We start from the raw sequence: 57462 nt of genomic DNA, 5'->3' as shown, positions 1-57462 counted from the left end.
AACGGCTGGACCGCCGCCGGCTCCACCTCCGCCATCACCGCCGCCGCCCACAGCGGCAGCTACGGCGCGATGGTCGGCTCCACCAACCCGACCGGTGACTCCTCGATCGCCCAGACCTTCACCGCGCCGACCGGCTCCAGCAAGGTGTCCTTCTGGTACAGCAACACCTGCCCGGACACCGTGTCCTACGACTGGGCCACCGCCACGCTGAAGGACAACACCACCGGCACGACCACCACGGTCCTCGCCAAGACCTGCGCCGCCACCGCGACCTGGACCAACCAGAGCGCGGCCGTCACCCCCGGTCACTCGTACACGCTCACCCTGAGCAACCACGACGACAACTACCCGGGTGACCCGACCTACACCTACTACGACGACGTGACCGTCTCCTGACGATCGACGCGCCGAACGCGCCGGGGTGGGCCTTGGGCCCGCCCCGGTGCGGTTTTTTGGTCTTCGAGTTTTTGGTTGTCGAGGGATCCGATCCGGCCTCCGGTGCGTCGAATCGGCACCGCTCGCACATCGGCACAAGGGAACCACTGTGAACCTGAGAAGACCCACCGTCATCGCTCTGACCTGCGCCGCCCTGCTCGCCCTGGCCGGCTGCGGCTCGGCCGGCACCTCGACGGCCTCGTCCGCTCCGGCGTCGACGACCGCTCCGGCGTCCACGGCCGCGAGCGCGGGGGCCGCCGTCACCGCCGACGAGCACGCCAACCACACCACTCTGAAGGTCGCCGTCGGCACGACGATCTCCGTCGACCTGCACAGCACCTACTGGTCCGCGGCCACCAGTTCCGCCCCTGACATCGTCGCCCCGGCGGGTTCCCCCGCCACCTCCCCGTCCCCCTCCTGTCGCCCGGGCGGCGGCTGCGGCACCGTCTCCGCCTCCTTCACCGCCCGCACGCCCGGCACGGCCCACCTCGTCGCCTCCCGCACCATCTGCGGCGAGGCCCTCAACTGCGGGCCGGATCAGCGCACGTACGACGTCACGATCGAGGTCACCGGCTGACGTGTGGTCCGGGTGCTCCGGACAGCCTTCCTGATCCACCGTCACGTCCCCGGCCTCGCACCCGAGGCCGGGGACGTCGTGGTGTGCCCGCCTTGATGAGACCCTGACATCACATCAGGTTACTTTAGGGTAATTTAATGGTGTCATCCGGGTGAACATCCCCGGCCTCTCATGAAGGACTTGTACGTGCTCGATCACCAGCCCCGCCGTTCCGGCCGCCGTCTCGCCGGTTCCGCGCTGGCCCTCGTCGCCGCCGTCTGCGCGCTGCCCGCCGCCCCCGCGTTCGCCGACCCGGCTCCAGCACCGGCCCCGGCCCCCGTTGGGCAGACCGACGCCACCCCGCACCTGGACGCGGTGGAACAGACCCTGCGTCAGGTGTCCCCCGGCCTGGAGGGGACGGTGTGGCAGCGCACGTCGGGCAACCGGCTCGACGCGCCCTCCGGCGATCCGGGCGGCTGGCTGCTGCAGACCCCCGGCTGCTGGGGCGACCCCTCCTGCACCGACCGGCCCGGCACCCGCCGACTGCTCGACAAGATGCGCGAGAACATCTCGCGCGCCACCCGGACCGTCGACATCTCGACCCTCGCGCCCTTCCCGGACGGCGCCTTCCAGGACGCCATCGTGGCCGGCCTCAAGGCCTCCGTCGCCGCCGGAAACCGGCCACACGTGCGGATCCTCGCCGGCGCAGCGCCGCTCATCAACATCACCGCGCTCCCGTCGAAGTACCGGGACGACCTGACGGCCAAGCTCGGTGAAGCCGCCGGCAGCGTCACCGTCGAGGTCGCCTCGATGACCACCGCCAAGACCGCGTTCTCCTGGAACCACTCCAAGCTGCTGGTCGTCGACGGGCAGAGCGTCATAGCCGGCGGGATCAACAACTGGAAGGCCGACTACCTCGACACCGCCCACCCGGTCACCGACGTCGACCTCGCGCTGACCGGTCCGGCCGCCGCCTCCGCCGGCGCCTACCTGGACACCCTGTGGGACTGGACCTGCCGCAACACCGGGACGTTCTCGGCCGCCTGGTTCGCCTCCACCAACGGCGCCGCCTGCACCCCCGACCTGGAGCAGCGCCTCAACCCGCCGACCGACCAGGTGCCCGCCACCGGCGACCTGCCGGTGATCGCCGTCGGTGGCCTGGGCGTCGGGATCAGTGGTGCCGACCCGGCCTCCGCCTACCGTCCGGACCCGGTCCCGAGCGCCGCCGACACCAAGTGCGGGCCGATCGGCCTGCACGACAACACCAACGGCGACCGCGACTACTCGACGGTCAACCCGGAGGAGAGCGCCCTGCGCGCGCTGATCGCGAGCGCGAACAGCCGCATCGACATCTCCCAGCAGGACGTGACCGGCACCTGCCCGCCAATGCCCCGCTACGACGTGCGGCTCTTCGACCTGCTCGCGGCCAAGCTCGCCGACGGCGTGAAGGTCCGCATCGTGGTCAGCGACCCCGGCAACCGGGGCGCGGTCGGCAGCGGCGGCTACTCGCAGATCAAGTCCCTCGACGAGATCAGCGACACCCTCGCCGCCCGTCTCACCGCCCGCCTCGGCGACCCGGCCCAGGCCAGGACGGCGATGTGCCGGAACCTCCAGCTCGCCCCGTTCCGCGCCGCCCCCACCTCGACCTGGGCCGACGGTCACCCCTACGCGCTGCACCACAAGCTGGTCTCGGTCGACGGGTCCGCCTTCTTTATCGGCTCCAAGAACCTCTACCCGGCCTGGCTGCAGGACTTCGGCTACCTCGTCGAGAACCGCGCCGCCGCAACGCAGCTCAACGACCAGCTGCTCGCCCCGCAGTGGCAGTACTCGCAGGCCGCCGCGACGTACGACTACACGCGCGGTCTCTGCCAGGGCTGACGTCCGTGACGGCCAGGGGCCCGGGCCCCTGGCCGTTCTCGTGCACCGGCGGGCCGCCGCACCGGGAGGGTGTCCGGCGGGGCACCCGGGTCTGCCCTTCGGTCCCTGGCGTGGCGGCCGGGGAGCGCGTATGCAGGAAGGGCTGCAGTCCCAGAACGGGAAGAGGCCCCTCATGCACGCTCCCTCGCACGCCCGAGACAACGTCAGGACCCAAGCCGCCGGACGCGCCGGTACGCCGGCCCGTTCCGTCCGCGGCGGCGGCCGGGCGCCGCAGCCGGGCCTGATGGCGCTGCAGGCCACCGCCGGGAACCGGGCCGTCGTCCAGATGCTCCGTCAGGCGGGGGCGGGAGGACCGGGCGGGCGGGTCGGCGGGGCGGTGCAGCGTTCCGCCGTCCACGACGTGCTGCGCACGCCCGGCCGTCCGCTGGACCCCACCGTCCGCTCCGAGATGGAGGGCCGGATGGGCGCGGACTTCTCCGCCGTCCGCATCCACGACGACAGTGCCGCCCGCGCCTCCGCCGCCGAGGTCGGCGCCCGCGCCTACACCTCCGGTGACCACGTCGTCATCGGGGAGGGCGGCGGGGACCGGCACACCCTGGCCCACGAGCTCACCCACGTCCTCCAGCAGCGCCAGGGCCCCGTCGCGGGCACCGACAACGGCTCCGGGCTCAGGGTCTCCGACCCCTCCGACCGGTTCGAACGCGAGGCCGAGGCCAACGCCGTCCGGGTGATGCGCCGGGCGGTGACCGCCGGCGGGCCCGCCACGGCTGGCCCGGCCACCGGGGAACGCGCCGAGGAACAGCAGGACGAGCACGGCCACGGACCGGGCGCGAATCCGCGGGCCGGGGAAGCGGTGCTGCAGCGGGCGGGTGCCTTCCAGCCGTTCACCGGCATGGTGTTGAGCAACGCGGCACTCGGCGGCCTCACGACCGACGTCCTGCAGGGGGCCGGCTACGTCTACGCCAGCGGCGGCACCCTCGGCAACTCGCTGTACCTGGAGAAGATGCTCAGCGACACCGGTGGCGGCTCGGCACCGGGCGAGCCCGCGGACATCACCACCATGAAGACGGCCGACAAGAATCTGGTACGCGCCAGGGGCCAGGACAACGTGGCCACCGCGATGCACGCGATCAACGCCGACTTCGTCGACGGCGCCAACTACACCGCCTGGAACATCTTCATGGGCTCCGCCCTGTCCAACACCCAGGAGCACTTCCACAAGGTCGAAAGTCCGATTCGCGCCTCGATGAAGCGTGGCACCCACGGGCTCGCCGCATCCTACGAGCAGTGGATCGCCGCCAACCCGCCGATCGACCTCGGCGACGGCAAGATCGGCTGGGCCGCCCCGGGGCAGGCCGTCCGGGGCGCGGAGACGAGCGCGACCGCCCTGGAGCCGTACGAGGAGAAGCACCCGAACCTCACCCACGTCCTGGACCGGGAGGCGCCGAAGAGCGACCCCAAGAAGACCTGGCCCAAGATGATCTACTACCGGGTCACCCCGAACTACACGTACAGCAGCAATCCCGCACAATGGCCCCAGTTCCTGAAGGAGAACCTCCAGGAGGCGCAGAAGCTGGTGGACGAGGAGAAGGCCAAGCCGGTGGACGAGCAGGACCAGCAGGGACTGGCCAACGAGCTCACGGCCATGAACATCCTGCGGCAGCGGGCGCACCAGCTGTTCCCGGAGACGTTCACCTGCGCGGCGGACTACTACCTCGCCTCCTACAACCCGCAGAGCCCCTGGTACCACAGCAACGATGCGGACACCTACGACGCGGAGGTCTGAGGCACCGATGCCCCGCGACGAGCACGGCGACAAGCCCGACAAGCCCGACAAGCCCGACCAAGAGCGCGACGAGTGCGGCGAGGAGCACGGCATGGCACCCGGCCTGATGCACGGTGACGGGCACGACAGCCCTGACCGGGCGGCACGCCCCGGGGTCTTCCTCGCCCACGCGCCCGCGGACGCCGAGCGGGCCGCGGCCCTGGACGCCCGGCTGCGCGCCGCGGGCGTGCGGACCGCCGTGGACGAGTCCCGCGACCTCTCCGACGGTCTGCCGGCCGAACCGGTGCTGCAGGAGCTGGGGGCCTGCGACCTGTTCCTGCTCCTGTGGTCCCGGGACGCGGCCGACGACCCCCACGTCCGGGAGCAGCGCCAGTACGCGGACTCGTTCGACAAGCCGTGTCTGGTCTGGCCGCTCGACGGGACGGCCCTTCCACCGGGGGAGCGTCCGGTGGAAGGGCTGCCACCCGGCAGCGACGTCCCTGAGGTGGACGCCGCGGTCCACCGGCTGCTGGGCACCAGGCCCACCGACGCGGGGGCCGGTGACGGCCCCGGGTGGGACCGGGCGGGCGGCGCGGCGGTGGAGCCCGGCCGCTGGGCGATCGAGAGCGACACCCAGTACGGGGAGTCCCTGGAGCTGGATCTCGCCGCCTCGGCGGACGCTGCGGTGCCGGACGACTCCGTCGAAGGCGGCCACCTGACGGGCACCCACCTGCGGGCGGGCCTGCGGGGCAAGGTCACCGGCCGCTGGTGGTTCGCCCGTACGGAGGGACGGCTCGACCTGGAGCTGGCGACCGCCTTCGGTCTGCGCCCGGTGCGCGAGCTGCGGCACCTCCAGCTCCTGGGCGGCGACGACCGCTCCCTCACCGCCGAGGACCTGCACGGCATCGCCGACCCGCGGCACTACCGGCTCACCCGGGAGCGGCCCAGCTGAGGCCCGCGGGCACCGGTCGGCCGCCGGGCCCGCCCCACCCGACTGAGCCGGTCTTCGGGTGATCCCACCAGCGCCCGGCGTCCGGCCTCACCCGGATGCCGGGCGCGCACGGGCCGCCCGCACTCCAGTCACAACGTTCACGAATTGATGACTCCGGGTACTCGAATGGGTGCTAAAAGTAGTCGAGTGGGGGGTGGTGCAGGGAGCGACGATGCCGGAACACAAGTGGTTCGGCGTGCGGGCCGAGGTGGACGGTTCGGCCGGCCGACGCGTGCCGCGGCAGGGACAGTCCGGTGAGGCACAGGAGGCCGACCCCGCCCCTGGCGCGCGGAGCGAGAGCACCGACACCGACGCGGCGGCCCCCTGGCCCGACCAGATGCTGCCGTTGCTGCGCACCCCGACCACCGCCCGCCCGCTGGCCGGCGACGGCGCCGCGGCCGGCACCGACACGGACGAGCCGGGGCCCGCCGAGGTGGCCGCCGTCCTGGACCTGGCGCTGCTGGTGGGTGAGCTGATGCTGGCCTGCGGCGAGGCCGCGGAGGACGTCGAGGCCGCCATGCTCGCCGTCGCGCGGACCTACCGGGCCCAGCCCTGCGATCCCCAGGTCACCTTCACCCGGGTGGCGATCTCCTACCAGCAGGGCTCCGGAGAGCCGCCGGTGACGGCCGAGCGGTCCGTGCACCACCCCGCCGGGGACTACGCGCGGCTGGCGGCGCTCTTCCGGCTGGTCACCGAGATCACCGTCGGCGGCCTCGGCGTGAACGACGCCCACCAGCGGCTGCGGGCCGTGCGCCGGCACTGCCGCGGCTACCCCTCCTGGGCCCTGGTCCTCTCCTCCGGCCTGCTGGCCGGCAGCGCGACGCTGCTGCTCGGCGGCCGGTCCGACGCCAGGGCCTGGCTGGTGTTCGTCAGCGCCGTCGTCACGGCCATGGTGGGCGACCGGCTCTCGGCCCTGGTCGGACGCCACGACCTGCCGAACTTCTACCGGATCGCGACGGCCGCGACCCCGGCCGCGGTGGTCGGCATCCTGATGTCCTTCAACCAGCTGCACCTGCGCGGGTCGGTGGTGATCACCGGGGGGCTGTACGCGCTCCTGCCAGGATGGCCCATGGTGGCGGCGGTGCAGGACGGTCTCGCGGGCTTCTACCTCACCGCCGCCGCGCGCCTGTTGGAGGTGCTGTACCTGATGGCGGGCGTGGTCGTCGGGGTGATGACCGTGCTCTACATCGGCGTCAACAACGGCGGCGACCTGGCCGCCCAGGGCGTACCGGCGGCGGCGTCGAACCCGCCGCTCCAACTGGCTGCGGCGATCCTGCTCACCCTGACCTTCGCGGTGCTGCTCAACACCGAGCCGGGCACGCTGCCGGGTGCGATGGTCAACAGCGGGGCGGGCTGGACGACGTACAACGTGCTGGTCGACGCCGGCGGGGAGCCCATCGTGGCCACCGGCCTCGCCGCGGTGCTGGTGGGCCTGTCCGGCCAGCTCATGGCCCGGTACCGGGGCAGTTCCGCGCTGCCGTTCGTCACCGCCGCCCTGGGGCCGCTGCTGCCCGGGTCACTGCTGTACTTCGGGCTGGTCGCCTTGGTCCGGGGCGAACCCGAGACGGGGCTCAGCGGCCTCGGGCGCGCCACGGCCACGGCGATGGCCCTCGCCATCGGCGTGAACCTGGGCCGCGAGGTGGCCCGGCTGTTCCTGCCGGCGCCGGGTGTGGCCCCGGCCGCCCGTCGGCGCAGGGGCCGCCACCGCCGCTGAGGAGCGGTCGACGGCCGTGAACGCGGTCCCTCCGGCCAGGTGACGTCCGGGGCCGGTCGAAGGTTTACCGAACCCGTGGAGCGGTAGACGCGGCTCATGGGACCGGCCGGAGACGTGACGGCTCCACCGCCCCGGGGCGGCGTCGGCGCCGAGCGCGCCGCAGCCAGCCTCTCCCGCAAACGTCCCCGTCACCATCAGGGAGGAGACATCGTGATCGCGCTCGGCGTCATCCTGCTCATCGTCGGCTTCGTCATCGGGATTCCGTTCCTGTGGACCATCGGCGTCATCCTGCTCCTCATCGGCCTCGTTCTGTGGGTCGCCGGGGCCGCCGGACACGCTGTCGGTGGACGTCGCCACTACTACTGACCCGCCTTCCGACCTGCCCGAGCGGCTGCCCGCGCCCGCATCTCGTCCCGCCGGCGCGGGCAGCCGTACGCGCCCGCCCGGGACCGTCGCCGGACGGGTGCGGCCGGAGGCGACTGTCTGCTGTTCCACCTGTGTTCAACCACGCGCTCTGGTCTACGGCCTGTCAACGCCCTACCTTCCCTGGGGGACTGTGAGATGGGGCTATGGACGACACACAACTTGCCGTACGAGCGCGTGGATTGACGAAGTGCTTCGGTGACGTCGTGGCGCTCGACGAGGTCGGGCTGGACCTGGCGCCGGGGCGGATCCACGGGCTGGCCGGGCCGAACGGGGCCGGGAAGACAACGCTGCTCGGGTTGCTGCTCGGGCTGGCGGTCGCCGACGGCGGCGAGTTGGAGGTGTTGGGCAGACCGGTCGGGCGGGCCCTGGCGGCGCCGCACGGCGTGGCCGGGTTCGTGGACGGGCCCGGGCTGTATCCGTCGCTGACCGCGCGCAGGAACCTGGCCGCGCTGGCGGCGCTGCGCGGGCAGGACGCGCGGGCGGGGCGGATCGACGAGGTGCTGGCCGAGGTCGGGTTGACGGACGTCGCGGACGACCGGGTGCGGGGGTTCTCGCTGGGCATGCGGCAGCGGCTCGGGCTGGCCGCGGCGCTGCTCACGGATCCGCGGCTGCTGGTGCTGGACGAGCCGTCCAACGGTCTGGACCCGGCGGGCAAGCAGCATGTCCACCGGGCGCTGCGGCGGCTCACGGGAGACGGGGTGACCGTGGTGCTGTCCAGTCACCGCATGGACGACCTCCAGGCGCTGTGCGACGAGGTCACGATCCTCGCGACCGGGCGGGTCCGCTTCTCCGGCCCGCTGGAGAAACTGGCGGCCGAGAGCCGTGAGCTGGAACACCGCCTGCTCATCTCCGATCCGCAGGCCGCGCGGCGGGTGGCCGCCGGCGCCGCGGGGGTGCGGACCGTGGAGGAGAGCGGGGCACCCGGCGGGGCACTGGTCGTGCGCGCGTCGGGGCCGGCCGTCGAGGAGTTGGTGGCCGAGCTGGTGCGCGCGGGCGTGGGGGTGCGCGAAGTCGCGCCCGTGATCCCGCCGTTGGAGGCCGCGTTCCTCGCGCTGACCGAGCGGCAGGAGGGGCTGGAATGACCACGACCGTCAACACGGCCACGGCCACGGCCCGTGCCGGCGCTGCGCCGGAGGCGGACCGGGTGCCGGTGAGCCGTGTGTACCGCTTCGAGGTGGTCAAGCTCGTCTCCCAGTGGCGGATCCGGCTGCTGATCCTGGCCTGTTGGACCCTGCCGGGCCTGTTCACCGCCGCGGTGGCCCAGCAGGGCACGCTGCCGTCCGACACGCTGTTCGGCCGCTGGATGCACGCCACCGGCTGGGCCGGCCCGTTGGTGGTGCTGGGCTTCTCCGGCTCCTGGGCGCTGCCGCTGCTGACCTCGGTGGTCGCCGGCGACGTGTTCGCCGCCGAGGACCGGCTCGGCACCTGGCGGCACCTGCTGGTGGCGGTCCGCTCGCCGCGGCGGATCTTCGCGGCGAAGGTTCTGGCGAGCGCGACCGTGCTCGTGCTGCTGGTGGCCGGCTTGGTGGCCGCGAGCACGGTCGGCGGGCTGGCGGCGGTCGGGAACCGGCCGCTGGTCGGCGTCGACGGGCACCTGCTGTCGCCGTCGGATGCGGCCGGGAGCGTGCTGCTGGCGTGGGGGTGCGCGCTGGCACCCACGCTGGCGCTGGCGGCGATCGGGCTGCTCGGCTCCGTCATCCTGGGGCGCTCGCCGATGGGGCTGCTGGTCCCCGCGCTGGCGGCGGTCGCGATGCAGCTCGCCCAGATGCTGCCGCTGCCCGTGGCGGTGCGGCTCGCGCTGCCCGGCTACGCCTTCGTCTCCTGGAACGGGCTGTTCGCGGACCCGGCGCGGCTCGACGAGCTGCTGATCGCCGTCGCGGTCAGCCTGGTGTGGGTCGTGGTGGCGACGGCGGCGGCCTATCGGCTGTTCGTGCGGCGGGACTTCACCAACGGCAGCGAGGACGGCACGGGGCGCCGCGCGCTCGCCTTCGGGGTGCTGTCGCTGGCCGGGCTGCTCGCGCTGACCTTCGGGGCGGTCGCGGCGGCCACGCCCTCGACGGGCTCGGGGATCTCGCAGGAGAAGGTGCAGCGGTCGGTCGCGACCGTGTTCGCGCACCTGTACCGGCTGCAGACCGAGCAGCTGCACCGCCCCGCCGTCACGGAGGACCAGCTGCGGGTCACGGCGGCGTGCGACCGGAGTGACGGCCAGGTCGACCCAGAGGGTCCGGGCAACGACTGGCGCTGCGTCGTCACCTGGCACCTGCCCGGGACGGCCGCGCCGGGAACGGCGGTCTACCAACTCGACGTGGCCTCGGACGGCCGGCTGATGGCCGACGGTGACGGGCCCAAGGAAGTGAACGGCTACTTCCTGGTGCACACCCCGACCGGGGACGCGCCGAACCCGCTGTGGCAGTTCGACGGTCAGGTCGCGCTGCTCTCCTCCCCGACGAACTGAACGGCCGCAGCGGCCGCGACACACCCGATGAAGTCAACGAACCCAACGAACCCAACGAAGGGCTGACGCCATGCAGGTAACGCGTCGTCGACGCGTCCAGAAGGACCACTTCGTCCTTCTCGGTCGGCGTGCGGGCCGCCGGGCCACTCTCGCCACGGCGTGCATCACGGCGGTGGCCGTGGCCACGGGCACGGCTTTCGCGACCCCCCACCAGTTCGGCACCGACCAGGTCGGCCAGGTCACCGCCGACGGCCAGGTCATCTCCAGCGACCAGTACCTGGCCCCGTACGGGGATCGGCTGGTCATCGACAACGGCAAGATCATGGCGTCCCGGGTCAGCCCGGACGGCGGTCACCTGGCCGCCTCGGTCGCCGACGGCGACGCCTCGCTGGTCGTGGTGGACCTGAAGACCGGCAAGGTGCAGCAGCGCGTCGGCAAGGCCAAGGGCGACGACCTGCACCTGACCGACGGCTCGGTCGGCCAGGAGGCCCCGGTGTTCTCGCCGGACGGCTCGCAGCTGTGGCTGGGCCAGCTCAACGGCTACACCAAGTTCACCGTGAACGCCGACGGCTCCCTGGCCAACCCGGTGACGGTGGCGATCCCGGCCGACGGGGACAAGCACGCGCTGGCGTCCGGAGCGGTGTTCTCCGCCGACGGCAAGACGGTGCACGCGGCGGTCAACGGGCAGAACCGGGTGGTCGCGATCAACGCGGCGACCGGCGCGATCGGGCAGAGCTGGACGGTCGGCAACGCGCCGCGCGGCATCGTGCAGGTCGGCCACAAGCTGTACGTCGGCAACGAGGGCGGGCGCCCGGCCACCTCTGACGACGACACGATCAACTCCTACGGCACCCAGGTGGTGGCCGACCCGGACACCGGTGCCACCACCACGGGCACCGTCAGCGTGATCGACCTCGCGGACCCGTCCGCCGCGGTCGGCACCATCGAGGTCGGCCTGCACCCGACGTCGCTGTACGCCAAGAACGGGACGCTGTTCGTCACCGACACGAACAGCGACGAGGTGTCGGTCATCGACACCGCCCACGACAAGGTGGTGCAGAGCATCTCCACCAAGCCGTGGCCGGAGGCCTCGGTGGGCTACGAGCCCACCGCCGTGACGCTCACCGACGACGGGCACCTGCTGGTCACCCTCGGCCGGGCCAACGCGGTGGCCGTCTACCGCTACAGCGGCGCGCAGGAGCCGGTCAGCTACGTCGGCCTGCTGCCCACGGACTACTTCCCCGCCGAGATCACCACCGTCGGCTCGAAGGTGGTCGTCTCCAACACCCGTGGCATCGACGCGCGGCGGCCCAACAGCACCGGCGCGCACAACACCCACGACACCACGTCGAGCCTGACCCAGTTCACGCTGCCCGGCGACCGTGAGATCCGCTCCCAGACCGCCAAGGTCTTCCGGCAGAACGGCTGGACCAGCGGATCGGTGCAGACCGCCGGCCGGCACAAGGCCAAGCCGGTGCCGGTGCCGACGCGGATCGGCGACCCGTCGACGATCAAGCACGTCTTCCTGATCGTCAAGGAGAACCGCACCTACGACCAGCTCTTCGGGGACCTTGCGAAGGGCAACGGCGACCCGAAGCTGGCCCAGTTCGGCGCGAACGTGACGCCCAACCAGCACGCGCTGGCCGAGCAGTTCGGGCTCTACGACAACACCTACGACATCGGCACGAACTCCGCCGAGGGCCACAACTGGCTGATGCAGGCCGACAACCCGGAGTACACCGAGTCCTCGGCGGGCGAGTACGAGCGCAGCTACGACACCGAGGACGACGGCCTGGGCCACCAGCGGTCGGGCTTCCTGTGGACCGGCGCGCAGGCGGCCGGCCAGGACGTGCGGGACTTCGGGGAGTTCCACCAGTTCCTCACCAAGCCCGACGGTGCGAGCTGGCAGAACCTGTACTGCGACGCGAAGACCATGGACGCGAACGGGCAGGACACCGCCTACCCGCTCAACTCCTCGTCGCCGATCCCCTCGCTCAACGACGTGTCGGTGCCCGGCTTCCCCAAGTTCGACCTGGACGTGCCGGACCAGTACCGGTACCAGATCTGGAAGCAGGACTTCGAGCAGAACGGCCCGGCGAACCTCAACATGCTGTGGCTGTCCAGCGACCACACCGGCGGTCCGGCCAGTCCGGCCGCGCAGGTCGCCGACAACGACCTGGCGGTCGGCAAGATCGTCGACGAGATCTCGCACAGCGAGTACTGGAAGGACTCGGCCGTCTTCGTGGTCGAGGACGACTCCCAGGCGGGCCTCGACCACGTGGACGGCCACCGCGCCCCGATCCAGATCATCAGCCCCTGGGCGCAGCACGGGGCCGTCGACAGCCGCTACTACTCGCAGATCACGATGATCCGCACCATCGAGCAGATCCTCGGGATCCACCCGATGAACCAGAAGGACAGCGCGGCCAGCCCGATGGCCACGGCCTTCACCGACAAACCGGACTTCACGCCGTTCACCGCGGTGCCCAACCGGACCTCGCTGACCGACGGCCTCAAGACGCCGCCCGCGTGCGGCGTCGACGTGCCCGGGCAGCAGGACCGCAGCGCGGCCGCCGCCCCGGTGACGACCGCGCCACCGGCGGCGGAGCGCACCGTCGCGGACCAGTGGGACGCCTGGAAGTCCAAGCAGCGCCTGACCGGCCCGAACGCCGCGCCGGACCGCGCGAACCCGGCGCAGATGAACCACCTGACCTGGTACCAGACCCACAACTGGACCACTCCGTACCCGGGCGAGAGCGAGATCCACGCGCCGCAGGACGTGCCCGGCGCGTACCTGCCGTCCGCGGAGAACGACGGCTGATCCGGGCCGATCCCGCTGGGGAGCCATGAGCGGGCCCCGGGCCGGCACCACGCCGGCCCGGGGCCCGTTCGTTGCCGGCGGCGCGCCTGCCGGCGCGGGCACGCTACGAGGCGGGGGCGGGACGGATGGCCAGGCCGGGCCGGCGGCGGTGGACGGTGAGGTAGACCAGGCCGTCCGCGTCCGCGGCGAGCGCCCGGCGGGCGCCGTGCGGCAGCCAGGCCGTGCACCCGGGGGAGAGGGCCTGTCGACCGTTGTCCGTCTCCAGGCGGCCGCTCCCGCCGAGCACCTGGACGAGGACATCGAGGTCCGGCTCCACGTGCGCGGCGACCTCCGCGTTCGGCGGCAGGCGGATGATGTTCGCGTCCAACTGGCGCCCCTCCTCGGCGAGTCGCCACAGCGCCCCGCTCCGGTCCGCCGGAGCGTCGTGGAGCAGCGACTCCAGCTGGGTGAGCATACCGGGCCCGGGGTTGGGCGTCAACGCGGCCTCCTGCAGGTGAGTGGGGTACGGTGGGATCGACCTGCGGATTCTACGGAAGGGCGGGTACGTCCGGTCAGTCGTCGGCGAGCAGCCGGGCGACGGCGGCGTCGACGTCGAGGTGGTCCGACTCCGATCCCGCGGGCACCAGCGCGAAGGACTCCGAGAGGAACGCGGTGACGGCCTCCCCCGGGGCGCTGAGCACGGCCGCGTTGCCGGTGGGCCCCCGCAGGGTGATGAGGACCTCGCCCTCCGGACCCGGACGGACCTTCACGTCGCCGCTGCCGACGGGTTCGTGCCGGCCCTCGTTCAGCAGCTCACGGCTGAAGTACCAGCACACCTGGGCGCCGTCGCCCGTGCAGCGGCACGGAGTCAGCGGAAAGGCCAGACAGGCGGCGTACGGCAGGCTGGTGTCGAAGCGGAGTTCGGCGTCGACCGGGACGTCGGGCAGCGCGCTGTTGGGGAACGTGACGGGCACCGGGCGGACCGTGGACAACTGCATCGAATCGGCCTCCTACGATCACAACGGGCCGGCCCGGGGCGGACCGGCGCACCTGAGGGGCGCGTACCCGGTGCGCCGAGGGGCACCGCGCGAGTCGGGAACCTTTACAACCCCTTCGCACACCGCGAGCGGACCGCCCCCGCGCGGCTCGGGTCCCGGCCCTCACTGTCACCCGTGGGAATGAAACACCGGACTGTTCGGGGGCCTTGGCCTGGCCGTGGAGGCCCTGTCCGCCGGGATCCTCGACATACGTGCTCGGGTCAGTGCCCCCCTTCCCGAACGGAGCCCCTCCATGACCAGCCCCCGCTCCTTCCAGGCAGCCGCCGCGCTCCTGCGCTCGGCCGTTCTCACGGTCGGCTGACCGGCCATGGCCCTCCCGGAAGGCCGAAGGCTCATCCATCTCGTGCTGCGCCTGCTGGCCGCCGCCGGACTCGCCGTGAACGCGGCCGTCCACGCCCGGCTCGCCGACCGGTACGACGCCGTCGGCGACTCGCTCACCCAGGGCACCCTGTTCCGCGCCGAGGCCGCCGCCGCGAGCCTGGCCGTGGTCCTCGTGCTCCTCTGGCGGCACCGGTCCGGCGACCTCTTCGCCTGGCTGGTCTCCGCCGCCGGGTTCGGCGCACTGCTGCTCTACCGCTACGTGGACGTCGGCAGCCTCGGCCCGCTGCCGAACATGCACGAGCCGGTCTGGTTCGGCGACAAGACGCTCGCCGTCTGGGCCGAGGGGATCTCCGTCGTCGCCCTGACCGTCCTGCTGCTCGGTCGCCGCCGGCGCCGGATCCGAGCGAGCGACGCCGCCCCGCCGCCCGAGTGAACGGGCGGCGCGGCGGGGCGGCCGGGCCGGGGGCCGGGCGGGTGCGGGGTCATGATCTCCGGGTTCCCGGAGGCCCTCACCGTCGGAGGCGGACATGCGGATCCTGCTCCTCGCCAGCGCGTTCAACAGCCTCAGCCAGCGGCTGCACGCCGAACTGCGCGACCGGCGCCACGCGGTGGACTTCCAACTCGCGGGTGATGACGACGAGTTGACGGACGCGGTGGACCGCCTGCGGCCGGACCTGGTGCTCGCCCCGATGCTGCGCACGGCGATCCCGCAGGACGTCTGGTCGGAGGTCACCTGCCTGATCGTCCATCCCGGCCCGCCGGGCGACCGCGGCCCCTCCTCCCTCGACCGGGCGATCCAGGACGGCCGCACCGAGTGGGGCGTCACCGTGCTCCAGGCCGAGGCGGAGATGGACGCCGGACCGGTCTGGGCCTGGGCCCCCTGCCGGCTGCCCGCGCGCGGCAAGAGCGACCTGTACCGCAACGAGGTCTCCGACGCGGCCGTGGCCGCCGTGCTGCTCGCCGTGGAGCGCGTCGCCTCGGGCGCGTACCTGCCGCAGCCGCAGCACGGCCCCGGCTGGCTTGAGGAAGTGCACACCCGGCCCTTCCTGCGCCAGCAGGAGCGCCGGATCGACTGGGCGGGCGACTCCACCGAGGCGGTGCTGCGCGGGCTCCGCGCGGCCGACTCCCAGCCCGGGGTGCTCGACACGCTGTGCGGCGGCGAGTGGTACCTGCACGGCGGCCACCGCGAGCCGGTGCTGCGCGGCCGGCCGGGCGAACTGCTCGCCACCCGGGCCGGCGCGGTGTGCCGGGCTACTCCGGACGGCGCAGTGTGGATCCCCGAACTTCGCCGCCGCCGCACGTCCGGCGGGCCCGCCACGTTCAAGCTCCCGGCGGTGACGGCCCTCGGCGCCCTGCTGCCGCCGCTGCCGGAGGTGGCGGCACCGCTGGTGCCCGGTCAGCACGAGGGCCCGGCGTGGTCGGACATCCGCTACCACGAGGACGGCCCGGTGGGCTTCCTGCGCTTCTCGTTCCCGGGCGGCGCGATGTCCACCGACCACTGCCGACGGCTGCTGGCGGCGTACCGTTTCGCCGCCGCCCGCCCGACCTCGGTGCTGGTGCTCGGCGGCGGCCGGGACTTCTTCTCCAACGGCATCCACCTCAACGTCATCGAGGCCGCGCCGGACCAGGCGGCCGAGTCCTGGGCCAACATCACCGCGATGAACGACCTGGTCGCCGAGGTGCTCACCACCACCGACCACCTGGTGGTCGCCGCGGTCGCGGGGAACGCCGCGGCCGGCGGCGTGATGCTGGCCCTGGCCGCGGACGAGGTGTGGTGCCGGGGCGGTTCCGTCCTCAACCCGCACTACCGGCTGATGGGGCTGTACGGCTCGGAGTACTGGACGTACACCCTGCCGCGCCGGGTGGGCGCGGCGGCGGCCGAGCGGCTGACCCGGCAGGCGCTCCCGGTGTCGGCCGCGGCCGCCGAGCGGATCGGCCTGGTCGACCGCGTACTGGACTGCGGGCCGCAGGAGTTCGGCCCGAGCGCGGCCCGCCTGGCCGGGCTGCTCGCGGCCTCGCCCGCCACCCAGCACCGGATCACGGCGAAGAAGGCCGCACGCGAGGCCGACGAGCGGGCGAAGCCGCTGGACGCGTACCGGGAGGAGGAGCTCGCGGTGATGCACCGGCAGTTCTTCACCCCCGAATCGCCGTACCACGCGCTGCGGTCCGCGTTCGTCCGCAAGTGCCCAGCGCCCGCCGGGCCCGGCGCGCGGACGTGACCCGAACGGCCCCGCCCGCTTGCGTCCCCCCGGGGAACCCGGTCGGGCCTTTGGAACGGCGCTGAATCCGATCGGTTGCTATGACTGGTTTCGAGCCATTTCGTCCGGCTCCCATCCCCGAGGAGGCATCCTCATGGGTGCTGCAACAACCGACACCGACGTGGTGCACATTCTCTGGATCAACGCCGGCCTCAGCTGTGACGGCGACTCCGTCTCGCTGACCGCCGCGATGCAGCCGAGCATCGAGGAGATCGTCACCGGCGCGCTGCCCGGCCTGCCCAAGGTCGCGGTGCACTGGCCGCTGATCGACTTCGAGTGCGGCCCGGCCCAGGGCGCGGACAACTTCGTCGAGTGGTTCTTCAAGGCCGACCGCGGCGAGATCGAGCCGTTCGTCCTGGTCGTCGAGGGGTCCATCCCCAACGAGAAGATCAAGAAGGAGGGTTACTGGTGCGGCTTCGGCGACGATCCCGCCACCGGCCAGCCCGTCACCACCAGTGAGTGGCTGGACCGGCTCGCCCCCAAGGCGACCGCCGTGGTGGCGATCGGCACCTGCGCCACGTACGGCGGCATCCACGCGATGGCCGGCAACCCGACCGGCGCGATGGGCGTGCCGGACTACCTCGGCTGGGACTGGAAGTCCAAGGCCGGACTCCCGATCGTCTGCGTGCCCGGCTGCCCGATCCAGCCCGACAACTTCGCCGAGACGCTCACCTACCTGCTCTACCAGCTGGCCGGCTCCGCGCCGATGATCCCGCTCGACGACAAGCTGCGCCCCACCTGGCTGTTCGGCGCCACCGTGCACGAGGGCTGCGACCGCGGCGGCTACTACGAACAGGGTCAGTTCGCCACCGACTACGGCACCCCCGAGTGCCTGGTGCGGCTCGGCTGCTGGGGCCCGGTCGTCAAGTGCAACGTCGCCAAGCGCGGCTGGATCAACGGCGTCGGCGGCTGCCCGAACGTGGGCGGCATCTGCATCGCGTGCACCATGCCGGGCTTCCCGGACAAGTTCATGCCCTTCATGGACCCGCCGCCCGGCTCGCGCGTCTCCAGCGGTGCCAGCACCGCCTACGGACCGCTCATCCGGCGGCTGCGCGCGATCACCCAGAAGACCGTCGACAAGGAGCCGAAGTGGCGCCGCACCGGTCGCCACCTGACCACGGGCTACCGCCCGCCCTGGTGACAGGGGGGCCGCACACCGCCCCGGTGTGCGGCCCCGTCGACCTCCGCCCCGCTCGTAGACCTCGTAGACCTCGTAGATCCCGTAGACCCCCTAGACCCCGTAGACAAGGACACGCAGACACGATGGCAACACCGACGACCAGGGCGGCCGGCGACGGCAGTGGCCTGACGGAGATGTCCTGGGACCCGATCACCCGGATCGTGGGCAGCCTGGGCATCCACACGAAGATCGACTTCAAGCAGAAGAAGGTCGCGGAGTGCTACAGCACCTCCTCGGTCTTCCGCGGCTACAGCGTCTTCATGCGCGGCAAGGACCCGCGCGACGCGCACTTCATCACCAGCCGGATCTGCGGGATCTGCGGCGACAACCACGCCACCTGTTCGGTCTACACCCAGAACATGGCGTACGGGGTGAAGCCCCCACACCTCGGCGAGTGGATCATCAACCTCGGCGAGGCCGCCGAGTACATGTTCGACCACAACATCTTCCAGGAGAACCTGGTCGGGGTCGACTACTGCGAGAAGATGGTCCGTGAGACCAACCCCGGCGTTCTGGAGCTGGCCGAGCGCACCGAGGCCCCGCACGCCCGCGACCACGGGTACAAGACCATCGCCGACATCATGCGCTCGCTCAACCCGATCGAGGGCGAGTTCTACCGCGAGGCGCTCCAGGTCAGCCGGTACACCCGGGAGATGTTCTGCCTGATGGAGGGCCGCCACGTGCACCCCTCCACGCTCTACCCGGGCGGCGTCGGCACGGTCGCGACGGTGCAGCTGTTCACCGACTACCTGACCCGGCTGATGCGCTACGTCGAGTTCATGAAGAAGGTCGTGCCGCTGCACGACGACCTTTTCGACTTCTTCTACCAGGCGCTGCCGGGTTACGAGGAGGTCGGCCGGCGCCGGATCCTGCTCGGCTGCTGGGGCAGCCTCAACGACCCGGACCACTGCGACTTCACCTACCGCAACATGACGGACTGGGGTCGCAAGATGTTCGTCACCCCCGGTGTCATCGTGGACGGCAAGCTCGTCACCAACGACCTGACGCAGATCAACCTCGGCATCCGGATCCTGCTCGGCAGCTCCTACTACGAGGACTGGCAGGGCAAGGAACTCTTCGTCACCCACGACCCGCTGGGCAACCCCGTCGACCCCCGGCACCCGTGGAACCAGCACACCATCCCGCAGCCGCAGAAGCGCAACTTCGACGACAAGTACAGCTGGGTGATGTCCCCGCGCTGGTTCGACGGCAAGGAGCACCTCGCCCTCGACACCGGCGGCGGCCCGATCGCCCGCCTGTGGTCCACCGCCCTGTCCGGGCTGGTCGACATCAGCTACATCAAGGCCACCGGCCACAGTGTCCGGATCAACCTGCCCCGCTCGATGACCAAGCCCGAGGTCACCTTCGAGTGGAAGATCCCGCAGTGGAGCAACGCCATCGAGCGCAATCGCGCCCGCACCTACTTCCAGGCGTACGCGGCCGCCGCCGCCCTGCACTTCGCCGAGAAGGCGCTCGACGAGGTCCGCGCCGGGCGCAGCCAGACCTGGGAGCGCTTCGAGGTGCCGGACGAGTCGATCGGCTGCGGCTTCACCGAGGCCGTGCGCGGCGTGCTCTCGCACCACATGGTGATCCGCGACGGCAAGATCGCCAACTACCACCCGTACCCGCCCACCCCGTGGAACGCGAGCGTCCGCGACAGTTACGGCACGCCCGGCCCGTACGAGGACGCGGTGCAGAACACGCCGATCTTCGAGGAGAACTCCCCGGAGAACTTCAAGGGCATCGACATCATGCGCGCGGTGCGCAGCTTCGACCCCTGCCTGCCCTGCGGGGTGCACATGTACGTCGGCAACGGGCGCACCCTGCAGACCATGCACGTGCCCACCGGCCTGAGCGGGCTCACCGCATGACGGCCGAGCAGACCGGGCTGCGGATCCAGGAGGCGCTGGACGCCCTGGCCGACAGCGGCGCCGAGCGGGCGGGCGAGCAACTGGTCCGCGACCTGATGGAGTTCTACGGCGAGGGCCTGAGCAGGCTCGTCCCGGCCCTTCCCCCGCCCGCCCTGGAGCGGATGCTGGACGACCCCGCCGTGGCCGGGCTGCTGCTCCTGCACGACCTGCACCCCGAGGACGTCACCGCCCGGATCGACCGCGCGCTCGCCGCCCTGCCCGAGCGGATCGAGGTGCTCGGCTTCGAACCGGCCACCGGCACCCTGCGGCTGCGCCGGACCGCCTCCGGCTGCGGCTGCGGGGAGCAGGACGTCGAGGCCGTCCTCGCCTGCCACGCGCCCGAGGTGACGGCCCTGGAGCTGGAGCGCGCCCCGCAGTTGCTCCAGATCGGCACCCGCCCGCCGCTGCCCGCGGAGGCGCGGTGAACACCCGAAGGGTCTCCCGCGACGGGACCGCCCTGCTGCGCCGACTGCGCGAGCCGGCGCCGCCGCGGCCCGAGCAGTGCGCCTTCTGCGGCCGGGACCTGGCCGCCGGCCACCGCCATCTGGTGGACGTCGAGGACCGCTCCCTGGCCTGTGCCTGCACCGCCTGCGGCCTGCTGTTCCAGCAGCCCGGCGCGGCCGGCGGCCGCTACCGCAGCGTGCCGGACCGCTGCCTGGTGGACCCGGACGGTGCGGTGGACGAACGGGCCTGGTCGGTGCTGGGGATCCCGGTCGGCACCGCGTTCCTGTTCCGTGACGCCGTGCTGGACCGGGTGCTCGCGTTCTATCCCGGTCCGGCCGGCGCCACCGAGAGCGAGGTGGACGAGGAGGCCTGGGAACGCGCCCTCGGCGGCAGCCGGCTGGCCGCAGCCCTGGAACCGGACGTGGAGGCACTGCTGCTGCGCCGCACCGACCGGCGGGTCGAGTGCTTCCTGGTGCCGATCGACCTCTGCTACGAGCTGGTCGGCCGGCTGCGGCAGTGCTGGCACGGCTTCGACGGCGGGGCCGAGGTGCGGGCCGAACTCGACGTCTTCTTCGAGCGGTTGGCCGCCCGGGCCCGCCCGTTGCCCGCGGCGGTGACGGCGTGACGGCGCTCGGCTTCAGCTGTACCGGCGTGCGGTCCGACCCGTACGCGGCCGCGCCGACCCTGGTGTTCCGGCTGCGGATCACGGCGCCGGCCGACATCCGGGTGCACGCCCTCGCCCTCCAGTGCCAGCTGAGGATCGAACCGGGCCGGCGGTCTTACGCCACCGGGGAGGGCGGGCGGCTGAGCGACCTGTTCGGCGAGCGGGAGCGCTGGTCGAGCACGCTCAACCCGATCCAGTTCGCCACCGTGCCCCTGCTGGTGCCCGGCTTCACCGGCGAGACCGAGGCCGACCTCGCGGTGCCGTGCGGCTACGACCTGGAGGTGGCCTCCGCCCGCTACTTCCGGGCCCTGGACGGCGGCGAGGTGCCGCTGCTGCTGCTCTTCTCCGGCACCGCCTTCGCCGGCCCCGGCGGCTTCCAGGTCACCCCCGTGCCCTGGGACCGGGAGGCCCGGGTGCGGATGCCGGTGCGGGTCTGGCGGGAGGCGATCGACCAGCACTTCCCCGGCTGCGGCTGGCTGCGCCTGCCGGAGGACGTCATGGACGACCTGCTGGCCTACCGCTCCCGGCGGGCCCTGCCCTCCTGGGAGGCGACGGTGCGGCAACTGCTGGCCGCGGCGACGGTCGGGGAGGGGGCCCGGTGAGCGGATTCCCCGACGGGATCGAGCGCGGCTTCGCGGCCGCCCGGCAGATCGCCGACGCGGTGCTGCTGGAAGGCTACGTGCTGTACCCGTACCGTGCGTCGGCGGCCAAGAACCAGCTGCGCTGGCAGTTCGGCGTCCTGGTACCGCCGGAGTACACCAGGCAGGGCGGCGAGCACTCCCACCAGCGCACCGAATGCGTGATGGAGGCGCGCGGTGACGACCGGCTGGCGGTCGAGCTGCGCTTCCTGCGGGTCCAGCGCCGCACCGTCGAACGGGCCACCGCCACCGGTGGGTTCGAGCCCGTGGAGCGGCTGGAACTCGCCGACCGGGTACTCGTCGAATGGGACGAGGGCGTCGAGGAGCGGATCGAACTCCTCCTGCCTGTCGACGAGTTGATCGACGAAGGCGTGCAGCGGGGGTTCCGGCTGCCGGGCGTCGGCAGCACGGAGCTGCTGAACGAGGACGGCACCGCCGTCGGACGGCTGCTGCGGCGGCGCGAACAGATCGACGGCCTGGTGCGGTTGACGGTCGAGGAGCTGCCCGGCCCGTACCGGGCGCAGCGGCTGACGGCGGTGGTGGAGAACGCCTCCGACTGGACGCCGGAGCAGCAGGCCGGACGCGAGGAGGCGCTGCCGCGCTCCCTGGTCTCCGTCCACCTGCTGCTCGGGCTGGAGCACGGCCGGTTCCTGTCGGTCACCGACCCGCCGGAGTGGGCCCGGCCGGCCGTCGAACGCTGCCGCAACGAGCGCACCTGGCCCGTCCTGGCGGGACCGGAGGGCGGGTCCCGGGTGATGCTGTCCTCGCCGATCATTCTGGAGGACCACCCGCGGATCGCCCCGGAGAGCCTCGGCACCCTGTACGACGCCACCGAGATCGACGAGATCCTGGCGCTGCGGACGGCGGCCCTGACCGAGGACGAGAAGCGGGAGGCCAGGGGCACCGACGAGCGGGCCGGGGCGGTGATCGACCTCGCGGAGTCCATGCCGCCGGAGGTGCTGGAGCGCCTGCACGGGGCCATCCGCGGGCTGCGTGAGATCACCGGCGGCGCCGGCGACGCGGAGCAGCCCTGGTGGGACCCGGGCAACGACCCGCAGGTTGACCCCGAGCGGGACCGGGTGCTGGTCGACGGCTGCCCGGTGGGCGCCGGCAGCCGGGTGCTGCTGCGGCCCGGACGGCGGCGCACCGACGCCCAGGACCTCTTCCTGGACGGGCGCACCGGTGTCGTCGAGGCGGTGCTGCACGACGTCGACGGTTCGGTGCACCTGGCCGTCACCGTCGAGGACGACCCGGGCGCGGACCTGTGGCGGGCACAGGGACGCTTCCGCTACTTCCAGCCCGACGAGGTCACGCCGCTGGAGGAGCCGTGACGGGCGGGGCCGTGCTGGTCGCCGGGGTGGGCAACATCTTCCTCGGCGACGACGGGTTCGGGGTCGAGACCGTCCGGCGGCTGTCCGCCCACCCGCTGCCCGAGGGCGTCGAGGTGGTCGACGTCGGCGTACGCGGCGTGGACCTCGCGTACCGGCTGCTCGACGGCTACCGGACCGCCGTGCTGGTGGACGCCACCTGCCGCGGCGGGGCGCCCGGCACCGTCCACCTCATCGAGGCGGCCGCCGAGCCGCTGGAGGTGCCGGTGCTGGACGGGCACCGGATGGGGCCGGACGCCGTGCTCGCACTGCTCGCCACGCTCGCCGCCGGCACCGGCGGCGAGCCGCCCGGGCGGGTGCTGGTGGTCGGCTGCGAGCCGGCGTCGCTGGAGGAGGGCATCGGGCTGAGCGAGCCCGTCGCCGCCGCCGTCGAGGTGGCGGTCCAAGTGGTCCTGCGGGTCGTGGACGAGGCCACGCAGCCGGAGAGGGAGACAACACCATGCTGAGGAAGCTGTTCTGCGCGGCCCTGTTGGCGGGGATCGGCGCGCTGGTCTGGCAGAGCCTGCCGGACCTCAAGCGGTACCTGAAGATCTCGCGGATGTGAGGCCCGGATTGCTGCGAACGGTGCAGCCCCGGGCGCGGTGGCGGCGCGGCTTCGGGCCGTGGCCGCCACCGCCCCCTGTAATGGGGCCCGTTGCCGCCCGCCGTGGGAAGAGACCGATGCACGAGATGTCGATCGCCGCCGCCGTCGTCGAGCAGGTGGAGGCGGCCGCGCGCGACCACGGGGCCCCCGGGGTGGCGCGGGTGCGGCTGCAGGTGGGCGAGTTGGCCGGGGTCGTGGCCGAGGCCCTCGACTTCTGCTTCGAACTGGCCTGTGCCGGAACGCTGGTGGAGGGCGCGGTGCTGGACACCGAGACCGTCGCGGGGCGGGCCCGGTGCGCGCCCTGCGCCGTCGAGTGGGCCGTCGGCATGCCGCCCGACCTCGGCTGCCCGAGCTGCTCCGGAGGCGGCGGAGTGGAGCTGCTGTCCGGGCGCGAGCTCCAGATCCTCGCCGTCGAATGGGCCGGGCGCCCGGGCGCACCGGCGGAACAGAAAGGCTGACGCGATGTGCCAGACGGTCGACCTGCGCCAGGCGGTCCTCGCCCGCAACGACGACAGCGCCCGCGAACTGCGGACAGCGCTCACCGCCCGGGGGACGGTGGCGGTGAACCTGCTGTCCAGCCCCGGCAGCGGCAAAACCGCCCTGCTGGAGGCCGAGTTGGGGCTGGCCCGACGGCGCGGGGTGGCGGTTGCCGCGCTCACCGCCGACCTCGCCACCGAGAACGACGCGCTGCGGCTGGCCCGTTCGGGCGCACCGGTGAAGCAGGTGCTCACCGACGGGCTCTGCCACCTGGAGGCGCGGATGCTCGCCGGGCACCTGGACGGCTGGCTGCCCCAGGACTGCCGGCTGCTGTTCGTGGAGAACGTCGGCAACCTGGTCTGCCCGGCCTCCTACGACCTCGGCGAATCGCTGCGGGTGGTGCTGGCCTCGGTGACCGAGGGCGAGGACAAGCCGCTCAAGTACCCGACCGCGTTCGGGCTGGCCAACCTGGTGCTGGTGACCAAGGCGGACCTCGCCGCGGCCGCCGAGTTCGACGAGGCGGCGTTCCTGGCGAACGTCCAGCGCGTCAACCCCGGCGTGGAGGTGGTGCACACCTCGGCCCGCACCGGTGACGGCGTCGGGGCGCTGCTGGACCGGGCGCTGGCCGTGCTGGACGGCGCCGAGCCGCACCGGCCGGTGATGGCCGCCGCCGCCCACGGGCACGGGCACGGGCACTCGCACGGGGGTCACCACCACGCGGCGCAGGCGCCCCGGTGACGGCCGGCCGCCCGGCACTCGACCGCGAGCGGCGGCGGGTCGCCGTCCGAGGTCTCGTGCAGGGGGTCGGCTTCCGGCCGTTCGTCTTCACGCTGGCCGGCGAACTCGGGCTGGCCGGCAGCGTCACCAACACCGGCGAGGGCGTGCTGGCCGAGATCGAGGGCAGCCGGGAAGCCCTGGACGCCTTCTGCCTGCGGGTGGCCAGCGACGCGCCGCCGCTCGCCCAGGTGGCCTCGGTCGAACACGCGCCGCTCGCCGCGACCGGCGCCAGCGGCTTCACCATCACCCCCTCCCGCGCCGGCGGCACCCGCGCCACCCTGATCCCGCCGGACGTCGCCGTCTGCGCCGACTGCCTGGCCGAACTCGCCGACCCGGCGGACCGGCGCCACCGGCACCCGTTCATCAGCTGCACCAACTGCGGCCCCCGGCACACCATCGTCACCGGCCTGCCGTACGACCGCGCCAACACCACCATGGCCGGCTTCGCGATGTGCGCGGACTGCGAGCGGGAGTACACCGACCCCGCCGACCGCCGGTTCCACGCCCAGCCCGTCGCCTGCCACGCCTGCGGGCCGCGACTCGCGCTGACCGTCCCCGGAACCGCCGGGCGGACGGGGGAGGAGGCGCTCACCGAGGCCCGCCGGCTGCTGGCCGACGGGGCGATCCTCGCCGTCAAGGGCATCGGCGGCTACCACCTCGCCTGCGACGCGCGCCACGCCGAAGCCGTCGCCCTGCTGCGTCGGCGCAAGCGGCGCGGCGACAAGCCCTTCGCCCTGATGGCCCGTGACCTCGCCACCGTCGAGGGCCTGCTGCCGGTCGGCCCGGTCGAGCGGGAACTGCTCGCCGGACCGGTACGGCCGATCGTCCTGCTGCGCCGCACCCTCCCGTCGACGCCCGAACTCGCGGCGGTCGCCCCGGGCAGCCCCGACCTCGGCGTGATGCTCCCGTACACGCCGCTGCACCACCTGCTCCTCGCCGCCCCCGGACCGGACCTGCTGGTGATGACCAGCGCCAACCTCTCCGGCGAACCGATCGTCACCGACGACCGGGAGGCGCTGAGCAGACTCGCCCCGCTCGTCGACGGCTGGCTCACCCACGACCGGCCGATCCACGTGCCGTGCGAGGACTCCGTGGTGCGGGTGGTGGACGGCGAACAGCTGCCGCTGCGCCGCTCGCGCGGCTACGCCCCGCTGCCGCTCCCGCTGCCGGTACCCGTCCGCCCGGTGCTGGCGGTCGGCGGCGACCTGAAGAACAGCTTCGCGCTGGCCCGTGACGGCTACGCCTGGCTGTCCGGGCACATCGGCGACATGGACGACCTGGCCACGCTGCGCGCCTTCGACCGCGCGGTCGAGCAGCTCGGCACGGTCAGCGGGGTGCGGCCCGAACTGCTCGCCGCCGACCGGCACCCCGGCTACCGCTCGGTCCGGCACGCCGAGCGGACCGCCGCAGGCCGGCCGGTGCGCCGGGTGCAGCACCACCACGCCCACATCGCCGCGGTGATGGCCGAACACGGCCTGGACGGCGGCCGGCCGGTGCTCGGGGTGGCCTTCGACGGCACCGGCTACGGCGAGGACGGCGCGATCTGGGGCGGCGAGGTGCTGCTGGCCGACTACGACGGATTCCGCCGCCTCGCCCACCTCGGCTACGTGCCGCTGCCGGGCGGGGACGCCGCCGTCGAGCGCCCCTACCGGACGGCGCTGGCGCACCTGCGTGCGGCCGGGCTGCCCTGGACGCCCGGGCTGCCGCCGGTCGAGGCCTGCCCGAAGGAGGAACTCCGGCTTCTGGAGCGACAGTTGGAGCGCGGGCTGAACTGCGTGCCGACCTCCAGCATGGGCCGGCTCTTCGACGCGGTGTCCTCGCTCGCAGGGGTCTGCCACCGGGCCGGGTACGAGGCCCAGGCGGCGATCGAACTGGAGGCGGCGGCGGTCGGTCACGGCCCGGCGGCGGGCTACGGGTTCGGGCTGTCGGCGGCGGCGGACGGTTGGATCGCCGACCCCGGGCCGGTGCTGGCCGGGGTCGTGGCGGACGTGGCCGCCGGCGCGTCCGCCGGGCTGGTCGCCGCGCGCTTCCACGCCGGGGTGGCCGATGCCGTCCGGCGGATCTGCGTGGCCGTCCGGGCGGAGTGCGGCACCGCGACGGTGGCGCTCAGCGGCGGCGTCTTCGCCAACGCGCTGCTCTCCTCGGCCTGCGCGAGCGGCCTCGGAGCGGCCGGCTTCACCGTGCTACGGCACCGCCGGGTGCCGCCCAACGACGGAGGGCTGGCGCTCGGCCAGCTGATGGTGGCCGCCCGGTCGTCGGCCACCCGGGAGGAGTGAGAGCGGATGTGCCTGGCAGTGCCCGGCAGGGTGACGGAGATCGCGGAGCGGGACGGGACCCGGATGGCGGTCATGGACTTCGGCGGGGTGGTCAAGGACGTGTGCCTGGAGTACCTGCCCGACCTGGAGGTGGGCGAGTACGCGATCGTCCACGTGGGCTTCGCGCTCCAGCGACTGGACGAGGAGTCGGCCCGGCGGACCCTGGAGCTGTTCGAGGAACTCGGGCTCCTGCAGGAGGAGTTCGGCGACCCGTGGGAGGCGGCGGGGGAGTGGGACGCGACACGAGCGGCTGAGGAGGCCGGACGGTGAAGTACCTGGAGGAGTTCCGCAACCCCGAGCTGGCGGCGGGCCTGCTCGCCGACATCAGGGCGACGGTCACCCGGCCGTGGGCGCTGATGGAGGTGTGCGGCGGCCAGACGCACAGCATCATCCGGCACGCCATCGACCAACTCCTGCCGGAAGAAGTCGAGTTGATCCACGGACCGGGCTGCCCGGTGTGTGTCACCCCGCTGGAGGTGATCGACCGGGCGCTCGCGATCGCCGCCCGGCCGGAGGTCATCTTCTGCTCCTTCGGGGACATGCTGCGGGTGCCCGGCACCGACCGGGACCTCTTCCGGGTCCGCGGTGAGGGCGGCGACGTCCGGGTGGTGTACTCGCCGCTCGACGCCCTGCGGATCGCCCGGGAGAACCCGGACCGGGAGGTCGTCTTCTTCGGCATCGGCTTCGAGACCACCGCCCCGCCGAACGCCATGGCCGTCCACCTGGCCAGGAAGCAGGGCCTGCACAACTTCAGCATGCTGGTCTCGCACGTCCGGGTGCCGCCCGCCATCGAGGCGATCATGGACTCGCCGGACTGCCGGGTCCAGGGCTTCCTCGCCGCCGGGCACGTGTGCAGCGTGATGGGCACCGCCGAGTACCCGGCGCTCGCGGAGCGCCACCGGGTGCCGATCGTCGTCACCGGCTTCGAACCGCTGGACATCCTGGAGGGCATCCGGCGCACCGTACGGCAGTTGGAGCGCGGGGAGCACACCGTCGACAACGCCTACCCGCGGGCCGTCAGAGCCGAGGGCAACCCGGCCGCCCGCGCCATGCTGGAGGACGTCTTCGAGGTGACCGACCGCGCCTGGCGGGGCATCGGCGTCATCCCGCGCAGCGGCTGGCGGCTGGCGCCGCACTACCGGGACCACGACGCCGAGCACCGCTTCGACGTCGCGGGGATCGCCACCAGGGAACCGGCCCAGTGCCGGGCCGGTGAGGTGCTGCAGGGGCTGCTGAAGCCCCACCAGTGTGAGGCCTTCGGTACGGTCTGCACCCCGCGCACCCCGCTCGGCGCCACGATGGTCTCCAGCGAGGGGGCCTGCGCCGCGTACTACCTCTACCGGCGGCTGAGCTTGCCGGTCACGCCCCAGGAGGCGAGTCCCGTTGGCTGACACCGAGATGCTGGCGGAACAGTCGGCCGCGCCCGACTTCTCCGGCTGGAGCTGCCCGCTGCCGCTGCGCGACCACCCCCGGGTGGTGATGGGGCACGGGGGTGGCGGGGCGATGTCCGCCGAGCTGGTGCAGAACCTCTTCGCGCCCGCGTTCGGCGGGCGGGCGCTGGAGGGGCTCGGCGACTCCGCCGTCCTGGAGCTGGGTGGCGCCCGGCTCGCCTTCTCCACCGACTCCTACGTGGTGCGGCCGCTGTTCTTCCCCGGCGGCTGCATCGGCGACCTCGCCGTCAACGGCACGGTCAACGACCTCGCCATGAGCGGGGCCCGGGCGGCCTACCTGTCCTGCGGCTTCATCCTGGAGGAGGGGGTGGAGATGGCCGTGGTGGACCGGGTGGCCCGGGCGCTCGGCACCGCCGCCCGTACCGCCGGGGTCGAGGTGGCCACCGGCGACACCAAGGTGGTCGAGGCCGGGCACGGGGACGGCGTCTACCTGAACACCGCCGGCATCGGGCTCGTCCCGGCCGGGGTCGACATCCGACCGCAGCGGGCCCGCCCCGGTGACGTGGTGATCCTCAGCGGGCCGATCGGGCTGCACGGAGTGGCGATCATGAGCGTCCGGGAGGGCCTGGAGTTCGGCGTCGAGGTGCGCAGCGACAGCGCGGCGCTCGGCGGGCTGGTCGAGGCGATGCTCGCGGTGACGCCCGATCTGCACGTGCTGCGCGACCCCACCCGCGGTGGGCTGGCCGCGTCGCTCAACGAGATCGCGGCAGCGGCCGGGGTGGGCGTGGTGCTGAGCGAACGCGCCGTCCCCGTCCCGGATCCGGTGGCCAACGCGTGCGCGGTGCTGGGCCTGGACCCGATGTACATCGCCAACGAGGGCAAGCTGGTCGCCTTCGTCCCGCGTGGCGCGGCCGACGCCGTGCTCGCCGCGATGCGCGCCCACCCGCTCGGCGCGGAGGCGGTGGTGATCGGCGAGTGCGTCGAGGAGCACCCCGGGATGGTCGTCGCCCGCACCGGGTTCGGCGGCACCCGGGTGGTCGACCTGCCGATGGGCGAGCAGCTGCCGCGGATCTGCTGACACCGGCTCGGGCGGGGCGTCGACGGCGGGTGTCGTCGGCGCCCCGCCCGGCTCGGGCACCCGTCAGGAGCCGCGGGCGTAGGTGCGCTTGGTGGTGCCCTTCGGGTCCGTCTCCAGGTAGCCGGTGCCGTAGTCGTCGGCGAGGTAGACCTTGATGGTGGGGGTGCCGTCGAACATGTCGGAGTTGATGAGCAGGTAGCGCGTGGTCGGCTGGGGGACGTTCAGGGTGTCCTGGGCGCGCTGGAGCAGGCCGGGCAGGACGTCCCAGCTGTACTGCTGCAGGTCGATGGGCTTCTCGTCGCCGTTCAGCTCCCCGCCGGCCTCACGGTCGACCTTGCCGTCGCGGATCGTGATCCGGTCGTAGAGCGTGGGGCCGGCCGCGGCGGGCACCTCGGCGATGGCGTACTCCGGGTAGACGGTCAGCTCGAAGACCTTGTTGCCGGGCGTGTAGGGCTGCAGGGCCGCGACGGTGCGGCGCACGCCGTCCGGGGTCAGCAGGGTCGCCCCGGCGGCCGTCGGGGCCGGTACGGCGGTCGGTACGGAGGTCGGCGTGGCGGCGGTGGACTGCGAGGTCGCGGGCTGCGGGTTGCCGGACACGGGGCTCGTGGCGCCGGTCGTGCTGCCCGGGGCCTTGGCCGCGTCGGCCGCCGCGCCGGTGCCGGGCCGGCTCAGGTAGAGGGCCCCGGCGCCGGCGAGCACCACCGCGCCGGCCGCCACCACGGCGATCGTGGTGCGGCCCCGGCGGGAGGCCGCCGTCGGGGGCGCGCCCACGGTCGGGGGTGGCGGGAAACCGGCGGGTATCAGGTCCTGCGGGGCCGGCGGGGCCGGCGGCGCCGGTGGGGCAGGCGGGGCGAGCGGGAAGGTCCCGGTGTCGTACTCGGCCTCCTCCAGCGCCCGGTCGAGCTGCTCGGCGTCCGGACGCAGCGCCGGGTCCTTGCCGAGCAGGGCGACCAGCAGCGGCCCGAGCCGCCCGGCCCGGCTCGGGGGCGGCAGCGGCTCGTCGAGGACGGCGGCCAGGGTGGCCAGGGTGGTCGCCCGGCGCAGCGGGTGCCGGCCCTCGATGGCGACGTAGAGCAGCATGCCGAGCGACCACAGGTCGGAGGAGGGGTTGCCCTCCTGACCGCGGATCCGTTCCGGTGCGATGTACTCGGGAGAGCCGATCAGCGCCCCGGTCGCGGTCAGCGCGGTGGCGTCCTGGATGGCCGCGATGCCGAAGTCCGCGAGTACCGGGGTGCCGTCGGGGCGCAGCAGCACGTTGCCGGGCTTGACGTCCCGGTGCTGGACGCCGACGGCGTGCGCTGCGCGCAGCGCGGACAGCACGCCACGCCCGATGCGGGCGGCGTCGGCCGTGGCGAGCGGGCCGTGGGCCAGTCGGTCGGCGAGGCTGCCGCCGCTGACCAGCTCCATCACCAGCCAGGGGTGGGGGTGCTCCGGGCTGTCGACGATGTGGTGGATGACCACGACGTTGGGGTGCTGCAGCCGGGCGAGCGCCCGGGCCTCGCGCAGTACCCGCTCGCGCAGCTCCCGGACGCCGTCCGGGTCGGCCGCGGCCATCGCCGGGTCCGCCGGACGACCACTTCGCGGTGCAGTGCGTTGTCGCGGGCCCGCCAGACCAGGCCCATGCCGCCGCCACCGAGCTGCTGGAGCAGTTCGAAGCGCCCGTCGACGAGGCGTCGTTCCGCCCCAGCTGTGTTCATGGCGGTCATGGTAGGAGATCCCGGGGACAGTTCCGGCCACGTGGGGGGTCCGCCGAAACGGGCTCCCGGCCGGTCGTGCACGGGCCTTTCACCTGATTCTGCCGAGGAAGCCCGGGGCTTCAGCCCGGGGAGGAATCGACTCCTTGGATCGGAGCCGCGAAGCGGCGGAGTTCTCTTCCATGTGCTCTGACCTTCCGGTTTGATTTTTCGATTTTGCACGAATTACGTTCTTTCGCGTGAAGATCGTTGTCCGGGTGAAGCTGGAGCCGTCGCCGTATCAGGCGGACGCGCTCGCTGCGACGCTGCGCGCGTGCAACCGGGCCGCGAACCACATCTCCCGCGTCGCCTTCGAGAAGAAGGAGATCCGGCGCAACGGCTTGCAGCCGCTGGTGTACCGACACGTCAAGGACGAATACGACCTGGGAGCTCAGGCCACCGTCAGGTCGGTGAAGAAGGTCTGCGACGCCTACGCCACGTTGCGGGCGAACCTCAAGGTCGGGAACATGGGGCCGAAAGGGTCGAAGCGACGGAACAAGGCCGAGTCCAAGCCGATCAGCTTCCGTGACGATGCCGCGCAGCCGTTCGATGACCGGATGCTGACGTGGAACACCGACACGAGGACCGTGTCCATCTGGACAACGGCCGGGCGGTTGAAGGGCATCGGGTTCCGCTGCTCTGTGGACGCGCTCAAGATGCTTGCCGACCACCGGCGGGGCGAATCGGATCTGGTGGTCCGTGAAGGTCAGTGGTATCTGTTCGCGACCTGCGACATCCCCGAACCTCCGCTCTTCGAACCGGCTGGCTGGCTCGGCGTGGACCTCGGGATCGTCAACATCGCCACCACCTCCGACGGCACGGTCATGTCCGGGCGCCGTCTGGAGCGCTACCGCAAGCGGATGAGCTACCTGCGGGCCAAGCTGCAGGCCAAGAAGACCAAGAACGCGAAACGCCGGTTGAAGGCGATCCGCCGCCGCGAGGCCCGGTTCGCCACCGACGCCAACCACCGCATCTCCAAGACTCTCGTCACCACCGCTGAACGCACCTCGCGCGGGATCGCCCTGGAAGACCTCACGGGCATCCGCGAGAGGGTCAAGGCCAAGCACGACCAGCGGTACCGCCTCCACTCCTGGGCGTTCGCCCAGCTCGGAGCCTTCGTGGAGTACAAGGCCCGCAGGGCGGGCGTGCCGGTCGTGCACGTCAACCCGGCCCACACTTCCCGTCAGTGTTCCGCTTGCTGGCACACCCAAAGAGGGAACCGAGTGGACCAGGCCACGTTCGCGTGCCGCTCCTGCGGGACGACTATGCACGCGGATGTCAACGGCTCCCGCAACATCCGCCACCGTGCGGTTGATGCGTGGCAGCGGGGCGCAGTCAACCGCCCCAGCAGCGTCCAGCGCTGCTGAGACGAGGTGACCACCGGTGGGGCGACCCGTCGGGCACATGGTTAACCTCAAGCCCGGTCCTTCAGGGCCGGGTCGTTGACTCCCGGCTCTCGCGGACGACCGAGGCGGCCCAGACGCCGGCGACCAGGAGGGCCACCGCCAGCAGGACCACACCGATCACGATGGCCGTCCAGCCCCCGCTGGTGAGGTTGTCCAACTGCTCCTGATAGGTGGAGTCGTGGGGCTCGGGCATGCCCTCGCCGAAGGAGCCGGCGGCACGGGGGTGGCAGACGTCCCCGGGCGACATGGGCCGGCCGAAGCAGGTGGGCACCGCGGTGTGCAGCTTGTGGACGCCCATCAGGATCAGGCCGAAGCCCGCGCCGAAGAGTACGAGCACGATCAGCATCTTGACGGCCCCCCGGTTCCGCTGTCCCGCACGGCCTCGGCGTCGGCGGGCGTACGCACGCTCCGACGCGCGACGCGTCCCGGGCGGTTCCGCCTGGCCGGCTGCTTGGCTGGCAGGGCGTTGACCCGGCAACTCGGTGACATGGCTCGTCCCGTGCCCCGACCTTCCGGGTCGGGGCACGGGACGGGCCACGAGGGGGATCAGCGCAGGCCGGCGAAGAGGTCGTTCTCCGGCAGGGCCGCGCCGGTGGTGTCCTGGACGCGGACGAAGGTCTCCACGCCCATCAGTTCGGTGAACCGCTCCTTGCCCATCCGCAGGAAGAAGATGTTCTCGCCCTGACTGGCGTGCGCGGCCAGGGCGTCGAACTTCTGGCCGCCGAACTCGGTGGTGTCGACCCAGGTGGTGATCTCCTCGTCGGGGAGGCCTATCTCGGGCATCACCTCCGCCTCGGCCGGGTCCGCCTCCTCCCAGTCGGAGCCGAACTCGCGCATGAGCTCGCCGAAGCGCTGCATCGCCGAGCGCGGCGCGGTCGTCCAGTAGACCTTCGGCGTCATCCCGGTCAGCTCCAGGGCCGCCATCGTGATGCGGTTGGCCTGGATGTGGTCCGGGTGGCCGTAGAAGCCGTTCTCGTCGTAGGTCACGACCACGTCGGGCCGGTAGTGCCGGAGCAGTTCGGCGAGGCGGGCGGCGCCCTCCTCGACGGGCGTCCGCCAGAAGGAGCCGGGCGCGTCGTTGGCCGCCCAGCCCATCATCCCGGAGTCCGCGTAGTCCAGCGTCTCCAGGTGGGTGACCTTGAGGACGTCGCAGCTCGCCTGGAGTTCCTCACGGCGCATCGCGGCGACGGCCGCCGGGTCGTGCCCGGGCTCGCCGGGCTTGACGCCTCCCGGTCCGTCACCGCAGGCGCCGTCGGTACAGGTGACGAGGACCGTACGGATCCCCTCCGCCGCGTACCGCGCCAGCACACCCCCTGTTCCGGTGGCTTCGTCGTCGGGGTGGGCGTGCACCGCCATCAGCGTCAAGGGCCGGTCAACCATGGAAACCATCCTCCGGTCTGAAAAGTGCTCGGCCCGAGTCTGCGGTACACGGGCGGCCGATCGCCAGCGAAATCGGGGCGATGTGGCGAGGCGCTACACCTCGATGTTGGAGCCCATGAGCACCGTGCGGTCCTGGGGCAGCTGGAAGAAGGTCGCGGCGCTCGACGTGATGTGCGAGGTGGCGATGAACAGGTGCTTGCGCCAGGTCGGCATGGTCTTCTCCGGGCCGGGCGTCAGCTCGATCTTGGAGAGGAAGTAGGTGCAGGTGTCGAGGTCGAGCCGGCCCTCGGTCTGCTCCGGCTCGAGGCGGCGCAGCGCGGCCGGGACGTTCGGCGCCTCCATGTAGCCGAACTTGACGGTCACCAGGATGATTCCGTCCTCGGCGTGGCCGAGGGAGTCGACAACGGCGCGGTCCTGCGGCCGTACGCGGGGCACCGGAACGGTCTGGATCGCCACGATCGCGACGTGCTCGTGGCGGACCCGGTTGTGCTCGACGTTGGCCCGCAGTGCCAGCGGCACGGTGGTGGACGAGCGGTTGAGGAAGATCGCGGTGCCCGGGACGACGGCCACGTCCTTCCCGGTCTGCAGTTCGTCGATGAAGGGCTGCAGCGGGCCCTCCAGCCGTTCGCGGCTCGCGGTGACGACGTCGCGCCCGCGCCGCCAGGTCGTCATGATCACGAAGACGACCAGGCCGATCAGCAGCGGCAGCCAGGCGCCGTGGATGAGCTTGGTCATGTTGGCGGCGACGAAGAGCAGGTCGATCGTGACCAGGATGCCGCCGCCGACGACGATCACCGGCAGCGGCACCTTCCAGCGCTGCCGGGCGACGTAGAAGAAGAGGATCGTGGTGATGGTGATCGTCGCGGTGACGGCCATCCCGTAGGCGAAGGTGAGCGCCGCTGAGCTCTGGAACGCGAAGACGAGGACGAGCACTGAGATCATCAGCAGCCAGTTGATCCACGGGACGTAGATCTGCCCGATCGTCTTCTCGGAGGTGTGGGCGATGCGCAGCCGCGGGAGGTAGCCGAGCTGGGCGGCCTGGGAGACGACGGAGAAGGCGCCGGTGATCACCGCCTGGGAGGCGATGACGGTGGCCGCGGTGGCCAGGATGACGAGCGGTACCCGTCCCCACTCGGGCGCCAGGAGGAAGAAGGAGCCGTTCACGTTGGCGGGGTCCTTCAGGATGAGGGCCGCCTGTCCGAGGTAGCTCAGGACCAGGGTCGGGAGGACGAGGAAGGTCCAGGCCCGGGTGATCGACCGGCGGCCGAAGTGGCCCATGTCCGCGTACAGCGCCTCGGCGCCGGTGAAGGCCAGGACGACGGCCGCGAGGGCGAAGAAGGCGACGTCGAAGTGGTTGACCAGGAAGTCGACGGCGTACGTGGGCGACAGCGCGCGCAGGACGTTCGGCTCGTCGGCGATGCCGGCGACTCCGAGCGAGCCGATGGTGAGGAACCAGACGATCATGATCGGCCCGAACAGCTTGCCGACGGCCTCGGAACCGCGTCGCTGGCCGAGGAACAGCAGCACGATGATCGCCGTGGTGATCGGGATGATGAGCTCGTCCATGCCCGGGTCGACGACCTTGAGGCCCTCGACCGCGGACAGCACGGACATGGCCGGTGTGATCATGCTGTCACCGAGGAACAGGGCGGCGCCGAATATGCCGAGTGCCGCCAGCCAGACCGCGGTGCGTCGGCCCCGGCTCGCGAGCTTCTGCTGGAGCAGGGTGATCAGCGCCATGATCCCGCCCTCGCCGTCGTTGTCCGCGCGCATCGCGAGCGAGACGTAGGTGACGGAGACGATGAGGATGACCGACCAGAAGACCAGGGACACGACGCCGTAGACGTTTTCGGTGTTCAGCGGCACCGGGTGCGGGTCGTCGGGGTTGAACAGGGTCTGCATCGTGTAGATCGGGCTGGTGCCGATGTCGCCGAACACCACGCCGAGCGCGCCGACGATCAGGCCCAGTCGCGCCGTGTCGCGTACGACGGCCTTGCCGCTGCCAGGCGGTCGTTTTCCTGCTTCGGTCTGTATCGCCTGCACTCGTCGCAACTTTCACTCGGCGAGCCGGTCCGAGTCGGTAGCCCGGTGACGACCTCGCACTGTTCCGGCGCCGTACCGGGCCCGCGCGCTTGGTTGCGTGACCCGATCAGCTGCCCAAGTAGAAGTAGTGTCGTGCTGCGGTGTCAAACCCGTGCGACCAGCGACGACGGCCTGCGACTGCTGCGCCGCCTCCCGTGAACGACGGCCCGCCGCCGGGAGCCGGGGCGGCGCCGGGCCGTCGGCGAACGGCCCGGCGCCGCGACGGCCGGATCAGGACAGCGTGACGTCGTCGTACAGGGTGTACGTCGGGTCGCCCGCGTAGTCGTCGTCGTGGTTGACCAGGGTCAGCGTGTAGCTGTGCCCGGCCGTGACGGCGGCCGTCACCTGGGACCAAGTGGTCATGTCGGTACAGGTCCTGGGCAGCACGGTGGTGGTGGCGCCGGTGGTGTTGTCGGTCAGGGTCGCGGTGGCCCAGTCGTAGGCGACGGTGTCGGACGTGGTCATCCGGTACCAGAAGGACAGCTGCGTGGTGCCGCTCGGCGCGGTGAAGGTCTGGGAGAGCGACGAGTCGCCGTTGGTCGCCGTGGTGGCGCCCAGCATGGCCGCGTACGTCCCGCTGTGGGTGGCCGTGGTGGTGGTGCTCGCACTGCCGGAGGCCGTCCAGCCGGTCAGACCGCCGGCCTCGAAGGTGCCGTTGACCAGGCCTGCGGCGGACGGCGGGGTCTGGTTGCCGCTCGGGCCCGGGTCGGTGGTGCTCACCGCTCCGGTCTCGATGTGGCCGGCCAGGCGGCGCAGGAAGCCGTCGGAGGTGTTGGCGGTGACGGTCAGGTCGTACCAGCCGCTCTCGGTGGCGAAGGAGGCGCCGACCGGGGCGGAGGCGGTGGTCCCGGCCGGGACGGTGTACGTCCAGGGGCCGCCGGTGCCGTAGGTGTTGTCCGTGACGGTGACGGTGGCCGCCGTACCGCCGGTGTTGGTGAAGGCCAGGTTCAGCTTGTTGTCGGCGGTGTCGTAGCCGGAGGCGACCTCGACCAGTGCCGCGCCGCTCGCGCAGGCGGTGGTGCGGTTGCCGGCGAAGCGGCGGTGGAAGCCGTTGGGGCCGTAGAGCGAGAGGTCGTAGGCGCCGGTCGGGGTCCCGGCCACCCAGTTGTCGGAGACGGTGGCGCCGGCGCCGACGGTGTAGAGCCACGGGCCGTCGGTGCGGTAGGCGTTCGGGTAGACGTAGTAGACGACCCCCGCCGTACCGGTGTTGGTCATGTCGATCCAGAACTTCCCGCCCGCGCAGTCGGTTCGGCCGTTGGCGTTCGGCTGCCACGGCAGGGCGCGGGCCGGACGGGTGCCGGACTCCTGGGCGGGCATCGCCTGGGTGCCGGGGACGGCCGGTGCCGGGAGGGTGCTGCACTGGTTGTCCGCGCCGGAGACGTAGGTGCCGGTGTCGGGCAGCGCGGGCCAGCTGGTGTCCTGGCCGGTGAAGCCGAAGACGGACGTCAGGTCACCGCTGACGGCGCGGCGCCAGGCGCTGATGTTGGGTTCCTGGACGCCGAAGCGCTGCTCCAGGAAGCGGATCACCGACGTGTGGTCGAAGACCTGGGAGTTGACGTAACCGCCCCGGGTCCACGGCGAGACCACGATGAGCGGGACGCGCGGGCCCATGCCGATCGCCTGGCCGCCCGAGATCTCACCGGTGGTGGGGACGGAGCTGATGCCCTGGCTGGAGGAGGCCGGCGGGATCGGCGGCGGGACGTGGTCGAAGAAGCCGCCGTTCTCGTCGTAGTTGAGGATGAAGGCGGTCTGCGACCAGACGCTCTGGTTGGCCGCCAGCACCTTGAGCAGCCGCGCGGACAGGTCCTCGCCGTACGCGGGCTTGTAGTTGGCGTGCTCGGAGAGCGAGGCCGGGGCGACGATCCAGGAGACCTGCGGCAGGGTGCCGGCGTTGACGTCCTTCTGGAAGGCGGCGACCAGGTCGGGGACGATGGCCATGCCCTTGTCGTACAGCGGCGAACCCGGCTTGGCGTTCTTGAAGTTGGCGAACCAGGCGAGGGCGTTGTCGTCGAAGTTGTCGCTCTGCTGGTACACCTTCCAGCTGATCCCGGCGGCCTCCAGCCGTTCCGCGTACGTGGTCCAGCTGAAGCCAGCCGCCGGCTCGGTGTTGTCGAGGACGGCGGACCGGCCCACCGAGAGGCCGTTGGAGCCGGTGAACAGGTGCAGGCGGTTCGGGTTGGTCTGGGTCAGCGTGGAGCAGAAGTAGTGGTCGCAGATGGTGAAGGCGTCGGCGAGCGCGTAGTAGAACGGCAGGTCGGTGCGGTTGAAGTAGCCCATGCCGAGGCCCGGGACGCGGGCGGTGTTCCAGGCGTCGTACTTTCCGCCGTGCCAGATCGCGGTGTCGACCGGGTAGCTCATCGCGGGCGCGCTGGCGCAGGTCGCGCTGGTGGTGCCAGTGTCCATCCGGAACGGCAGGATGTAGCCGTCGGAGTTCGAATACGGCTGGTAGAACACGGACTTGCCGCTGGGCAGGTTGATCGCGTTCCGGTCGCCGAAGCCCCGGACACCGTTCATCGTGCCGTAGTAGTGGTCGAAGGCGCGGTTCTCCTGCATGAAGATCACGACGTGCTGGACGTCGTTGATGGTGCCACTGACCGCGGGGGCGGCGAGGGCCTTCTGCAGGGACTCGGGGAGGACGGAGAACGCGGCGGTCGCGCCGGCGGCGGCCGCGGCGAGACCCATGAACGAGCGGCGGGAGACGGGGGTCACGAGGGGCTCCTCTTGTCTTGACAAGTTGCTTCCCGACTTGGCTGGACAAGTTTGAGGAGCGCGGGCGCACCGGGACCACCCTCGTGCAGTGAACGCCTCCGGTCCGCGCGATGACGCGGACATGGCCTGGCGGCGGGGCGGATCGGGGTCCGGACCACGGCGCGATCAGGGTGCGGACACGCGGAAGCCGCCGGGGGCGGGACGCACCCCCGGCGGCTGCTACGACGGTCGGATCAGACGGCGGGCCGGGCCTCCGGCAGCGACGGGATGTCGGCGACGCTGTCCAGCACGTGGGTCTGCGGGTGCCCCTCGAAGTCTGCGCGGGTGAGCTCTCCGGTCAGGACGCCGATCACCACACCGGCCCCGGCGTTGGCACCGGCCTCGACATCGACGACGGTGTCGCCGGCCGCCAGCACCCGACGGGTGTCGATGACCCCGGTCTTCTCCATCGCCCGGTGGATCATGTGCGGCGCCGGACGCCCGCGCGGGACCTCGTCCGAGGTGACGACGGCGTCGAGGTTGCCGCCCTCGCCCGTGGACCAGCCGAGCGACTCCAGCAGCGGGTACGCGACGTCGTCGCTGAAGCCGGTGGTCAGGGCGACCTTGATGCCGCGTCGGCGCAGCTCGGCCAGGGCCTCCTCGACGCCGGGGATGGCCCGCGGGGGAGTGGCCCGGTAGGCCTCGCGCAGGAACTCGCGGAAGGCCGCGTAGCCGTCCTCGACGAGTTCCGGGGTCGGGGTGCCGCCGCCGAGGCGGACCAGGGCGGCGATGGCCTCGCGCTTGTCGGTGCCCATCCAGGTCTGGAGGTCGGCCTCGGCGACCGGCACCCCGGTGCGCTCGACGGCGGTGCGCAGGGCCCGGTAGACGGCACCGTCCTCGTTGATGGTGGTCCCGGCCATGTCCAGGGCGGCGAGCTCGATCACGATGTCAGTCCTCTTCGGTGCGGTAGCGGCCGATGACGGTACGGCCGTTGATGGTGTTCTCGATGGTGAAGGTGGCCATGGCGGGCAGGTAGCGGTCGTCCGCGTCCTCCAGCGGCACGCCCTGGCTCGACGTGGTGAGCCGCCGCACGCGCAGCAGCGGGGCGCCGACGGCGACGTGCAGGAGCTCGGCGTCGCCCGGTTCGGCGGCGACGGCGTCGATGGTGTGCCGGGCGTGGTGCAGGTCGACCTCGCGGCGCAGCAGCTCCTCGTAGACGGACCCGCTGTCCGGGTCGAAGTCGAACAGGATCCGGCCGACCTCGTGGACGAAGGTGGAGCGCTCCAGCATGGCCGGAACGCCGTCCAGCAGTCGCAGCCGGACCAGTTCGACGACCGGTTCGCCCTCGGTGAGACCGAGCCGGGCCGCCGCCTCCGGGGTAGCCCGCCGGCGGGCCACCTCGACGGTCGTCTGCCCGGGCTCGCGGCCGATGCTGCGGGCCCACTGGGTGAAGGACAGGAAGGTGCCGAACGGCTGGGAGGGGGCCGAGCGGCGGGCGACCGGCGGTTTTCCGCGGCCGCCGACCAGGCTGCCCTCACGGCGCAGCATGGCCAGGGCCTGACGGACCGGGCCGCGGGAGGTGCCGAACTCGGCGCAGAGCTGCGACTCGCTGGGCACCGGCTCGCCCTCGGGCCACTCGCCGGACTCGATGCGGCGCTGGAACTCGGCGCCGAGCCGTTGGTGGAGAGGAAGCTCATCACTTGTCTTCACAAGCTGACTATGACACTCGGGGGCGGTACTTCTCAAGGCGGGGCCACCTGCGGGTTTTCCGGGACGGCCGTCCGTCCCCGGTGTTCGTCGAGCGGATGAACAGGCGGTAACTTGTACATACATCTCTTGACCTCGACGCCCATCAACCCGGAACCTGGAGCCATGAGCAGCAGCACACCCACCACCGCCCCCGTCGGATCCCGTACGCACACCCCCGCCGCGCCCGGCCGCAGCGACGTGGTGATCGTCGGGGCCGGCATCATCGGCCTGGCCCACGCCTTCGAAGCGCTGAGCAAGGGGCTGTCCGTCACCGTCGTCGACCGCGACCGGCGGCCCGTCGGCGCCTCGGTCCGCAACTTCGGCCACTGCTGCATCAGCGCCCAGGACGGCGAACTGCTCGCCCTCGCCCAGCGTTCCCGGCCCGGCTGGCTGCGCGCCGCCGAGGCCGCCGGCATCTGGGCCGCGGAGGCCGGCACCCTGGTGGTCGCCCGGTCGGCGACCGAGGCGGCCGTCCTGGAGGAGCTGCGCGCCGAGCGCGGCGGCGACGCCGTCGAGCTGCGCACCGCCGCGCAGACGGCCGAGCTGCTGGGCCGCGCGGCCGGGGCGGCCGGCGACCTGGTGGGCGGCGCGCTGCTGCCCGCCGACCTGCGGGTGAACCCGCGCGAGGCGGCGCCCGGCCTGGCCCGCTGGGTGGCCGAGCAGTCGCAGGGCCGGATCCTGTGGGGCACCGCCGTCACCGGAGTCGAATCCGGGACGGTGCACACCACCCGCGGCCCGGTCCACGGTGACCGGATCCTGATCTGCGTCGGCCACGACCTGGACTACCTGTTCCCCGACATCGCGGAGGACCACGGGGTCCAGCGCTGCCGGCTCACCATGGCGCGGGCCGAGGCCCCGGCCGGCTTCCGCACCGACTCCGCGGTGCTGACGGCCACTTCGATGCTCCGCTACGACGCCTTCACCTCCCGCCCGTCGGCCGCCGGGCTGCGGGAGGAGGTGCTCGGGCACAGCGCGGAGCTGTTGGAGATCGGCGCCAACGTGATGTTCACGAGGCTCCCGGACGGCACCGTGCTGGTCGGAGACTCGCACCACTACGACGCCACCACGCCGCCGTTCATCGGCGAGCGCACCTATGAGCTGCTGATCGGGGCCGTCGCCGAGGTCCTGGGCGTCGAGCGCCTGCGGATCCTCGAACGCTGGCAGGGTGTCTACGCCAGCAGCCCCCGCGGCCCGCTGCTGGTGCGCGACCTGGCGCCGGGGGTCCGGGCGATCTCGGTCACCTCGGGCATCGGCATGACGCTGTCCTTCGGCCTCGCGGCCGCCACCTTCGACGGCACGCTCGCCCCGACCGCCTGACCGGCCGGGCTCGCCCGAGCCGCCTGACCTCCTGATCCGCTCGTCCGGGCCGCCCGGTGGCTGGTGCCACCGGGCGGCCCCGTTCGGGTTGCGGCCCGCCCCGAAAGGGGAACCAAGTTGGGCACTTGACTAGACAAGTGGTCAACGGCAGTGGCCGAACCTTGCGGTGCTGCGGTGTGACGCCACCTCCAACGGCGGCACCCGGTCCGCCATCGTCACCTTCCGTGCTGGAATCGACTCCCTGCGTGAGAGGATCTCGGGGTCAGTGCGACCCGAACGCAAAGGACAGAACACATGGCCGAGCGCCAGAACGGCACCGTGAAGTGGTTCAACGACGAGAAGGGCTACGGCTTCATCACCCCGGAGTCGGGCCCTGACCTCTTCGTACACTTCCGTGCGATCGAGGGGAGCGGTTTCAAGTCGCTGGTCGAGGGTCAGAAGGTCACCTTCGAGGCCGTCCAGGGCCAGAAGGGGATGCAGGCCGACAAGGTCCAGGTCGTGGGGTAGCGATCGCCGCACCGGTGGGAGGTGACTTCGGCCCGGCCGACCGGGGTCCCGGCTCGACGGCCCTGCCCCGGTCCGGCCGGGGCCGGTGTCGCGGGTCTGGCCGTGCACCGGGATCCAGGGCGCTGGGGATCCTCGCAAGCCGGGACGTCGCTCGCCGGCTCCTGGCCTCGCGCCTTGCGGGCAGGATTGACCGACTTCTCGTCAGATGCGCCGAGGCCGCGCCTCGTCGCATCTGCGTCGTCGCCACGCACGTGAGGTCCGGGGGGAGCCTCAGGCCAGGAAGCCCCGCAGCAGTGCGGCCGTAGCGGCGAGGTGTTCCTCGGTGGCGCGTCGGGCGGCGTCACCGTCGCCGGCGAGGATCGCCCGGACCATCGCCCGGTGCTGCTCGGCGGCGTGCTCGATGTTCCGGTCCAGCATGGGGATGGCGTTGAGCAGGTCGTTGAGACGCATCCTGGCCTCGGCGATGGCCGTGGCAAGGGTGGGGGAGCCGGTGAGCTCGCCGATGGCGAGGTGGAAGCGCGAGTCCAGCTGGCGGTACTGCTCCGGCGGGGCTCCCTCCAGGTCGGTCAGCCGGCTCTCCAGGTGGGCCCGCTGGCCGGGGGAGAGGGGGCGACGGGCGGCCGCCTCGGCGGCGCCGACCTCCAGCACCTGGCGGTAGGTCAGCGCGTCCTCCAGTGCGCCGCCGAGGTCGCGGGCCGCGCGGCGCAGGTCGGCGACGTCCGGTGCGGGCAGCCGGTAGGTGACGAAGGTGCCGCCGTACCGGCCGCGGCGGGGTTCGACACAGCCGGCCTGCTGCAGCGTGCGGAGCGCCTCGCGCAGGGTCTCCCGGCTGACGCCGAGTCGGGCGGCGAGATCCCGTTCGGCGGGCAGTCGGTCGCCGAGGTCGAAGACGCCGAGCTTGATCGCCTGGAGCAGCCTCTCGACGGTCTCCTCGAAGGCGTTGCCGGTCCGGACGGGGCGGAAGATCGCCCCGGCCTGCCAGTCGAGCCGCGCCTGCTCACGTGTTTCGTCCACGTCCACGCCGGAATCGTACCTATGAACGGGTTCCCCGGACTCGTTCCCTCCTCGCTCTTGACGCGGCCCCGATCCAGCCGGAACGATGCTGCTCACCCACCCCAATGGACTGATTCCAGGCCATTGAAGAGCCGTCCGACCGTCGAACTCGTCGGGGCGACCGCGCCACGCCGTCGTGGCCGCGTGCTCCCCGGCACACCCTCAACCCCCAGGGGTGCCCATGACCGACGCACGCTCACCCGACCACCCTGCCCCCGAACTGTTTCCGACGAACACCGCCCCCGTTTCCGCCGACGAACAACGGCTCCGCGAGCTGGGCTACACCCAGGAGCTGGCCCGCTCGATGTCCGGGTTCTCCAACTTCGCCGTCTCCTTCTCCATCGTCTCCATCCTGTCCGGCTGCCTGACCCTGTACGGGACGGGGATGAACACCGGCGGCCCCGCGATGATCATCTGGGGCTGGCCGGTGGTCGGCCTCCTCACGCTCTGCGTCGGCCTGGCGATGGCCGAGATCTGTTCCAGCTACCCGACGGCCGGCGGGCTCTACTACTGGTCCGCCAAGCTGACCCGCACCCGCGGCCCGGCCTGGAGCTGGTTCACCGGCTGGTTCAACTTCCTCGGCCAGGTCGCGGTGACCGCGAGCGTCGACTACGGTGCCGCGTTCTTCACCAACGCCTTCCTGACGCTCCGCTTCGGCGTCGAGGCCAGCCCCGCGCACACCATGGAGATCTTCGCGGTCATCCTGGTGGTGCACGGCCTGCTCAACACCTTCGGGGTACGCCTGGTCGCGGTCCTCAACAGCGTGTCCGTGTGGTGGCACCTGATCGGCGTCGCGATCATCGTCGGCGCGCTGGCGTTCCTCCCCGAGCGGCACGCCTCCGTCTCCTTCGTCCTCACCGAGTTCGTCGACAACACCGGTTTCCACAACCAGTTCTACGTCGCGATGCTCGGCCTGCTGATGGCCCAGTACACCCTCACCGGCTACGACGCCTCCGCGCACATGACCGAGGAGACCCACGACGCCGCCCGCTCAGGCCCCCGGGGCATCGTCAACGCCATCACCGTCTCCCTGGTGGCGGGCTGGATCCTGCTGCTCGGCATCACCTTCGCCATCCGCGACTACGACGGCGCGCTCAACAGCAACACCCAGGTCCCGCCCGCGCAGATCTTCATCGACGCGATCGGCGACGGCGGCGCCCAGCTGCTCCTGCTCATCGTCATCGGCGCCCAGTTCTTCTGCGGCATGGCCTCCGTCACCGCCAACTCCCGCATGATCTACGCCTTCTCCCGCGACGGCGCGCTCCCCGGCTCCCGCCTGTGGCACCGCATCTCCCCGCGCACCCAGACCCCGACCAACGCCGTCTGGCTGGCGACCGGCGGCGCCCTGCTGCTCGGACTGCCCGCGCTCTGGAACACCACCGCCTACACCGCCGTGACCTCCATCTCCGTCATCGGCCTCTACATCTCCTACGTCATCCCGGTGTACCTGCGGCTGCGTCAGGGCGAGGACTTCCCGCGCGGCCCCTGGCACCTGGGCCGCTGGAGCCGGCCGATAGGCATCGTCGCGGTCGGCTGGACGGCGGTGATCACCGTCCTGTTCATGCTCCCCACCGCCAGCCCGATCACCGCCGAGAGCTTCAACTACACCCCCGTCGCCGTGGCCGTCGTGCTGGGCTTCGCCGGCCTGTGGTGGCTGGCCTCCGCCCGCCACTGGTTCACCGGGCCCCACGTCAACGCAGAGCCGAAGGCCCCCGACGCCCCGGACACCGAACTGGAGACCCGATGACCACCCCCCGGCTCACCCTCGACGAAGTGCGCGCCCGCGTCGCCGACGGGTCCGTCGACACCGTCGTGCTGGCCATGACCGACATGCAGGGGCGCCTCCAGGGCAAGCGCGTCGCCGCCGAGTACTTCCTCGACGACGTGGTGCCCGGCGCCGCGGAGGGCTGCGGCTACCTACTGGCCGTCGACGTCGACATGAACACCGTCGACGGGTACGAGATCTCGTCCTGGGAGAACGGTTACGGTGACCTGACGCTGCGCCCCGACCTCGCCACCCTGCGGTCCGTCCCCTGGCACCCCGCCACCGTCATGGTCCAGTGCGACGTCGTCCACCACGACGGCACGCCGGTCGCCGTCTCCCCGCGGCAGGTCCTGCAGCGCCAGCTGGACCGGCTGGCCGGCTACGGCTGGCAGGCCCAGGCCGCCACCGAGCTGGAGTTCATCGTCTTCCGGGACAGCTACGAACAGGCCTGGGACAAGGACTACACCCGCCTCACCCCGGCCAACCAGTACAACGTCGACTACTCCATCCTCGGCACCGGCCGGATCGAACCCCTGCTGCGCCGGCTCCGCAACGGCATGGCCGGCGCCGGCCTCACCGTCGAGTCCGCCAAGGGCGAGTGCAACCTCGGCCAGCACGAGATCGCCTTCAAGTACGCCGACGCCCTCACCACCTGCGACAACCACGTCGTCTACAAGACCGGTGCCAAGGAGATCGCCGCCCAGGAGGGCTGCAGCCTCACGTTCATGGCGAAGTACGACGAACGCGAGGGCAACTCCTGCCACATCCATCTGAGCCTGCGCGACGAGCAGGGCGCCCCGGTGTTCGCCGGTGACCGTCCGCACGGCTTCTCCCGCACCATGGAGCACTTCATCGCCGGACAGCTCGCCTGCCTCGCCGACTTCGCCCTGCTGCTCGCACCCACCGTCAACTCCTACAAGCGCTACGTGCCCGGCAGCTTCGCACCCACCGCGATCGCCTGGGGCCGCGACAACCGCACCTGCGCCCTGCGCGTGGTCGGTCACGGCCCTTCACTGCGCTTCGAGAACCGCGTCCCCGGCGGCGACGTCAACCCGTACCTCGCGGTCGCCGCCCTGATCGCGGCCGGACTGCACGGCGTCGAGCAACAGCTCGAACTCGAACCGGAGTTCACCGGCAACGCGTACGCCTCCGCCGCGCCCCGGGTGCCCGCCACCCTGCGCGACGCGGTCGACGCCTTCGAACGCAGCGCCGTCGCCACCGAGGCCTTCGGCAAGGACGTCGTCCGGCACTACACCCACGCCGGACGCACCGAACTGGCCTCCTACGAGCGGGCGGTGACCGACTGGGAGCGGCGCCGCGGATTCGAGCGGCTGTGAACCGCGCCGACCGCCGACCGCTGATCGGCATCACCAGCTACCAGGACGACGCCGGCTGGTCCGTCTGGAACCAGCGCGCCTCCCTCGTGCCCCAGACGTACGTCGACGCCGTCGTCCGGGCGGGCGGCACCCCGGTGCTGCTGCCACCGCAACCCGGCGGGGCCGACCACCTGCTCGACGCCCTGGACGGGCTCGTCCTCGCCGGCGGACCGGACATCGACCCGGCCCGGTACGAGGCGACCGCCGATGCACGCACCGGCCCGCCCCACCACGCCCGCGACGACTGGGAGAGCCGGCTCCTGGGCACCGCCCTGGCCCGGGACCTGCCGGTGCTCGGCATCTGCCGCGGCATGCAGCTGCTCAACGTCGAACTCGGCGGCACCCTCCTCCAGCACCTGCCCGACGAGAGCCACCAGATCGTCCCCGCCCGCTTCGTCCGCCACCGGGTCGGCCTGGTGGACGGCAGTCGGCTCGCCGCCGTCCTGGGGGCGGCCGCCGAGGTCTCCTGCTACCACCACCAGGCCGTCGACCGGCTCGGCACCGGTCTGCGGGTCACCGCCTGGAGCGCGGACGGCGTCGTCGAGGCGCTCGAACTTCCCGGCCACCGCTTCGCATTGGGCGTCCAGTGGCACCCCGAGACCGACCCGGACGACGCGCGGGTCCTCCGCGCGCTCGTCACCGCCAGTCAGACCACCTCCACGCACAGGGAGACAGCTCCATGACCGAACCGGACCTCTTCGAGGTCGTCAACCCCGCCACCGAGGAGGTGATCACCACCGTCGAACTGGCCGGCCTCGCCGAAACCGATGCCGCCGTCGCCCGCGCCCGCGCCGCCTTCGACACCTGGCGCCGGGTGGCACCCGCCGACCGAGCTCGGCTGCTGCGCTCCTTCGCCGCCGCCGTCGACGCCGACCGTGAGCACCTTGCCGTCCTGGAGGTCGCCAACGCCGGCCACACCATCGGCAACGCGCGCTGGGAGGCAGGCAACGCGCGTGACGTCATCGAGTACTACGCCGCCGCGCCCGAGCGGCTGTTCGGCCGACAGATCCCGGTGTCCGGCGGCATCGATGTCACCTTCCAGGAACCGATCGGCGTGGTCGGGGTCATCGTGCCGTGGAACTTCCCGATGCCGATCGCCGCCTGGGCCCTGGCCCCGGCGCTGGCCGCCGGCAACACCGTCATCGTCAAACCGGCCGAACTCACCCCGCTCACCGCCCTGCGCCTCGGCGAACTCGCCCTCCAGGCCGGGATCCCGGAAGGCGTGCTGCAGATCCTGCCCGGCCGCGGCCCGGTGGTCGGACAGCGCTTCGTCACCCACCCCGACGTGCGCAAGGTGGTGTTCACCGGCTCGACCCGGGTCGGCAAGGAGATCATGGCGGGCTGCGCCGCCCAGGTGAAGCCCGTCACCCTCGAACTCGGCGGCAAGAGCGCCAACATCGTCTTCGCCGACGCCGACCTCGCCAAGGCCGCCGCGACGGCCCCGTACGCGGTCTTCGACAACGCCGGCCAGGACTGCTGCGCCCGCTCCCGGATCCTGGTCGAGGCGTCCGTGTTCGACGACTTCCTGGCGCTCCTGGAGCCGGCCGTCCGCGGTGTGCGGGTCGGCGACCCGGGCGACGAGAAAACCGAGATGGGGCCGCTGATCTCAGCCGCCCACCGGGAGCGGGTCGCCTCCTACGTCCCGGACGGGTCGGCCGTCGCCTTCCGCGGCAGCGCCCCCGACGGGCCCGGCTTCTGGTACCCGCCGACCGTCCTCGCGCCCGTGCGGCACGACGACCGCGTCTTCACCGAGGAGATCTTCGGCCCGGTCGTCGCGGTCGTCCCGTTCCGCGACGAACAGGACGCCCTGCGCATCGCCAACGCCACCGAGTACGGGCTTTCCGGCTCCATCTGGACCAGGGACGTCGGGCGCGCACTGCGGGTCTCGCGCGGCGTGGACGCCGGCAACCTGTCCGTCAACTCGCACTCCTCGGTGCGCTACACCACGCCGTTCGGCGGCTTCAAGCAGTCCGGCCTCGGTCGCGAGCTCGGCCCGGACGCCCTCGACGCCTTCACCCAGACCAAGAACGTCTTCATCTCCACGGAGGAGTGATCAGCATGACCCAGCGACTCGACGGCCGGGTGGCCGTCATCACCGGCGCAGGCAGCGGCATCGGCCTGGCGACCGCCCGCCGCTTCGCCGCCGAGGGCGCCAAGGTGGTCTGCGTCGACCTCGACGCGGAGACCGGCGCCAAGGCCGCGAACGAGGTCGGCGGCCTGTTCATCGAGGCCGACGTCACCGACGAGCAGGCGGTACGCGACCTCTTCCAGCGGGTCGTCGACGAGTACGGCCGGCTCGACATCGCCTTCAACAACGCGGGCATCTCGCCGCCGGACGACGACTCCATCCTCACCACCGGCCTGGACGCCTGGAAGCGGGTCCAGGAGGTCAATCTGACCAGCGTCTACCTGTGCTGCAAGTACGCGATCCCGCACATGCAGCGCCAGGGCAAGGGGTCGATCATCAACACCGCCTCGTTCGTCGCGGTGATGGGCGCCGCCACCTCGCAGATCTCCTACAGCGCCTCCAAGGGCGGAGTGCTGGCCATGTCCCGCGAGCTGGGAGTGCAGTTCGCCCGCGAGGGCATCCGGGTCAACGCGCTCTGCCCCGGCCCGGTGAACACCCCGCTGCTGCAGGAACTGTTCGCCAAGGACCCGGAGCGGGCGGCCCGTCGACTGGTCCACATCCCGCTCGGCCGCTTCGCCGAGCCCGAGGAGATCGCCGCAGCGGTGGCCTTCCTCGCCTCCGACGACTCGTCCTTCATGACCGCCAACACCTTCCTCGTGGACGGCGGCATCTCCGGCGCCTACGTGACGCCGCAGTAGCGGAGCCCACCCCGGAGGACACCGACGGCTCGCCCCCCCGTGACAGGGGCGGGCGAGCCGGAGCCTGGCCAGGGTGCTTCAACCGGTTCGCTCCGGACCGCCCGAACGAGGCCGCCCTGGTATGGCGGGCTGCCTAACCCGCCAGCCGGGCGATGTCATCGGCGATACCACCCAAGGGCCCGACCGTGCCGATCGAACGGAACCAGTCCCACAACTCGACCGCGTGGTAGAGCCGGTAGAGTTCGAGCCGCTCGACGGCGTCGGCGGGAAGCGGCCCGTAGCCTTCGAACAGCGCGCTGCGTTCCGGCTCACCTCGGCCGAGGGAGTAGTAGTCGGTCTTGGCCAGGTCGATCAGTGGGTCTGCGGCGATCGCGTTCTCGACATCAATCACGCCGGTCACCTCCCAGCCGCCCGGACGCTGTGCGACGAGCACGTTGCCCTCATGCAGGTCGTTGTGGCAGAGCACGGCGGTCTCGCAGTTGTCGAACAGCGCCCCGTCACGCTCGACCCGCCGCGCGACCGCGTCGTGCAGCCGGCCGTCGCCGCCCAGAACCTTGAATTCCGCGAGCTTCTTGGCGAACTGGTGCCGCATGTAGCTCCCGTTGTCGAAGCGTGGATCGAGGATGCGGTCGGTCACATACCCGTAGGCCTCCTGGCCGATCTGATGAATCGTGGCCAAGGCGGCGCCCATCTCCCGGTAGAACCAGGGAATTCGTGCCGAGCCCAGATCCTTCGACGCCTCGGACAACGGGCGCCCCTCAAGCAGGCTCAGGATCGTGACGGCCCGGCCTCCAGGCCCTCCGCCCGGCGTGTGGTGCAGCACGCTCGGCACCGGCAGGGAACCAAGGCTCGCGAGCATCCGATGGACGCGAACCTCCTTTGCCTGCTTCCACGCCCACTCGGGCGCATACACCTTGAAGATCGCGCCGTGGGCAGGATCAGCACAGCGCAGCTCGTACACCGCGCTCAACTGGCCGCCCGTACGCGGCACCACTTCGATCACCTCGGCGTCGGGGAACACCTCCCGCAGCAGCCCTTCGGCCCACACGGTCCCGGGAGGCAACTGATCCGGCTGTGACATGCGTAGACCATATGCACCGAGGTGCAACACGGCAATCGGTTGTCACGCGCTGTCCGCCGACAGACCCGAAAGAGTTCGCCCCCCAGCTCCCGGTGCCAGTACTCCAAGTCCGACAGCATCGCCGTCGCCCTGGTGGCCGAGGTCGCGACCGGCTCGGGCGGGCGCAGCTGACCCTGAATCAGGGAACTGACTCTAGGTCAGGCGTGTCCGAGTCGGGCATGCGAGCATGGCCGGATGACTGTGAGTTCCCATGAGCTGTACGAGCTGCACCGGGTGACGACGCCGGTCCTGGAGATCGCCTACCACCGGGTCGGCGAGCGCCGCCGGGAGGCCGACGTTCCGGTGATCCTGCTGCACGGTTTCCCCTACGACGTGCGGGCCTACGACGAGGTGGCGCGGCTGCTCGCGGAGGCCGGCCGGGAGGTGCTGGTGCCGTACCTGCGCGGCTACGGGCCGACCAGGTTCCTGGCTGAGGACACCCGGCGAAGCGGCCAGCAGGCCGCGCTCGCGCAGGACTTGCTGGAGTTCATGGACGCGCTGGGGATCGAGCGGGCCGTGGTCGCCGGCTACGACTGGGGCGGGCGCGCGGCCTGCGCGGCGGCGGCGCTGTGGCCGGAGCGGGTCCACGGCCTGGTCACAGCGGGGGGCTATCTCGTCCAGGACATCGCTCGCGCGATGGAGCCGGCCGGACCGGAGGCGGAGCGCAACCTTTGGTACCAGTACTACTTCCATTCCGAGCGGGGGCGTCAGGGTCTGGAGCGGAACCGCGAGGAGCTGTGCGGGCTTCTCTGGCGGCTCTGGTCTCCGACCTGGCCGAAGGTTCAGGAGGCCTTCGCCGCCTCGGCCGCCAGCCTGTACAATCCGGACTTCGTGGACGTCGCGATCCACTCCTACCGCCACCGCTACGGCCTGGTCGAAGGTGACCCGCGCTACCAGGAGTTGGAAGACGCGCTGGCCGGCCGGCCGACCATCGTGGCCCCCGCGGTGGTGCTGGTCGGCGAGGAGAACGGGGTGATCCCCGCCGCCGACCAGACCAGCATCGAGCGCTTCACCGGCCCGTGCGAGGTGCGGACCCTGCCTGGCGTGGGTCACAACGTCCCGCAGGAGGCCCCCGAGGCCTTCGCCGAGGCGATCCTGGGACTGCCCGATTGAGTTTGCTCGATCGAGCCGGTCCGGCCGAGCCCGACGGTGAGCGGGGCGGCCGGCGCCGCTATCCTGCGACATATGATCAACTCGTATGAGGCCCTTGACGATTCCGGCGTCGCGATAGCGGCGGCCCGGGCCGGCGCGGGTGTGGTGCGCGGCATGTACGGCCGGCGGCTCGCCCGGATCGACAAGGGCGCGGGGGACTTCGCCACGGCTGCGGACGTCGAGGCGGAGCAGGCGATCCTCGGGGTCATCCGAGCCGCTCGGCCCGATGACTCCGTGCTGGGCGAGGAGGGCGGGCAGCAGGGGGCGGCGCGGTCCGCGCGCCAGTGGCTGGTGGATCCCCTGTGCGGCACCCTCAACTACGCCGTCGGCGGCATGCTGGTGGCCGTCAACGTGGCGCTGCGCGGCGGTGCGGCGGCGGTCGCCGACCCGTTCAGCGGCGAGGTGTTCTTCACCGACGGCGAGACCGCCTGGGTGCGGAGCGAGGGCGCCGACGCCCGACTGGAGCCCACGGCCACGACCCGGCTCGTGGACGTCAATCTGGACCCGCCCTTCCCCCACGCGGAGACGTTCCGGGCGGTGGACCTGCTGGCCCACACCGGCTTCGTCGCGGGGTTCCGGCCGCGGGTCGTCTCCACGTCGCTCGCGCTGGCCTGGGTCGCGGCGGGGAAGCGCGCGGCGTACGTCACCGACGGCGGAGACCTGTCCGGGAGCGTGCACTTCGCCGCCGGGATCGCCCTGTGCCGGGCGGCCGGCTGCGTGGTCACCGGGATCGACGGCGCCCCGCTCGGCGAAGCGGGCCGCGGGCTCGTCGTGGCGGCCGACGGCGAGGCCCACGAACAGCTGATGTCGATGATCCGTTCCTGAGGTCCCGGGAGCGAGACGCCTCGGCAGGCATCCCGCTACCCGGTGACCTCCGGTCCGGCGGGGGCCGTGCGCGGCTCGGCCCCCGCCGGCGGCGCGCCTAGCAGCAGCCGCAGCGCCAGGCGGACCCGTGGTGAGGAGAGGTCGACCGTCGTCACCTCGGCCATCCGTTGCAGCCGGTAGCGCAGGGTGTCGGGGTGGATCCGCAACTCCCGTGCCGCGTCCTTCGGTTCGCCGTAGTGGTCCAGCCAGGCGGCGAGCGTGGGCAGGAACGACGTGTCGTGCGCCTCGTCGTGCGCGCGCAGGTCCGGCAGGGGGCCGCCGAGCAGGTCGGCGTCGGGCCCGAGCGCAGTGCGGGCGCGTTCGACCAGCACGGCGTCCCAGGCGTCCTCCAGCAGGACCAGCCCGTCCGGGCACCGGGTGGTCGCCGGGTCGGCGGCGACGAGGCGGCGCAGCTCGGCGGCCTGGGCGCGGGAGCGCGGCAGGTCGACGGGGGAGCGAGCGAGGCCGCCCGCCGCGGTGTGCAGGCCCCGATCGTGGCTGCGCACCTCGCCGAGCACCCGGCGCAGCCAGGCCATCGAGCCGACGTCCGCGGCGGTCCGACGGCGCGGAGGCGGCGGCTCGGTCAGGACGGCGAAGGGTGCGCCGTCGAGATCGACCAGGAGCGGCTGGTGCCAGCCGAAGCGGCGGAGGACCGACTCCCAGAGGTCGAGCTGTCGGCGGACGTCCTCGGTGCGGTCGGCGGTGCCGAGCGCGACCACCCGCCATGGCGGCGGGGGGAGTTCGGAGTGGGCGGTCGCCCCGGTGCCGTCCCGCAGAAGCCCGGCGCCGTCCCGCAGAAGGGCGCGCAGCCGGGCGGCCGAGACCCGGCGGGCGATGCCCGCCTCGGCCCGCAGGCGCAGCAGGTGCAGGGCGACGACCGATGCCAGGTCGGTCAGCCGTCGAACGCGCTGCGGCGGCACCGGAGTCGCCGCCACCACCCAGATCGCTCCCAGCCACTCGCCGCCGGCGCGGACCGGGACGGCCAGCCGGGGGAGTGTGCCGTCCGGCCCGGCGGGGACGTGGATCGGGTCGTGGGAGTGCGCCGGCCTGCGGAAGAGGCCGTCCTGCACCCGGGTGTCGTCCCCGGTCACCACCACGCGCAGCAGCCCGGCTCCGAGGGAGTCGACGAGGTCGGTGGTGGCGATCATGCTCGGGACCCGGCGGCGGGGAACGCGGGCGGCTGGTTCATCCGGACAGTCTGCGGCACCCGTTGTGCCCGGCGCACTACCCGGCGGACCGGAATTGGCCGTCCGGCACCAGGACGGTGGGGGCGGCCCGGCCCACCATGGAGAGCGCCTCCCGTCACGGGAGCAGCAGACCGGTGCAGCCACAGACCGGTGCAGTCACAGACCGGTGCAGTCACGAATCGGTGCGGGCACAGACCCGTGCAGCTACAGAAGGAGCGAACCGATGGCCCGTTCCGCAGCGCCCGACTCATCGCCACGACGCGTCGCCGTCGTCGGGGCCGGCATGATCGGCCTGTCCACCGCCTGGTTCCTGCAGGAGTTCGGGGTCGAGGTCACCGTGTACGAGCGCGGGCCGGTGGCCGCGGGCGCCTCCTGGGGCAACGCCGGGTGGCTGACCCCGGGCCTGGCGACGCCGCTGCCCGAACCCGCCGTGCTCAAGTACGGCCTGCGCGCGGCGTTCAGCCCGTCCTCGCCGGTCTACGTTCCGCCGAGCGCGGACCCGAGGCTGCTCAGGTTCCTGGCGGGATTCGTTCGGCACAGCACGGCCGGCCGCTGGCAGCGTGCGATGGACGCGTTGGTCCCGATCAACCGCCGGGCCCTGGCCGGCTTCGACGCCCTGGCCGCCGGCGGCGTCGAGGCGAGGACGGTCGAGGCCGGGGCTTTCCTGGCCGCCTACCGCGGCGTCGGGGAGCGCCGGGTGCTGGTCGAGGAGATCGAGCACATCCACGGGGCTGGCCAGAAGCTGGAGTACGACCTGCTGAGCGGCGACGAGGCGCGCGCCCTGGTGCCCGTGCTGTCCGGCGAGGTCGGCGCGGCCGTCCGGCTGCGCGGCCAGCGCTTCCTCGACCCCGGGCGGTTCGTGTTCGCCCTGGCCGACTCGGTGCGTGGGCGAGGCGGGGACATCCGCACGGGTACGGCCGTCACCGACGTCCGCGACCGCGCCCGCGGCGTCGGCGTGCTCGCTGCTGGGAGCGCCCCCGAGCCGTACGACGCGGTGGTGCTGGCCGGCGGCGCGTGGCTGGGTGACCTCGGCCGCAGCTTCGGCGTCCGCGCCGTCGTACAGGCCGGCCGAGGCTACAGCTTCAGCGTGCCGGTTGAGCACCTGCCCGCCGACCCGCTGTACTTCCCGGCCCAGCGGGTCGCCTGCACGCCGCTGGGCGAGCGGCTGCGGGTCGCCGGGACGATGGAGTTCCGCAAGCCTGGGGCGCCGTTGGACCGCCGCCGGATCAGGGCCATCGTCGAGGCCGCGCGGCCGATGCTGCGCGGCGCCGATCTGGAGGCGCGCCAGGACGAGTGGGTCGGCTCGCGACCCTGCACCCCGGACGGTCTGCCGTTGATCGGCGCCACCCGCTCACCACGGGTCTTCGCCGCCGGCGGACACGGCATGTGGGGCATGACCCTCGGCCCGGCCACCGGGCAACTGCTCGCCGAGGCGATCGTGACCGGGCGTCGCCCGGCCGAGCTGGGGCCCTTCGATCCGCTGCGCTGACCGTAGGGCCCCGGGGCGTGTCTTGTGGGTCTTCGCCGGGTCCGACAAGACCCACAAGAGCGGACCGGGGCCCGGCTGCTGGTCAGAAGGCGGACTTGGCGAACCAGAGCGCCAGCAGTTCGTCGTCCCCGGACAGCTCGACGCGCTCGGCGGTGTGGTCGAGGCGCCGGTACAGCAGGAGCAGCAGGTCGGCGGCGGTGGCTTGGACGGTGGCGTCGGCGGTCGCGTCCGCGCCGTGCGGGTCGAGGCCGAAGCCGTCGGGACGCAGGCGCACCAGCCAGTCGCCGTCGCCGTCGGTGCGGGTGAAGCGGATGGTCCGGTCGTCGCCGCGCAGTTCGGCGGTGCCGGGGGCGAAGAAGGCGGCAGAGGGCAGGTTGGTGAGGAACTCGGCCACACCGTCGGCCGCGAGGGCCGGCTCGATGTCGGGGTCGAGGCCGAGCGCGAGTTCGGCGTCGACGCGGTGGACGAGGGTCTCGAACAGCATCCGGCGCACCCAGAACCGGGCGTGCTGGTCGGCGCCCCAGGCCCACATCGGCGCGTCGAGGTCGGTCTGGGCGAAGGTCGAGGCGGCCTGCTCGGCGGCCTCGGCCAGCCAGGCCGGGTACTCCTCGGGCCGTTCGGGCAGTCGCAGGTCGACGTCGCGGCTGCGCGGCGGCTCCTGGATCCGCTGCCGCAGCAGGACGGTGAACCAGCGCTGCACACTGCCGGCGTGGCGGATGAGGTCGGCGAGGGTCCAGTCCGGGCAGCTCGGCACCGGGAGGGAGGGGTCGGCCTGCCGCACGGCGGCGACGAAGCGGGTGGTCTCGGCGGCGACGGCGGCGCTGTGGTCGAGCGGGGTCATGAACGTGGTCTCCGGGGGTGCGGGTCTCGCGGCGCTTCGGGACGGTCTGCGCGCTCGATGTTTCATGGCGTGAAGCAATTGCCGAGGACGCAGGCTAGGACTGAAAGGTTGAGCTTGTCAAGTATCTCCGGGGTGCCCCCGGTGATTCCACCCGGTCGGGCCGGATCCCCCGGACTTTCCCGTGCTCCGGGCGTTTCGGACGCCGCCCAGCGGACAGTCGCGCTTCGGGGGCTGTCCGCAGGAGGAAGAAGGGCATCGTGGCCCCGAGGAAACCTTCCCCAGGGTGGACCGGGGACCTGGACCTCGCGCCCGACGCGCCGCCCGGCAGGTTCACGGTGGAGGTCTCGCCCTGGGCCGAGGGGACCGTCCTCGCCCTGTACGGCGAACTCGACCTCGACTCGGTCGCCGGGCTGCGCGCGGTCCTCGGCACCGCGCTGGCCGTGCCGGCCACCGTCGTGGTGGTCGACTGCGCGGGCCTGGAGTTCTGCGACTCCACCGGGCTCAACACCCTGCTGCACGCCCAGGCCCGGGCGGCGGCCGACGGCAGCCGGATCGAACTGGCCCGCCCGCGGGCGCTGGTGCTGCGGATGCTCGAACTCACCGGCGCCACCGATGCCTTCCCGATCCGGGACGCCCCGCCCGGTTGACCGCGGCCCGATCGGGCGCCCGCGTCGCGGCAGCGCACAGCGCCTTCGCACGCCCCGGCGTGCGGTGGCAGAGTGGGAGCAGGGCGGCGTACCGCCGCCCCTGGCGTCGGCGCGCGCCCCGCGCGCACGCCGTCCGTGACGGATCCGGGCGGTGGGACAGGATGGACGATAATCCGGTACCCGGCGCGCCGGCCGAGGGCGATCCCGTACCCGGCGCGCCAGTGGCCGATCCGGCCGAGCAGGCCCTGCGGCAGCTGCTCGCCGGGCTCACGGCCGTGCGCGACGGGGACTTCCGCACCCGGCTCACCCCCGACGGGCCGGGGGTGCTCGGGGAAATCGCCGAGGTCTTCAACGGCATGGCCGACCAGCTGGCCCGGGTGACCGACGAGGTGACCCGGGTGGCCCGCGAGGTCGGCACCGAGGGGCGGCTCGGCGGCCAGGCGACCCTCGCGGGCGCCGCCGGGACGTGGCGTGACCTGACCGACTCGGTGAACTCCATGGCGGGCAACCTGACCAGCCAGGTGCGCAACATCTCCCAGGTCGCCACCGCCGTCGCCGAGGGCGACCTCACCCAGAAGATCCGGGTGGACGCACGGGGGGAGATCCTGGAGCTGAAGGAGACCATCAACACGATGGTCGACCAGCTGTCCGCCTTCGCCGACGAGGTCACCCGGGTGGCCCGGGAGGTCGGCACGGCCGGGAACCTGGGCGGGCAGGCCACCGTCCGGGGCGTCTCCGGCACCTGGAAGGACCTCACCGACAACGTCAACGTGATGGC

The 57462-nt window shown here is 72.4% G+C and carries 51 protein-coding genes and 1 pseudogene (2 of these 52 cut by a window edge); 39 read left to right on the top strand and 13 right to left on the bottom strand.

Going from position 1 to position 57462, the window contains the following annotated elements:
* The 10 genes from ACGF12_RS13570 to ACGF12_RS13525 form a co-directional block, all read left to right on the top strand.
* Positions 1-396: the 3' portion of a putative Ig domain-containing protein gene (locus ACGF12_RS13570; RefSeq protein ID WP_393028457.1), read on the top strand. 1503 nt of this gene lie to the left of the window's left edge; 396 of the gene's 1899 nt are visible here — the last part of the coding sequence; its start codon lies off the left edge, out of view; its stop codon occupies positions 394-396.
* 148 nt (positions 397-544) lie between these two features.
* Complete coding sequence (locus ACGF12_RS13565; RefSeq protein WP_393028456.1) at positions 545-1012, top strand: hypothetical protein; 468 nt, start codon at positions 545-547, stop codon at positions 1010-1012.
* A 186-nt stretch (positions 1013-1198) separates the two neighbouring features.
* Positions 1199-2869, top strand: coding sequence for a phospholipase D-like domain-containing protein (locus ACGF12_RS13560; protein ID WP_393028455.1), 1671 nt, complete (start codon positions 1199-1201; stop codon positions 2867-2869).
* A gap of 172 nt (positions 2870-3041) precedes the next feature.
* Positions 3042-4655 carry a DUF4157 domain-containing protein gene (locus ACGF12_RS13555; protein WP_393028454.1) on the top strand — a complete coding sequence of 538 codons (1614 nt, stop codon included), beginning with the start codon at positions 3042-3044 and terminating at the stop codon, positions 4653-4655.
* 7 nt (positions 4656-4662) lie between these two features.
* Positions 4663-5586 carry a TIR domain-containing protein gene (locus tag ACGF12_RS13550; protein ID WP_393028453.1) on the top strand — a complete coding sequence of 308 codons (924 nt, stop codon included), beginning with the start codon at positions 4663-4665 and terminating at the stop codon, positions 5584-5586.
* A gap of 211 nt (positions 5587-5797) precedes the next feature.
* Positions 5798-7339 (top strand): threonine/serine exporter ThrE family protein, encoded by a 1542-nt coding sequence (locus ACGF12_RS13545; RefSeq protein ID WP_393028452.1) that lies wholly within the window; start codon positions 5798-5800, stop codon positions 7337-7339.
* Positions 7340-7549: 210 nt separating this feature from the next.
* Positions 7550-7705, top strand: coding sequence for a DUF6131 family protein (locus ACGF12_RS13540; RefSeq protein WP_387627919.1), 156 nt, complete (start codon positions 7550-7552; stop codon positions 7703-7705).
* Between the two features lie 203 nt (positions 7706-7908).
* Entirely contained in the window at positions 7909-8847 is a 939-nt protein-coding gene (locus ACGF12_RS13535) for an ABC transporter ATP-binding protein (RefSeq protein WP_393028451.1), read from the top strand.
* Positions 8844-10220, top strand: coding sequence for an ABC transporter permease (locus tag ACGF12_RS13530; protein WP_393028450.1), 1377 nt, complete (start codon positions 8844-8846; stop codon positions 10218-10220). Before ACGF12_RS13535 ends, ACGF12_RS13530 begins: the two co-directional genes overlap by 4 nt.
* Positions 10221-10290: 70 nt before the next feature.
* The gene (locus ACGF12_RS13525; protein ID WP_393028449.1) at positions 10291-13041 is read left to right on the top strand and encodes a bifunctional YncE family protein/alkaline phosphatase family protein; all 2751 of its coding nucleotides are present in this window, start codon (positions 10291-10293) and stop codon (positions 13039-13041) included.
* Positions 13042-13144: 103 nt separating this feature from the next.
* Here ACGF12_RS13525 and ACGF12_RS13520 read toward each other — a convergent pair whose 3' ends face one another.
* Positions 13145-13519: a cupin domain-containing protein gene (locus ACGF12_RS13520; protein WP_393028448.1), complete on the bottom strand. Its 375-nt coding sequence runs from the start codon at positions 13517-13519 to the stop codon at positions 13145-13147.
* Between the two features lie 73 nt (positions 13520-13592).
* Positions 13593-14018: an SsgA family sporulation/cell division regulator gene (locus ACGF12_RS13515; protein ID WP_393028447.1), complete on the bottom strand. Its 426-nt coding sequence runs from the start codon at positions 14016-14018 to the stop codon at positions 13593-13595.
* A 367-nt stretch (positions 14019-14385) separates the two neighbouring features.
* Between ACGF12_RS13515 and ACGF12_RS13510 the strand changes: the two genes are divergently transcribed.
* From ACGF12_RS13510 to hypE, 16 genes are all read left to right on the top strand, one after another.
* A complete protein-coding gene (locus tag ACGF12_RS13510; protein ID WP_393028446.1) occupies positions 14386-14832 on the top strand; it encodes a hypothetical protein in 447 nt (148 codons plus the stop codon).
* A gap of 94 nt (positions 14833-14926) precedes the next feature.
* Positions 14927-16618, top strand: coding sequence for a hydrogenase maturation protein (locus ACGF12_RS13505; RefSeq protein ID WP_393028445.1), 1692 nt, complete (start codon positions 14927-14929; stop codon positions 16616-16618).
* Positions 16619-16751: 133 nt separating this feature from the next.
* Positions 16752-17798, top strand: a complete 1047-nt coding sequence (locus ACGF12_RS13500) for a hydrogenase expression protein HypE (protein WP_393028444.1) — start codon at positions 16752-16754, stop codon at positions 17796-17798.
* A 122-nt stretch (positions 17799-17920) separates the two neighbouring features.
* The gene (locus ACGF12_RS13495) at positions 17921-19708 is read left to right on the top strand and encodes a nickel-dependent hydrogenase large subunit (RefSeq protein ID WP_393028443.1); all 1788 of its coding nucleotides are present in this window, start codon (positions 17921-17923) and stop codon (positions 19706-19708) included.
* Positions 19705-20172, top strand: coding sequence for a thioredoxin (locus ACGF12_RS13490; protein WP_387628272.1), 468 nt, complete (start codon positions 19705-19707; stop codon positions 20170-20172). The genes ACGF12_RS13495 and ACGF12_RS13490 overlap by 4 nt, the downstream gene beginning before the upstream one ends.
* Positions 20169-20816 carry a DUF5947 family protein gene (locus ACGF12_RS13485; protein ID WP_393028442.1) on the top strand — a complete coding sequence of 216 codons (648 nt, stop codon included), beginning with the start codon at positions 20169-20171 and terminating at the stop codon, positions 20814-20816. The genes ACGF12_RS13490 and ACGF12_RS13485 overlap by 4 nt, the downstream gene beginning before the upstream one ends.
* Complete coding sequence (locus ACGF12_RS13480; RefSeq protein WP_393028441.1) at positions 20813-21457, top strand: DUF6084 family protein; 645 nt, start codon at positions 20813-20815, stop codon at positions 21455-21457. Before ACGF12_RS13485 ends, ACGF12_RS13480 begins: the two co-directional genes overlap by 4 nt.
* A complete protein-coding gene (locus tag ACGF12_RS13475; RefSeq protein ID WP_393028440.1) occupies positions 21454-22824 on the top strand; it encodes a hypothetical protein in 1371 nt (456 codons plus the stop codon). The genes ACGF12_RS13480 and ACGF12_RS13475 overlap by 4 nt, the downstream gene beginning before the upstream one ends.
* A complete protein-coding gene (locus ACGF12_RS13470) occupies positions 22821-23327 on the top strand; it encodes a hydrogenase maturation protease (RefSeq protein ID WP_393028439.1) in 507 nt (168 codons plus the stop codon). The genes ACGF12_RS13475 and ACGF12_RS13470 overlap by 4 nt, the downstream gene beginning before the upstream one ends.
* Entirely contained in the window at positions 23321-23425 is a 105-nt protein-coding gene (locus ACGF12_RS13465) for a DUF6893 family small protein (protein ID WP_387933688.1), read from the top strand. The genes ACGF12_RS13470 and ACGF12_RS13465 overlap by 7 nt, the downstream gene beginning before the upstream one ends.
* A gap of 116 nt (positions 23426-23541) precedes the next feature.
* Complete coding sequence (locus ACGF12_RS13460; RefSeq protein WP_393028438.1) at positions 23542-23922, top strand: hydrogenase maturation nickel metallochaperone HypA; 381 nt, start codon at positions 23542-23544, stop codon at positions 23920-23922.
* 4 nt (positions 23923-23926) lie between these two features.
* The gene (hypB, locus tag ACGF12_RS13455; protein ID WP_393028437.1) at positions 23927-24679 is read left to right on the top strand and encodes a hydrogenase nickel incorporation protein HypB; all 753 of its coding nucleotides are present in this window, start codon (positions 23927-23929) and stop codon (positions 24677-24679) included.
* Positions 24676-26994, top strand: coding sequence for a carbamoyltransferase HypF (gene hypF / locus ACGF12_RS13450; protein ID WP_393028436.1), 2319 nt, complete (start codon positions 24676-24678; stop codon positions 26992-26994). The genes hypB and hypF overlap by 4 nt, the downstream gene beginning before the upstream one ends.
* A 6-nt stretch (positions 26995-27000) precedes the next feature.
* Positions 27001-27303 carry a HypC/HybG/HupF family hydrogenase formation chaperone gene (locus ACGF12_RS13445; protein ID WP_387628293.1) on the top strand — a complete coding sequence of 101 codons (303 nt, stop codon included), beginning with the start codon at positions 27001-27003 and terminating at the stop codon, positions 27301-27303.
* Positions 27300-28424, top strand: coding sequence for a hydrogenase formation protein HypD (gene hypD, locus ACGF12_RS13440; RefSeq protein WP_393028435.1), 1125 nt, complete (start codon positions 27300-27302; stop codon positions 28422-28424). Before ACGF12_RS13445 ends, hypD begins: the two co-directional genes overlap by 4 nt.
* Positions 28425-28431: 7 nt before the next feature.
* Entirely contained in the window at positions 28432-29502 is a 1071-nt protein-coding gene (gene hypE / locus ACGF12_RS13435) for a hydrogenase expression/formation protein HypE (RefSeq protein ID WP_393028465.1), read from the top strand.
* Between the two features lie 63 nt (positions 29503-29565).
* Here hypE and ACGF12_RS13430 read toward each other — a convergent pair.
* Positions 29566-31199 (bottom strand): annotated as a pseudogene (locus ACGF12_RS13430) (serine/threonine-protein kinase).
* 236 nt (positions 31200-31435) lie between these two features.
* Here ACGF12_RS13430 and ACGF12_RS13425 point away from each other — a divergent pair.
* A complete protein-coding gene (locus ACGF12_RS13425) occupies positions 31436-32602 on the top strand; it encodes an RNA-guided endonuclease InsQ/TnpB family protein (RefSeq protein ID WP_393028434.1) in 1167 nt (388 codons plus the stop codon).
* A gap of 61 nt (positions 32603-32663) precedes the next feature.
* On the opposite strand, the gene ACGF12_RS13420 is transcribed toward ACGF12_RS13425, so the two are convergent.
* From ACGF12_RS13420 to ACGF12_RS13395, 6 genes are all read right to left on the bottom strand, one after another.
* Complete coding sequence (locus ACGF12_RS13420; RefSeq protein WP_393028433.1) at positions 32664-32978, bottom strand: hypothetical protein; 315 nt, start codon at positions 32976-32978, stop codon at positions 32664-32666.
* A gap of 209 nt (positions 32979-33187) precedes the next feature.
* Positions 33188-34021: a PIG-L family deacetylase gene (locus ACGF12_RS13415; protein WP_393028432.1), complete on the bottom strand. Its 834-nt coding sequence runs from the start codon at positions 34019-34021 to the stop codon at positions 33188-33190.
* 93 nt (positions 34022-34114) lie between these two features.
* Positions 34115-36064 (bottom strand): potassium transporter Kup, encoded by a 1950-nt coding sequence (locus ACGF12_RS13410; protein ID WP_393028431.1) that lies wholly within the window; start codon positions 36062-36064, stop codon positions 34115-34117.
* A gap of 270 nt (positions 36065-36334) precedes the next feature.
* Positions 36335-38812 carry a phosphocholine-specific phospholipase C gene (locus ACGF12_RS13405; RefSeq protein WP_393028430.1) on the bottom strand — a complete coding sequence of 826 codons (2478 nt, stop codon included), beginning with the start codon at positions 38810-38812 and terminating at the stop codon, positions 36335-36337.
* Between the two features lie 233 nt (positions 38813-39045).
* Positions 39046-39735 (bottom strand): phosphonatase-like hydrolase, encoded by a 690-nt coding sequence (locus ACGF12_RS13400; protein ID WP_393028429.1) that lies wholly within the window; start codon positions 39733-39735, stop codon positions 39046-39048.
* Between the two features lie 4 nt (positions 39736-39739).
* Positions 39740-40501: a GntR family transcriptional regulator gene (locus tag ACGF12_RS13395; protein ID WP_393028428.1), complete on the bottom strand. Its 762-nt coding sequence runs from the start codon at positions 40499-40501 to the stop codon at positions 39740-39742.
* A gap of 162 nt (positions 40502-40663) precedes the next feature.
* Here ACGF12_RS13395 and ACGF12_RS13390 point away from each other — a divergent pair, with 162 nt between their 5' ends.
* Positions 40664-41857 carry a TIGR03364 family FAD-dependent oxidoreductase gene (locus ACGF12_RS13390; RefSeq protein WP_393028427.1) on the top strand — a complete coding sequence of 398 codons (1194 nt, stop codon included), beginning with the start codon at positions 40664-40666 and terminating at the stop codon, positions 41855-41857.
* A gap of 294 nt (positions 41858-42151) precedes the next feature.
* On the top strand, positions 42152-42364 hold the full coding sequence (locus ACGF12_RS13385; protein WP_393028426.1) for a cold-shock protein: 213 nt from the start codon (positions 42152-42154) through the stop codon (positions 42362-42364).
* Between the two features lie 270 nt (positions 42365-42634).
* Here the strand turns inward: ACGF12_RS13385 and ACGF12_RS13380 are convergent, their stop codons facing one another.
* Positions 42635-43384 (bottom strand): FadR/GntR family transcriptional regulator, encoded by a 750-nt coding sequence (locus ACGF12_RS13380; protein ID WP_393028425.1) that lies wholly within the window; start codon positions 43382-43384, stop codon positions 42635-42637.
* Between the two features lie 214 nt (positions 43385-43598).
* Between ACGF12_RS13380 and ACGF12_RS13375 the strand changes: the two genes are divergently transcribed.
* From ACGF12_RS13375 to ACGF12_RS13355, 5 genes are read left to right on the top strand one after another with little or no spacing between them, the layout of a single operon-like run.
* A complete protein-coding gene (locus ACGF12_RS13375) occupies positions 43599-45164 on the top strand; it encodes an amino acid permease (RefSeq protein ID WP_393028424.1) in 1566 nt (521 codons plus the stop codon).
* Positions 45161-46519, top strand: a complete 1359-nt coding sequence (locus ACGF12_RS13370) for a glutamine synthetase family protein (RefSeq protein WP_393028423.1) — start codon at positions 45161-45163, stop codon at positions 46517-46519. Before ACGF12_RS13375 ends, ACGF12_RS13370 begins: the two co-directional genes overlap by 4 nt.
* Entirely contained in the window at positions 46516-47241 is a 726-nt protein-coding gene (locus ACGF12_RS13365) for a gamma-glutamyl-gamma-aminobutyrate hydrolase family protein (RefSeq protein WP_393028422.1), read from the top strand. Before ACGF12_RS13370 ends, ACGF12_RS13365 begins: the two co-directional genes overlap by 4 nt.
* The gene (locus tag ACGF12_RS13360) at positions 47238-48611 is read left to right on the top strand and encodes an aldehyde dehydrogenase family protein (RefSeq protein ID WP_393028421.1); all 1374 of its coding nucleotides are present in this window, start codon (positions 47238-47240) and stop codon (positions 48609-48611) included. Before ACGF12_RS13365 ends, ACGF12_RS13360 begins: the two co-directional genes overlap by 4 nt.
* Positions 48612-48616: 5 nt before the next feature.
* Positions 48617-49384, top strand: coding sequence for a 3-oxoacyl-ACP reductase (locus ACGF12_RS13355; RefSeq protein WP_387627395.1), 768 nt, complete (start codon positions 48617-48619; stop codon positions 49382-49384).
* Between the two features lie 133 nt (positions 49385-49517).
* On the opposite strand, the gene ACGF12_RS13350 is transcribed toward ACGF12_RS13355, so the two are convergent.
* On the bottom strand, positions 49518-50465 hold the full coding sequence (locus ACGF12_RS13350; protein ID WP_393028420.1) for a phosphotransferase family protein: 948 nt from the start codon (positions 50463-50465) through the stop codon (positions 49518-49520).
* Positions 50466-50699: 234 nt separating this feature from the next.
* Between ACGF12_RS13350 and ACGF12_RS13345 the strand changes: the two genes are divergently transcribed.
* The gene (locus tag ACGF12_RS13345) at positions 50700-51617 is read left to right on the top strand and encodes an alpha/beta fold hydrolase (RefSeq protein WP_393028419.1); all 918 of its coding nucleotides are present in this window, start codon (positions 50700-50702) and stop codon (positions 51615-51617) included.
* Between the two features lie 72 nt (positions 51618-51689).
* Positions 51690-52481: an inositol monophosphatase family protein gene (locus ACGF12_RS13340; protein ID WP_393028418.1), complete on the top strand. Its 792-nt coding sequence runs from the start codon at positions 51690-51692 to the stop codon at positions 52479-52481.
* Positions 52482-52516: 35 nt separating this feature from the next.
* Here ACGF12_RS13340 and ACGF12_RS13335 read toward each other — a convergent pair whose 3' ends face one another.
* Entirely contained in the window at positions 52517-53668 is a 1152-nt protein-coding gene (locus ACGF12_RS13335) for a PucR family transcriptional regulator (RefSeq protein ID WP_393028417.1), read from the bottom strand.
* A 262-nt stretch (positions 53669-53930) separates the two neighbouring features.
* Here ACGF12_RS13335 and ACGF12_RS13330 point away from each other — a divergent pair, with 262 nt between their 5' ends.
* Positions 53931-55196: an NAD(P)/FAD-dependent oxidoreductase gene (locus ACGF12_RS13330; protein ID WP_393028416.1), complete on the top strand. Its 1266-nt coding sequence runs from the start codon at positions 53931-53933 to the stop codon at positions 55194-55196.
* Positions 55197-55278: 82 nt separating this feature from the next.
* Here ACGF12_RS13330 and ACGF12_RS13325 read toward each other — a convergent pair whose 3' ends face one another.
* The gene (locus tag ACGF12_RS13325; RefSeq protein ID WP_393028415.1) at positions 55279-56037 is read right to left on the bottom strand and encodes a maleylpyruvate isomerase family mycothiol-dependent enzyme; all 759 of its coding nucleotides are present in this window, start codon (positions 56035-56037) and stop codon (positions 55279-55281) included.
* Positions 56038-56294: 257 nt separating this feature from the next.
* Between ACGF12_RS13325 and ACGF12_RS13320 the strand changes: the two genes are divergently transcribed.
* Both ACGF12_RS13320 and ACGF12_RS13315 read left to right on the top strand, forming a co-directional pair.
* Positions 56295-56684, top strand: a complete 390-nt coding sequence (locus ACGF12_RS13320; RefSeq protein WP_393028414.1) for an STAS domain-containing protein — start codon at positions 56295-56297, stop codon at positions 56682-56684.
* Between the two features lie 161 nt (positions 56685-56845).
* Positions 56846-57462, top strand: the beginning of a protein-coding gene (locus ACGF12_RS13315; RefSeq protein ID WP_393028413.1) for a HAMP domain-containing protein. Its footprint extends 2950 nt past the window's final position; the window shows 617 of its 3567 coding nt (coding positions 1-617); the start codon lies at positions 56846-56848; the stop codon falls past the right edge of the window.

It is taken from the genome of Kitasatospora sp. NPDC048296, from assembly GCF_043201815.1.
Taxonomy (GTDB): domain Bacteria; phylum Actinomycetota; class Actinomycetes; order Streptomycetales; family Streptomycetaceae; genus Kitasatospora.
The sequence above is the reverse complement of the archived record's forward strand: the minus strand, read 5'-3'. Positions and strand labels throughout refer to the sequence as shown.

What these genes read in the sequence shown, in the direction of transcription:
- ACGF12_RS13555 (WP_393028454.1), top strand. Translation starts at nt 3,042, where the DNA reads ATGCACGCTCCCTCGCACGCCCGAGACAACGTCAGGACCCAAGCCGCC.
- ACGF12_RS13550 (WP_393028453.1), top strand. Translation starts at nt 4,663, where the DNA reads ATGCCCCGCGACGAGCACGGCGACAAGCCCGACAAGCCCGACAAGCCC.
- ACGF12_RS13545 (WP_393028452.1), top strand. Translation starts at nt 5,798, where the DNA reads ATGCCGGAACACAAGTGGTTCGGCGTGCGGGCCGAGGTGGACGGTTCG.
- ACGF12_RS13535 (WP_393028451.1), top strand. Translation starts at nt 7,909, where the DNA reads ATGGACGACACACAACTTGCCGTACGAGCGCGTGGATTGACGAAGTGC.
- ACGF12_RS13530 (WP_393028450.1), top strand. Translation starts at nt 8,844, where the DNA reads ATGACCACGACCGTCAACACGGCCACGGCCACGGCCCGTGCCGGCGCT.
- ACGF12_RS13525 (WP_393028449.1), top strand. Translation starts at nt 10,291, where the DNA reads ATGCAGGTAACGCGTCGTCGACGCGTCCAGAAGGACCACTTCGTCCTT.
- ACGF12_RS13515 (WP_393028447.1), bottom strand. Translation starts at nt 14,018, where the DNA reads ATGCAGTTGTCCACGGTCCGCCCGGTGCCCGTCACGTTCCCCAACAGC.
- ACGF12_RS13510 (WP_393028446.1), top strand. Translation starts at nt 14,386, where the DNA reads ATGGCCCTCCCGGAAGGCCGAAGGCTCATCCATCTCGTGCTGCGCCTG.
- ACGF12_RS13505 (WP_393028445.1), top strand. Translation starts at nt 14,927, where the DNA reads ATGCGGATCCTGCTCCTCGCCAGCGCGTTCAACAGCCTCAGCCAGCGG.
- ACGF12_RS13500 (WP_393028444.1), top strand. Translation starts at nt 16,752, where the DNA reads ATGGGTGCTGCAACAACCGACACCGACGTGGTGCACATTCTCTGGATC.
- ACGF12_RS13495 (WP_393028443.1), top strand. Translation starts at nt 17,921, where the DNA reads ATGGCAACACCGACGACCAGGGCGGCCGGCGACGGCAGTGGCCTGACG.
- ACGF12_RS13490 (WP_387628272.1), top strand. Translation starts at nt 19,705, where the DNA reads ATGACGGCCGAGCAGACCGGGCTGCGGATCCAGGAGGCGCTGGACGCC.
- ACGF12_RS13465 (WP_387933688.1), top strand. Translation starts at nt 23,321, where the DNA reads ATGCTGAGGAAGCTGTTCTGCGCGGCCCTGTTGGCGGGGATCGGCGCG.
- ACGF12_RS13460 (WP_393028438.1), top strand. Translation starts at nt 23,542, where the DNA reads ATGCACGAGATGTCGATCGCCGCCGCCGTCGTCGAGCAGGTGGAGGCG.
- hypB (WP_393028437.1), top strand. Translation starts at nt 23,927, where the DNA reads ATGTGCCAGACGGTCGACCTGCGCCAGGCGGTCCTCGCCCGCAACGAC.
- ACGF12_RS13445 (WP_387628293.1), top strand. Translation starts at nt 27,001, where the DNA reads ATGTGCCTGGCAGTGCCCGGCAGGGTGACGGAGATCGCGGAGCGGGAC.
- hypE (WP_393028465.1), top strand. Translation starts at nt 28,432, where the DNA reads ATGCTGGCGGAACAGTCGGCCGCGCCCGACTTCTCCGGCTGGAGCTGC.
- ACGF12_RS13415 (WP_393028432.1), bottom strand. Translation starts at nt 34,021, where the DNA reads ATGGTTGACCGGCCCTTGACGCTGATGGCGGTGCACGCCCACCCCGAC.
- ACGF12_RS13390 (WP_393028427.1), top strand. Translation starts at nt 40,664, where the DNA reads ATGAGCAGCAGCACACCCACCACCGCCCCCGTCGGATCCCGTACGCAC.
- ACGF12_RS13385 (WP_393028426.1), top strand. Translation starts at nt 42,152, where the DNA reads ATGGCCGAGCGCCAGAACGGCACCGTGAAGTGGTTCAACGACGAGAAG.
- ACGF12_RS13375 (WP_393028424.1), top strand. Translation starts at nt 43,599, where the DNA reads ATGACCGACGCACGCTCACCCGACCACCCTGCCCCCGAACTGTTTCCG.
- ACGF12_RS13370 (WP_393028423.1), top strand. Translation starts at nt 45,161, where the DNA reads ATGACCACCCCCCGGCTCACCCTCGACGAAGTGCGCGCCCGCGTCGCC.
- ACGF12_RS13360 (WP_393028421.1), top strand. Translation starts at nt 47,238, where the DNA reads ATGACCGAACCGGACCTCTTCGAGGTCGTCAACCCCGCCACCGAGGAG.
- ACGF12_RS13355 (WP_387627395.1), top strand. Translation starts at nt 48,617, where the DNA reads ATGACCCAGCGACTCGACGGCCGGGTGGCCGTCATCACCGGCGCAGGC.
- ACGF12_RS13350 (WP_393028420.1), bottom strand. Translation starts at nt 50,465, where the DNA reads ATGTCACAGCCGGATCAGTTGCCTCCCGGGACCGTGTGGGCCGAAGGG.
- ACGF12_RS13345 (WP_393028419.1), top strand. Translation starts at nt 50,700, where the DNA reads ATGACTGTGAGTTCCCATGAGCTGTACGAGCTGCACCGGGTGACGACG.
- ACGF12_RS13340 (WP_393028418.1), top strand. Translation starts at nt 51,690, where the DNA reads ATGATCAACTCGTATGAGGCCCTTGACGATTCCGGCGTCGCGATAGCG.
- ACGF12_RS13335 (WP_393028417.1), bottom strand. Translation starts at nt 53,668, where the DNA reads ATGATCGCCACCACCGACCTCGTCGACTCCCTCGGAGCCGGGCTGCTG.
- ACGF12_RS13330 (WP_393028416.1), top strand. Translation starts at nt 53,931, where the DNA reads ATGGCCCGTTCCGCAGCGCCCGACTCATCGCCACGACGCGTCGCCGTC.
- ACGF12_RS13325 (WP_393028415.1), bottom strand. Translation starts at nt 56,037, where the DNA reads ATGACCCCGCTCGACCACAGCGCCGCCGTCGCCGCCGAGACCACCCGC.